Below are 57,464 nucleotides of genomic sequence, written 5' to 3'. Positions count from 1 at the left end.
CCAGGATTTGTGCAATCAGTGATGGCAGTGCCACTAGGTGGATCACATTGTTGCGATAGTAAGTCATTAAGATGGCTTGCTGGCGATCAAGCGAAATGACTTCACCCATGGTGTCTTTCTCGACCACCAGTTTATTTAACGACAACGCATGCTCGACCAATTCTACCGGCGAGGCTTGTGGGACACTGCTACTGGTGGAATATGGGGCCTGAGTCAGTAGGCCTTGATAGACCGCAAGCTGTGCTTCTAAGGCTTCTCGGCTCAGGGCTCGTTGGCGCGAGGCGAGCAGCGCGGTCGCACAGAGGTTCAGCGCATTGGTCGCGGCGGCATCGTTGATATGGGTCATGACCTTGGTCGCTAACTCACTCACCACTGGATTCATCCAAGCCGGCTTTTGAGGCTCCATTGGATCAATATAATCATGCCAATCTGGCACTTTCTCATTGAGGTGTTGATTGAGCGCAATCGGCTCACCGAAGTTGACATAGCCAAGGCCATAATTGCGCAACTTACGCACGATCCCGATTACCTGACCAAAGCTCTCTTTTTCTTTACGCTGGCCCTGTAGCTCTTTGGCATAAGTGTTCACTTCCATCACATGCTCGTAGCCGATATAGACAGGCACTAAGGTGATAGGACGCTGTTGCCCGCGCAGCATGGCTTGCAAGGTCATCGATAACATCCCCGTTTTGGCCGACAGTAAGCGACCAGTGCGCGAGCGCCCGCCTTCAGCGAAATATTCGACCGAATAACCGCGGGCAAACAACTCGGCCAAGTATTCACGAAAAACGGTGGAATATAAGCGATTGCCTTTAAAACTGCGGCGAATAAAAAAGGCGCCACCGCGACGGAAGAGCGGCCCGGCAGGGAAGAAGTTGAGGTTGACACCCGCGGCAATATGCGGCGGCACTAAGCCTTCTTTATACAGTACGTACGAGAGCAGCAAGTAATCCATGTGCGAGCGATGGCAAGGCACATAGACAATCTCGTGACCATCTTGTGCCAGCTGGCGAACCCGTTCGGCATTGTTAACATGAAGGCCTTGATACAGTTTATTCCAAAGCCAGGTTAGAATGCGGTCGCTGTATCGAATCAAACGATACGAAAAGTTTGCCGCAATCTCTTCCATCATGTCGACGGCTTCTTTACGAACTTTTTCAACTGACACATCACGGCTTTGTGCTTCATCGTGGACGACTTTGTCGATGGCCTTTGACGCCAGTAGGCGTTTGAAGAGCAAAGCACGATTAGGTAAGCGTGGGCCTGAAGCCGCGAGTTTTTGCCGCGAAAAGTGGATCATTGCCACTCGCGCCAGTTTATGGGCGATCGCCTGATCGGTGCCGTGTTTATCCGCCATATAGCGCAAGGATACCGCTTGGCTTAACCGCACCATGCCATCACGGCCACGCGTAAGGATGGTCCAGAATTTTTCTGGCCCATTCATTGCGTGCAGCGTTGCTTGGTGGCGTTGTGTTTCGTTACCCGGATCGCGTTGCCACAACACGGAAGCGGGAACCAGCTGGATATCCAATTCACTATCTTGACGATGTAAGCGCAGCAGATCTTGAAAATGTGCTAAGGAGCGTTTGGGCAAGTCTTGATCCGCGGAAAAGACCTTACGACCGTGACTAATAAAGACATAGCGCGGCAGTGTGGTATCGCCAATAATGAGGGGCTTTAATGGATCCGGTAATCCTTGACGTAAACAGGTTCGCCGTAGCGTTAATAAATCAGAATGAGACTGAAACGGCAACACGTACACAATAGGACGTGCGAGAGACAGGTTTAGCTGCTCGACCGGTTCAGAGGGGATACATTGGGTTTTTACCCAGGCAGAAAGCGGCAAATTCAATAGCTTGTAATAAATCTTTTGCCAGAGCGCCATGATTGTCAGTGCCTCAAATTCAAAATGCGCGCCAAGGATAGCAGAAAATGGCTGCGAACTTGCAACCAAAGGCAGAGAATTGACGCGAGATTGCGCGCGTTTGAATCGGCTATCGACAATGAGATCCGCTTCTCGTGTCTATAATTAGTCCTTTTCAAGCCGTATGTTACTGGATATACTCACAGTTAACTGTATAAAAAGACAGGTAAGAGCATGAAGCCGTTAACCGCGAGACAGCAACAAATCTTCGAGCTGATTAAAACCCATATTGAAGACACAGGGATGCCCCCAACACGTGCCGAAATCGCCCGTCAGCTGGGGTTTCGCTCCGCGAACGCTGCCGAAGAGCATTTGAAAGCGTTGGCGCGCAAAGGCGTACTCGAGATTATTCCCGGGGCATCACGCGGTATTCGCTTAATTAGCGAAGAAGAAGTGGTGACGCCTGATGACCAAGGCTTGCCTTTAATTGGCCGTGTCGCGGCGGGTGAGCCCATCTTGGCACAAGAGCATGTTGAGAGCCTCTATCAGGTCGATCCAGCCTTGTTTAAGCCAAGTGCCGACTTTTTACTGCGAGTTAGCGGTATGAGCATGAAAGATATTGGCATTCTTGACGGTGACTTACTGGCGGTGCACAAAACACAAGACGTACATAATGGCCAAGTGGTCGTCGCGCGAGTGGATGACGATGTCACCGTCAAACGGCTAGAGAAGAAAGGGTCGAATGTTGTTCTTCATGCTGAAAACGATGAATTTATGCCGATCTCGGTGGATTTAACTGCACAATCACTGACGATTGAAGGTGTTGCTGTTGGTGTGATTCGCAATACCGACTGGATGTGATTTCCCACGTTGGCGGACATTGATGTCCGCCAATGGAATGCGGTTAAAAAAACATCTTTGCATTTCTCTACATTTAAACGATAATTATTATCATCCTTGATTATCGTGTGTGGAGGTGTCCGTGCGTACGCAACAGCATTCTGTTCCCAGTAAGCTATTTAAGCCCATGTGGCTGCGCAGTCGTGAGAGCCTGACTGACAATGGCGTGATCTATGACCCCATGGCGGCCGCCGCATGCCAAGGGTGTGTCATGCAGCCCGAATGTGATTGGCACAACCTCGATCAAACCCAGCTTCTTTATGCCACGCTCACTAGCCAGTGTGATGCCATTGTTAAACAGTTTCTTGCTCAGCATCCCACGGCATGGATCATTAATGTTGGTGGTGGGTTAGATACCCGCTTTTATCGACTGGATAACGGCCGTTGTCGTTGGTTAGAAGTCGATGTTGACGAAACCTTGTTATGGCGAGAGCGTTTATTCCACACCAGTGAGCGTTTCCGAATGGTGCAAGGGTCGGTCAAACAGCTTGATTGGCTGGCGCAACTGGCGGTCCCTGCGGGTCATCCGACCATGTTAATTTGCGATCAAGCCTTACTTGAGTGCACCAACCAAGAAATTTCTGCATTTTGCCAGTATATTAGTCGCTATTTTCCGCAAGTTGAGGCCTGTTTAGTCTTAGCGGGAGATAAGTGCCATAGCCGGATCGGCCAGAAACTGGGGTGTGAATCTTATCAACATGGTTTTGCCGATCCGCGTATGGCGATCATTCAAGCCTTGCCCTGGGCCTGTCGGGTTGAAGAACACTCCCCACTTGATAAACCTTGCCCAAGGTGGCGTTTTTGGCAGCGCGCACTGGCGGCGATGCCGCGTTATCGTCTGCGTTTTACCCCGATGGTGTTGCATATTGAGATCTAGCGCGGCGCGGATGCCGCCTTTCGCTTTTCAGTCTGTGCTTAGCCTCACGATCTTTCTTTGTCTATTTTTTGTCCTTTGGGCAAACCTCTCCTAGATTGAATGTAAACAAAACGTTAATTTTTGTGATCGTATGTATCGCGTTGTTTCCTTAACCTTTGCTTAAGCTGCGTGGGTTTAAGCAAAGGTGCAACGCATTCATGCCTGCGAGCAGGAGGGGGCCGTGTCGAGCTACCATAAATCAATACTGGCATCGGGAATGGCTTTGCTGCCTGGGCAAGTGCAGGCTGCCGAACGTGAAGGGTGGAACCTGACTCAAGGGGTCACGGCCATCAGTCAGCAGGTGTATGACCTGCATATGACGATTTTCTATATTTGCGTGGCGATAGGGGTATTGGTGTTCGGCGTAATGTTTTGGGCCATTATCCGCCATCGTAAATCCAAAGGCGCCAAGCCTGCTTCGTTTCATGAAAGTACCAAGGTAGAAATTGCGTGGACGCTCGTACCGTTTCTCATTTTGGTGGGTATGGCGATCCCCGCCACCCAAGTCTTACTCGATATGGAAGATACCACCAAGCCTGATTTAACCGTTCAAGTGACCGGCTCACAATGGAAGTGGCATTACCGCTACTTTGATCACGATGTTGCCTTTTTCTCCTTGCTTGCCTCTAGCCCTGAACAGATCCGCAACGAAAGACAAAAACGCGATAACTATTTGTTAGAAGTCGACCAACCCTTGGTGTTACCGGTGGGACGCAAGGTGCGCTTTTTGATCACGTCGCAAGATGTGATTCATTCTTGGTGGGTACCGGCCTTCGCGGTGAAAAAGGATGCCAACCCTGGGTTTATCAATGAGGCTTGGACCAAAATCGACAAACCCGGCATTTATCGTGGGCAGTGTGCCGAGCTGTGCGGTAAAGACCACGGTTTTATGCCGATTGTGGTGATCGCCAAGCCGCAAGAAGAATTTGATGCTTGGGTGCAAAAAACCGCACTCACTCAGCAACAAGCTCGCGAAGAAGAGCAACGCTTATTGGGGATGGAAATGCCGATGGATGAACTGATGGCGCTGGGCAAACAAGTGTATGACAGCCGCTGCGGCATGTGCCATCAAAGTGAAGGGCAAGGCATGCCTGGCGTATTCCCAGCGTTAGCGGATGCTGAGATTGCGACGCAACCAAATCGATTGGTCGATCATATCGATATTGTCGTCAACGGCAAAGCCGGCACTGCCATGCAAGCGTTTGGACCGCAATTGTCACTCAAAGAGTTAGCAGCGGTGGTAACGTACGAGCGCAATGCGTGGGGCAATGACACCGGCGAGACGGTACAAGCCGCTCAGGTTAACGCGGTGATGTCGGGCGAAGAGCTTTAGGAGCGCACTATGACAGATACAACGCCAGAATCCGTTCATGACGACCACCACCACAAACCGCGCGGCATCATGCGCTGGGTGCTGACCACTAACCACAAAGACATCGGCTCCATGTATCTGATTTTCAGCTTCACCATGTTTTTGCTGGGTGGCGCGATGGCAATGGTGATCCGTGCGGAATTATTCCAGCCCGGCCTGCAACTGATAGAGCCCAACTTTTTTAATCAAATGACCACGGTTCATGGTTTGATTATGGTGTTTGGCGCGGTCATGCCTGCCTTTACTGGGCTCGCTAACTGGATGGTGCCGATGATGATAGGGGCGCCGGATATGGCGCTACCACGGATGAATAACTGGAGCTTTTGGATTCTGCCGTTTGCGTTTCTATTGTTGATCGGCTCGTTATTTATGGAAGGTGGCGGCCCCAACTTTGGCTGGACCTTCTACGCGCCACTGTCGACTACCTATAGCCCCGATAGCACCGGCTTATTTGTGTTTGCCCTGCATATTATGGGGATCAGCTCCATTATGGGGGCGATCAATGTGATTGTGACAATTATCAATATGCGCGCGCCTGGCATAACCTATATGAAAATGCCGCTGTTTGTCTGGACCTGGCTGATAACCGCCTTTTTGCTAATTGCGGTGATGCCGGTATTAGCGGGAGCAGCGACTATGGTGTTGACCGATAAATACTTTGGCACCAGCTTTTTTGATGCAGCGGGGGGCGGTGATCCGGTTTTGTTCCAGCACATTTTCTGGTTCTTTGGTCACCCAGAAGTCTACATCATGATTTTGCCCAGTTTTGGCATTATCTCGGCTATCGTGCCGGCGTTCTCACGCAAACGGCTATTTGGTTACAGCTCCATGGTGTATGCCACCGCCTCGATTGCAGGATTAAGCTTTCTGGTATGGGCACATCATATGTTCACTACCGGGATGCCGGTGTTTGCCGAGCTGTTTTTCATGTTCTGTACCATGCTGATCTCGGTGCCGACTGGGGTCAAAGTGTTTAACTGGGTGGCGACCATGTGGCGAGGCTCGCTAACGTTTGAAGTGCCAATGCTGTTTGCGATTGCATTTATCGTCTTATTTACCATTGGCGGGTTTTCTGGGCTAATGTTGGCGATCACGCCGGCTGATTTTCAGTACCACGACACCTACTTTGTGGTGGCGCACTTTCACTATGTTTTAGTCTCAGGGGCGGTGTTCTCGATCATGGCAGCCGCCTATTACTGGCTGCCTAAATGGACTGGGCATATGTTTAATGAAACCCTGGCACAGTGGCATTTTTGGTGCTCAGTGATTTCCGTCAATATTCTCTTTTTTCCGATGCATTTTCTCGGCCTCGCAGGCATGCCACGCCGGATCCCCGATTATGCCCTGCAGTTTGCCGACGTGAACGCCATTGTCAGCATTGGTGGCTTTGCCTTTGGTCTGTCGCAACTCATCTTTTTAGCCGTCGTCATTAAATGCGCGCGTGGTGGCGAGCCTGCTGCCGCTAAACCTTGGGAAGGGGCCGAAGGTCTGGAGTGGACTGTGCCATCGCCCGCGCCTTACCACACCTTTGAGACACCGCCGGATCTGGAGGAAGCGCGCCATGGTCACTAAATCAACCCGCTCCGCTCGTCGTCTACTGTTGCTCGCCGTGGGTATGTTTGGTTTTGCCTTTGCCTTAGTTCCGCTCTACGACGTGTTTTGCGACGTGACGGGCATTAATGGCAAAACGGATACCGAGGCGGCCGCATCCAGTGCTGGCATTAACCAAGATCGCTTGGTGACCATTGAATTTATTGCCTACATCAATCCGGGGATGCGTTGGACATTTGAGCCCCAAGTCAACCAGATGCAAGTGCACCCTGGTGCGACTCACACGATTAATTATCTCGCAACGAATAACGCACGCTATGACACCATTGGTCAAGCCGTACCCTCGGTCTCACCGGGGATAGCCGCGCAATACTTTAACAAGATTGAATGCTTTTGTTTTAACCGGCAGCCATTGCCACGTGGCGAGGACGCGGCGTTGCCCCTGGTGTTTTATGTGGATCCTGAGCTGCCGGATGACATTAACCATTTAACGCTGGCCTATACGCTGTTTGATGTCACCGCCAGCGCCGAGGAATAAGGAGGCGCTCATGGCGACGCCTGAACGTTATTATGTCCCAGCGGCGAGTATTTGGCCGATTGTCGGTGCCGTGGCGCTGTTTTTAATCGCTGCTGGCGCGGGGGCGACCGTGGGTGGTTTATTTGGTGGCAGTGGCCCTTGGCTGTTGCTGGCCGGCACCGTGCTTATTTTGATTATGCTCACCGGCTGGTTTCGCGACGTGATCCGCGAATCCATGCAAGGGCTGTACTCGGCGCAAATGGACCGCTCTTTTCGCCAAGGAATGAGCTGGTTTATTTTCTCTGAGGTGATGTTTTTTGGTGCCTTCTTCGGCGCGCTCTTTTATGCCCGTTTTATCGCTGTCCCTTGGCTCGGTGGTGCGAGCAATAACGCGATGACCGCGGCGGTGCTGTGGCCGGATTTTGTCGCTCAGTGGCCACTTACGTTGACCCCGGGCGGAATTGAAACCACTGCGATGCCGGCGATGGGACTGCCCTTGCTTAACACACTTATCCTACTGACCTCATCGGTCACGCTCCATATTGCCCATACCGCGATTGAAAAAAATCAGCGCGAGCGACTGAAAGGCTTTTTACTGGTCACGGTATTGCTTGGGGCGCTGTTTATGTTCTTTCAAGGTGAAGAGTATGTGCACGCCTATCAAGAAATGAATCTGCGTCTCGATTCCGGAGTGTATGGCAACACCTTTTATTTATTAACTGGCTTTCATGGCCTACACGTTACATTAGGCACCATCATGCTGTTGGTGGTGTGGCTGCGTGTGATGCGGGGGCATTTTAGCTCTGAGCATCACTTTGGCTTTCAAGCTAGCGCCTGGTATTGGCACTTTGTCGATGTGGTCTGGCTATGCTTGTTTGTCTTTGTGTATATCTTGTAGCTCAGTAAGGACGCGGGTTAGGGGCTATCCAGCCCATGGAGAGCGCAATCAGCAACAATACGAAGACAACCACGGAAAACAGCACACGCCGACCGAGATAACGCGATAAAGGCACGGAACTATCGCCTTTTAGGAGTACCGGCAAGGCACGAAAAAGATTAAATAGAATAAAAACCAGTAAACAAATCAGAATAGCTTTGACCAACATAAGCGCTCCTTAGCGCAATAGGTAATCATGAAACAAGGACGGCGAATGGGGTTTCTGATATTGACTGTGGTTGTGGTCCTGCTGCTCGTCAAGTTAAGCCATTGGCAATGGACGCGTGGCGAGCAAAAAGCCCAACATCTGGCACAGTTTGAGGCCAATCAAGCACCGGAATCGCTCTCAGGCTCGGTGCAAAAAGGGCAATACCTGGCGATTGATGGCCAGTTTCGTCCCGAGTTTGCCGTGTGGCTCGACAATCAGATCCATCAAGGTCGCGTGGGCTACCGCCTTTTTCTTCCCTTCATTCCAAGCCAGCAGCCATCGCAATGGTGGTTGGTGGAGTTGGGCTGGATGGCCGCGCCTGCGCTGCGCCGCTTGCCGGCGGTGCCAGAGTTGGCATCGCGTTACCAGCTGTCTGGCTTCGTTGATACACCTTCTAAGCGGGTGGTACTCAAGAAAGAAACGGCACCGCATGATTGGCCCGCTCGGAGGCAGCGCATTGACTTACAAGCCTTGAAGGCCCAATTACCAACGCTTAATCCGCAGTGGCTGATACGGACAGAAAAACTGGTGGATGTGACCACGCCGAGCACAGATGCCTTGGCGCAAGCTGGGGTGACGCCAGTGTGGCAGCCGGTGGTGATGCCGCCAGCAAAACATTATGGCTATGCTTTGCAATGGGCATTGATGGCGCTCGCGGTCAGTATTGGCGCAGGTATTTGGTGGTACAAAACAAAACAGAGGGAAGCGATGTGAAAGGACGCATGACGCTGGTGGCATTGATTGGCATTTTTGTCCTGCCTGTGGTGGTGGCGAAATTGGTGCTGGAGAAAAGCTGGTATGAAAAAGGGGTCACCAATTACGGGCAGTTTCTCTCTGAGCCAGCGACCCTAAATTGGTTACCCGAACAAGGCCAGTGGCGGTTGATTTATCGGGTGCCAGAGCAATGTGATTCTGTGTGTGAACAAGCGCTGTTTCAGTTAACACAAATTCCCATTGCGGTGGGCAAAGAGCGAGACCGGGTCAGTAGCGTGGCACTGACGAGCACCGCCCAGAAAGCGCCGGAAGTGCTGACATGGCAAATCCTGACCACAGATCAGGCGCAGGCATGGCAGCAGCAAGCGTTTGATAAAAATACCATTTATCTTAGCGACCCGATGAACAATGTGGTGCTGGCCTATCCAGTCAGTGACGATAAAACGAAGTGGGTGGCGCAAGGCAAAGGTTTGTTGCGCGATCTTAAACGGCTTCTTAAATTGTCTAAGGTAGGCTGATTATGGCAATGCGTCGCTACCAACTCGCCGTCTTATCGACACTGATATTGGCCGTGCTGGTGGTTGGGCTGGGCGCGTTTACCCGTTTAACTGAAGCCGGACTTGGCTGCCCTGATTGGCCCGGATGTTATGGCCACTTGGGCGTGCCCGACAGTGGAACTGCGCAATCGGTGGCGATGTTGCGGTTCCCCGACGCGCCCTTGGATGTGACAAAAGCGTGGAATGAAATGCTGCACCGCTATGTCGCAGGCACCTTAGCATTGGCTATTTTTGCGTTGACTTGGATAAGCTGGCGACGCTCCGATTATCGGGCATTACGGCCGCTGACCACGCTGCTGAGTGTGGTGGTAGTCATGCAAGCGGCGCTCGGGATGTGGACGGTCACCTTAAGCTTAATGCCGGTGGTGGTGATGGCACATTTGCTCGGTGGCTTCACTACGGTGTGTTTGCTGGCTTGGCTTGCGGTGTTGGCAGGGGCAATCAAGCTGCCCGTTATGCAAATATCGCCGCCCGCACGCCGCGTGGGCAGTGTGGCAGTGGTCGCCGTGATCATACAGATAGGATTGGGCGGTTGGACCTCAGCAAATTATGCCGCCACGGTCTGTACGCAGTTACCCATCTGCGAAAGCCCTTGGTGGCAGCTTTTCACCCCCTCGGCGTTTAATCCTATCAGCCCTCACAGCGAGACCTACCAGTTTGGCGTACTGAATCATGCCGAGCGGGTGACCATTCATGCCACGCACCGTCTCGGCGCCATGGTGGTCACCGCATTCGTGCTCGCTTGGGCATGGATGCTGTGGCGTGCTGGGGCGGGTGCGCTGGCAATGGCAGTGAGTGGTGTGTTGGCGATTCAAATTACGTTGGGCGTGACCAACGTGGTCGCGTTGCTGCCGCTAAGTGTGGCGGTGGCGCATAACCTCGGTGGATTGTCGCTACTGGCCATATTACTGCTCTCCCGGTTTTTATGTCTTTCACCGTCGGCCCGACAAGGATCTCACCATGGCACAGTATCAACGCACCGCTAATGTATCGACGCCTGCTGGCGCTAATTGGCGTGATTATTACGAGCTCACCAAACCGCGCGTGGTCGCCATGCTGCTTCTCACCGCGCTGGTGGGGATGTGTTTAGCCACGCCCGGCTGGCCGCCCTGGTCGGCGGTGCTGGTGGGATTATTTGGCATTGGCGCACAAGCCAGTGCTGCGGCGGTGTTTAATCACGTGATCGATTGGAAAATTGATACCAAAATGCAGCGCACTCGCCATCGTCCCGTTGCTGAAGGCCGTGTCAGTCAAGGCGCCGCTTTGGTGTTTGCGGTGGCACTGATGGTGAGCGGCTTTATTACCTGTTGGTGGCTGAATCCGCTCACCGCTTGGCTGACCTTTGCCAGCCTGGTGGGTTATGCGTTGGTATACACCCAGTGGCTTAAACCCGCGACACCGCAAAACATTGTCATTGGCGGTTTGGCCGGCGCAATGCCGCCACTACTTGGTTGGACGGCGGTGACAGGCGAGGTCCACGCGCATGCGCTGCTGCTGGTGATGATTATATTCACGTGGACGCCGCCCCACTTTTGGGCGCTGGCGATTCATCGGCGCCATGATTATGCCAAAGCCGATGTGCCGATGCTGCCCGTCACCCACGGGGTTCGCTTTACTCAGACCATGGTTTTGCTTTACACCGTATTGCTGGTGGTGGTGGGGATTTTCCCTTGGCTGACCGGGATGAGTGGTTGGCTATATCTGGTGGGCGCGACTGCCCTTAACCTCGCTTTTGTCGGCTATGCTTGGCGACTGAAAACCCAGTCGCAAAAAGGCATCGCGTGGCAGACTTTTAAGTTTTCGATATGGCATATCTTCGCGACCTTTGTGGTGCTGCTTGCCGACCACGCGTTGCGCTATTAAGTGGCGCTATTGGAGGGACTACTTAAGCCCTTTTGCCGACAGTACCGTGGCTTTGTCGGCGACAAACGAGACCTTAATGTGTTTGCCATCACCGCCCCACACGCAATGGGTTAATCCCATGGTGTCATCACATTGGCTTGGCTTGCCAACGTGAGCAACTACCACGTCATAACTCATGCCGACCTCCAACTGATCGTAGTTTTGCTTAGTCACTTTCGAGCAACCGGCGAGAAAGACGACCAAGACACAGGCAAAAAAGACGCGCATAACAATACCTCACTCACTGATGTGATCAAAAAACAGGCCTCATGGCCTGTTTTGCTATTAACGTGGTGGTGTCTATTAGTAGTAAGAGTGATCGCCCCGGGCGTGCTCGGTCACATCGCGCACACCGTGTAGCTCACCACTAAATTCAGCCAATAGCTGCTTTTCAATCCCTTCTTTCAAGGTTACATCCACCATGGAGCAACCGTTACACCCGCCACCAAATTGGAGGATAGCCACCGAATCATCAGTGATTTCAATCAGGTTCACATGGCCGCCATGGCTGGCAAGTTGTGGGTTTACCTGGCTTTGAATCACATAATCGACGCGCTCCATCAAAGGTGCATCATCGGCGACTTTACGCATTTTTGCGTTCGGTGCTTTCAGCGTGAGCTGCGAGCCCATTTTATCGGTGACAAAGTCGATCTCTGCTTCGTCGAGAAAAGGGAGACTCAGTTCGTCGATAAACGCAGAAAAACCGTTGAATTTTATCTCGGTATCACTGCTTTCTACCGCTTCCGGCGGACAGTATGAGACACCGCACTCTGCGTTTGGCGTGCCTGGATTGACAACAAACACGCGAATATGGGTGCCCTCGGGCTGCTGCTCAAGCAACTTCACAAAGTGGCTTTGTGCATTTTCTGAAATATTGACTTCTGACACGACAAATACCTGACTAATCCAGTGTGTTTTATACAGTGTACTCCGGTTTGCTTTGGCTATCACCCCTCGAACCATGTGGCTACTTTATGTGCAGGGGTAGCACGCTTACCGCTAGGGTAGATCGGTACGGGCCAAACAGTAAACATCGATCGTTTTTGCACCGGCTTTGCGCAGTAATCGACATAATTGCGATACCGTTTGTCCGGTGGTGACGACATCGTCGACGACAGCGACATGAGAAGCGGGGAGCGGGCCATGAAGAGCAAAAGCACCACGCAGATTATGTAACCTGTCTTGCCGACTGAGACCTTGTTGTGGCGCGGTATGTCGGGCGCGAGATAAGTACGTATCAACCACCCGAGTATCAAGGTTGTCGGCAAGTGCCCAAGCCAAGTGCAGGCTTTGATTAAACCCTCGTTGCCAACGACGTCGCCAATGCAGCGGCACCGGCAACAGCACCGGTGCGGGGGTGAGAATACGATCACTGAGCTGCTGGGCAAACGGCAATGCCAGCTCGAAGGCTCCTTGGTATTTGAACGCGTGAATTAATTGCGGGAGAGGATCATGGTAGCCACTGATAGCAACCAAGCGGTCCCAAGCTGGCGGCTGGCTGAGGCAGGCGCCACATCGCGCTTGTGGTTGTGAAACAGGCAGTCCACAACACTGACAAAGCAAACACTGATGATGGGCATCCCAACACGCATCACAGCACAGAGAGTGATGGGCAGGCAAGGCGAGGTGGCAAACGGGACACTGTAAGGGCAAGAGTTTGCCTCGCCAGTGGGTCAGTACACGTGTAAAGCGCCGTGGCACGATTGTTGATATCATAAGCGTCCTGAGTAAAAAGCAATCAAGGCAGTGTAAACATGGCGGAATGTGATTGGCAGTCGCACGGGCAAGGACCCGATCTGGTTCTCATTCATGGTTGGGGCATGAACAGCGCAGTGTGGTCATTAATCTTGCCGTACCTAACACCACACTTCCGGGTGCACTGTGTTGATTTACCCGGTTTTGGCTATAGCGCGGCACAACCGGGGCTTAATATCGAAGATCTGGCACAAGTGTTGCTTAAAGAATCACCAGTAGATGCCACTTGGATAGGCTGGTCGTTAGGTGGGTTAGTGGCAACACAAGCCGCGCTTTTATCGCCACAGCGTGTAACTAGATTGGTTACCATCGCCAGCTCACCCAAGTTTGTTGCCGAACCTGGGTGGCGAGGAATTAAACCTGGGGTGCTCAGTGACTTTGCTCGTCAGCTTGAGCGTGACTTTTCGCTGACAGTAGAGCGCTTTATGGCGCTGCAAGCGATGGGATCACCAACCGCGAGAAAAGACGTAAAAGCGCTTAAGCAAGCGGTATTTTCGCGGCCAACACCGGACCCTCGTGCGCTTGCGGATGGCTTAGCCATGTTAGCAGACACGGATTTGCGTCAGGGCTGTGGCGCTATCAAGGTGCCTTGGTTGAGAATGTATGGGCGGTTAGATGGTTTAGTGCCGGTATCGGTGGCTGATGCGGTATCAACATTGGCTCCGGACTCACACAGTGAGGTCCTGACACTCAGTGCTCACGCGCCGTTCGTGACCGAGCCTGAAGCGGTGATAGACAAGCTAAAAGCCTTTTTAGGCAACAAGTTGCCGGCAACATAGCCAGTGCGGATCATTTTTTTGGTAGAATTGACTCAATCCTGTCACGGTTCTGCCGATAAGTTAACTATGTCACTTGTTTTGGCATAAGGAGAGACCATAATGAACGTAGGTAACGTTGGGCAGTCTCCGGCGTATCATCAAGCGATGAAGTCCAAAACGCCGGCACAGCCGCAGCAAAATGCGGATAAACAAGCTGAGCAGGTGTCCAAAGCCAATACTTTTAAGGATCACGTCGCAAAAGCGAATGGGGTCAAAGAAGGTGATAAACCGGCTTCGCCTCAAGCCGCAAAAAATAATGTTGACGTGAAAGACGGCGCCAACGCTGGTGCGGTCGCTAAAGCCCAAGAGGGAAAAGATCCGGAAGAAACGTCCGCCGTAAAGTCGTTTACCTACGGCGCATTGGGGATGGAGCATCCGGAGAAAGTCCAAGAAAGCGATGATTCATCGTACACTGCGGGTAAATTTGTGTCGGCCTTAGGTACAATAGGTACAATACTCGCGGTTATCGTCTAAACTGATAGAAAGACGACAAGGCCGCACTGACAATTAGGCCTTCAGCTGGTGTGGGAGGTAGCATCAGATGAACATATCGCCAGCCAGCGTCAGTATTCCAACTGTCGCGCCATCGGTGAACCCGCCAACGGAGCAAGTTGCGCGGGATAATCGCTTGCGCGAAAAAATCGTCCCTGCTAAGTCATCTCCCGAGCCCGACAATGGTAAAGCCCCTTCTGATCAAGATAAGCAGCTAGGACGTTCATCCTGGGATCCTGCCCAACATCCCAACTACTCGCTGGACTATCAGCGTGACTCATTAACGCATGCCGACTACGATGGCGCCAATATCGCAGGCCGTATCGATGCCATAGCACGCACGGATCCCAGTGAGCAAGCTCGCCAAGATAATGGCTACACGATGGGCTTAAAAATGCCCGAAGAAGTGTTAGAAAAAATTGAGCAGCTAAAACGGTTTGAGCAAACGCGTGCGGTGGTGGCGATGCGCTACCAGCAAGCAAGCGTGGCGAACATGCCCTCCGAAGTATTGATTGTGATTTAATGCGATCCAGACCTTAAGCCATGTCCTGATTAAGACAAAATATAAAAAGCCCCGCCAGTATTGGCGGGGCCATTAGTATCTAAATATGCCATTTGTTAGGCACTATTAGGTTAGCTCTATATACCTTTGACTTTAAGAGCGTTTGACTCCAGAAGCCTTTGACTTTAAGAGCGCTTGGCGCGCGCAAAGGCATCGGCCATGCTCCCTCCTAGGGAAGATGGTGATTGCTGTTTGGGCGCTTTGCTTTCGCGCTGCTTAGTCGGCCTCGCTTTCGTTTCCGATGCCTCGGGCGTATCATCAAGACGCATTGATAAGCCGATCCGTTTGCGCGCCACGTCCACTTCCATGACTTTAACTTTTACTACATCACCGGCTTTGACCACCTCACGTGGGTCGCTGACAAAGCGCGTCGACAGCGCAGAGATATGGACTAAACCGTCTTGATGAACACCCACGTCGACGAAGGCGCCAAAGTGAGTGACATTGGTCACCACACCTTCGAGCTGCATCCCAGGCTTCAAATCACTAATTTGGTTAATGCCATCGGCAAAGGTCGCCGTTTTGAACTCTGGACGTGGATCGCGACCGGGTTTCGCAAGCTCACTCAGCACATCGGCGACAGTGATCGCCCCAAAGGTGTCATTGGCATAATCATTGGCGGTTAAGCTTTGTAATAAGCCCGTGTTACCCACTAAGGCATCGACCGCCTTGCTGGTCTTTTGGGCGATATGTTTGACCAATGGATAGGTCTCTGGGTGGACACCCGAGCGATCGAGCGGGTTGGTACCGTCCATGACGCGTAAAAAGCCAGCGCATTGCTCATAGGCTTTGGGGCCCAAACGAGGTACTTTCAGCAGTGTCTTGCGCTCATTAAAGCGGCCGTTTTGGTCGCGAAACGCAACAATGTTGTGTGCCATCGTTTGGCTTAAGCCCGCCACGCGCGTGAGCAACGGTGCAGAGGCAATATTCAAATCTACGCCCACGGCGTTGACACAATCTTCCACCACCGCATCAAGCTTTTTCGCCAGCTGGTGTTGAGAGACATCATGCTGGTATTGGCCCACCCCAATCGACTTAGGATCAATTTTTACCAGCTCCGCCAAAGGGTCTTGCAGGCGACGGGCGATTGAGACGGCGCCACGGAGCGACACATCTAAGTCTGGAAACTCGTTAGCCGCTAGCTCAGAGGCTGAGTAAACCGAGGCACCGGCTTCGCTGACCATCACCGTTTGAATGCTTAAATCAGCCTGCTTGAGCAAGGTGGTCACAAAGCTTTCTGTCTCGCGAGAGGCAGTGCCATTGCCCACGGCAATCAAACTCACGTTATGGCTTTTAATAAAGCGGTGCAGCACTTTGCTTGCGCCGTCTATATCATGTCGAGGTGCGGTAGGATAAATGGTGGCGGTATCGAGCAGTTTGCCGGTGCCGTCAACCACGGCGACCTTGCAGCCGGTACGCAGGCCAGGATCAATACCTAAGGTGCAGCGAGGGCCTGCTGGCGCGGCCATCAATACATCTTTGAGGTTGGCGGCAAACACATCAATGGCATCGTTTTCCGCCCGCTCTTTGAGGTTAGCCATAAACTCAGTTTCTAGGTGCATCAAGATTTTGACCCGCCAGGCAAAGGCTATCACTTGTTGGCGCCAGCGGTCAGCCGGGGCGCTGCCCAAAGAAAGCTGATAATGCTGAGCGATCATGGTCTCGCACACGCTTTGCTTGCTTGCTGGATCTTGATCCGGATCGGCAATCAATGCCAGCTGTAATACGCCTTCGTTGCGGCCGCGCAACATGGCCAGCGCGCGGTGAGAAGGCACTTTGGCAATCGACTCTTGGTGATCAAAGTAGTCTTTAAACTTGGCACCGGCGTCTTCCTGACCAGCAACCACGGTGGCGCGCAGCACCGCATATTGCTTCAGGTATTGGCGTAGCGTTTCAAGCAGGCTGGCATCTTCGGCAAGACGCTCCATCATGATCGCGCGGGCACCATCCAGCGCCGCTTTGGTATCGGCCACACCTTTATCAGGGGCCACAAATGGTGCGGCGGTGGTCTCAGGTGTTTGGGATGGATCGTGCCATAGCGTATCAGCAAGAGGTTCCAACCCTGCTTCGATGGCAATCTGCCCTTTAGTCCGGCGTTTCGGTTTGTAGGGAAGGTATAAATCTTCCAGTCGGTTTTTGCTCTCTGCGGCGATAATATCGCGGCGCAGCCCCTCGGTCAGCTTGCCTTGTTCGTCAATCGATTTGAGGATGGTGTCACGACGAGCGTCTAATTCGCGCAGATAGACCAAACGGGTCTCAAGGGTGCGTAACTGCGAATCGTCTAAACCTTGCGTGGCTTCTTTACGGTAGCGGGCGATAAAAGGGACAGTGTTTCCGTCGTCCAGCAGTGTCACCGCGGTGTTGACCTGGCCAGGCGCGACATTAAGCTCTTGGGCCAGGGTTTGGATAATCGATGTGTGCATGTGTTTCCTTTTCGTTCCCATCAAGGTCATCAAGATGAGTGATGCTCAGACTGAATCATTGTCTGGCTTGGGATAGGTGATAGTATTGATAAACCACTGTTTTTCGCCTTCCGGCGTTGACACCACGACGTCATCGTCGACCGCTTTTTTCAATAACGCGCGCGCCATGGGGGCATCAATCGAAATGTAGTCTTTGCGCTCATAAATTTCATCGGGACCGACAATGCGAAATTGCTTGGTGTCGCCGGCCTCGTTTTCAATCTCGACCCAGGCGCCAAAAAACACTCGGCCCTCTTGCTCGGGCGCATAATCGACAATGGTTAAGTCGTTCAGCCGCTTGCGCAGGTAGCGGACACGGCGGTCGATTTGCCGCAACAGCCGTTTATTATAGGTGTAGTCCGCGTTTTCTGAACGATCCCCTAAACTGGCGGCCCAGCTGACAATTTTGGTCACTTCTGGACGTCGCTCGTGCCACAGGTAATCGTGCTCGGTTTTGAGCGCATTAAACCCTTCACGGGTCACCAATTTGGTTTTCACGTTACCTCTCCTTTCACTAGCCAACTGGCGTCGTGCGATATAACCTTGTTCAGGAAAGTACAAGAAGCGAGTGAGCTTGTCGAGGCAACACTCGGTAACAATTTACCGTACAGTTCTGTGCGGACAAACACGCGGCCTGGCGCACAACTGTGGCAAAATTCAATCAGATGACGGTAATAGCTGCTTGATGATTAGGCAGCGAACAGCATTGAGGGCGAAGCATGCAAGAGAACTATAAAATTCTAGTCGTGGATGATGATATGCGTCTGCGTTCACTGCTAGAGCGCTACCTGACCGAGCAAGGGTTTCAGGTGCGAAGTGTCGCCAATGCCGAACAAATGGATCGGTTATTGGCGCGTGAAGCCTTTAATCTTATGGTGCTTGATTTAATGCTCCCTGGGGAAGATGGCCTGTCGATATGCCGCCGCTTGCGCCAAGCCAATAATCAATTGCCCATTTTAATGCTGACGGCGAAAGGGGATGAAATTGACCGAATTGTCGGTTTGGAGGTCGGAGCCGACGATTACTTACCTAAGCCGTTTAACCCGCGAGAATTACTGGCTCGGGTGCGTGCGGTTTTACGCCGTCAAACAATAGAAGCGCCTGGCGCGCCGAGTGCTGACTCCACCACGGTCACTTTTGGTGAGTTTCGTCTTAATTTGGGCACGCGTGAGATGTTTCGTAATGACGAACCAATGACACTCACCTCGGGGGAATTTGCAGTGCTCAAAGCCTTAGTGACCAATGCGCGTGAGCCGCTTTCTCGGGACAAACTCATGAACATGGCGCGTGGCCGTGAGTACTCAGCGATGGAGCGCTCGATTGATGTACAAATCTCCCGTTTACGCCGTATGGTCGAGGAGGATCCAAGCAAACCGCGTTATATCCAAACGGTGTGGGGACTCGGCTACGTGTTTGTGCCTGATGGTGAGGTGTAGCGATGCGGATGTCACCGCGGACGAGCTTCGCGCGAACCTTATTGATTTTGGCTGGCTTATTAATTGCCAGCCAAGTTTTTTCTTACCTGACCATTGTTAATTATGCGTTGCTGCCTAGCTTGCAGCAGTTCAATAAGATTTTAGCCTTTGAAGTCCGCTTGATGCTGGAAGAAGACTGGTATCTGAAAGATGGTGAAGTCCTTCATCTGGGTGAGCCGGTGCGCCGACAATTGCTGGAACAAATTGGGGTAACCCTGCATGCGCCAAGCAGTGAGCGCGCAAGCGCGTTCCAAGATGCGATGGAGATTGACTACTTAAGCGAACATATTAGCGAAGAGCTCGGAACAAAGACCCAAGTGCGCCTGGTCAGTGGCGAAGAAAGCTATGTGTTATGGCTGAAGTTTGAGGCCATTGATGATTTTTTAATGCGGATCCCCTTATCGGAGCTGCATCAAGATGACTTTGCGCCGCTGTTTCAATATAGCTTGGTGATTGCGTTGTTGGTGATTGCCGGCGGCTGGTTGTTTATTAAGATGCAAAACCGACCCCTGGTTGCGTTGGAGCGGGCCGCGCTCGATGTCGCCGATGGTCGCTTTCCTGATCCCGTCCCACCCCGGGGGGCGTCAGAAATTCAGGCGGTGACCGTAGCCTTTAATAAAATGTCAGCAGGGATACGTAAACTCGAAGAAGATCGCGCCTTGTTAATGGCGGGCGTCAGCCATGATTTACGCACGCCACTCACGCGCATTCGACTGGCGACTGAAATGATGTCATCCGACGATGCGTATTTGGCCGATAGCATCACCGAAGACACGGAAGAGTGTAATGAGATCATTAATCAATTCATGGATTATTTACGCGCGGTGCAACAGCAAGATCCGGATCCCGTTGATTTATCCACCATCTGTCGCGATGTAGCGAACCATCAGCAGTCAATGGGCGTTGATATTGTCTTGGACTTAGAATCGCTGCACGGTGATTTATATGCCAACTCGGTGGCGCTAAAACGGGCGGTTACCAACCTCGTGGTTAATGCGGTGCGTTATGGCAATGGCTGGGTAAGGCTGCGGTGTGGTAGCAATGCGGACCATACGTATCAATGGGTGGAGGTGGAAGATAATGGTCCGGGCATTGATGCGAGTCTCGAAAATACCTTGTTCCAGCCGTTTACTCGCGGCGATACGGCGCGGGGTAGCGAAGGAACAGGGCTAGGGCTTGCGATCGTGAAACGGATTGTTGAACAGCTTCATGGCGATATTCGTTTATCATCACGGACCGAAGGCGGGCTGCGGATCCAAATGACGTTCCCGGTCGGTAAATAGGCCGCGTTAAGCGGCCATTAGGCGTTGGAATAGTGGGTTTTATGTCCCAACCAGCGGCGAATGATGGCCTGTGCATGTTTGGGGTAGTGCTGGTGCAAATGACTGGCCAGCTTTTGTACCTCGGGGATCAGCGCTTGGTCGCGGACTAAATCGGCAATTTTAAACTCAGCCAAACCGGTCTGGCGGGTGCCCAATAACTCGCCTGGCCCACGGATATCGAGATCGCGTTGAGCAATGACAAAGCCGTCATTGCTGTCTCGCAGTACGCCCAAGCGCTGAGTGGCTGTTGTCGACAACGGGGCATGATAAAGCAGCACACAATGGCTGGCGACGGATCCACGACCGACACGGCCACGTAGCTGGTGGAGTTGTGCCAGCCCGAGTCGTTCAGGGTTTTCGATAATCATTAGGCTGGCGTTAGGGACATCGACGCCCACTTCAATGACAGTGGTTGCCACCAATAACTGCACCTCGCCTTGCTTAAAGGCATCCATCACTGCGTGTTTTTCCGCCGCTTTCATTCGGCCATGAACCAGGCCAATGGTCAGATTCGGTAACGCTTCTTTGAGTGCCGTAGTCGTATCTTCAGCGGCTTGCGCCTCTAAAGCGTCAGACTCTTCAATTAATGTGCATACCCAATAGGCTTGCCGACCATCACTGCAGGCGGCGTTGACCCGGGCAATAATGTCATCACGGCGCGTGTCCGGCACCGCAACGGTTTGAATCGGCGTGCGTCCTGGTGGCAATTCATCAATCACCGAGGTTTCTAAGTCGGCATAGGCGGTCATCGCCAAGGTGCGTGGAATAGGCGTAGCGGTCATGATCAACTGATGTGGATGCGCGCCCTGTTGTTCGCCTTTTTCACGCAAGGCAAGCCGTTGGTGGACACCAAACCGGTGTTGCTCGTCGATGATCACCAGCGCCAAGCTTTTAAATTGGACACTGGCTTGAAATAACGCATGAGTACCGACCACCATTTGCGCCTCGCCGTCGGCGATGTGTGCCAAGGTTTGTGTCCGTGCCTTGCCTTTTAATTTACCGGCAAGCCAGCCGACTTGGATACCTAGCGGCTCTAGCCATTGGGCAAAATTGGTGGCGTGTTGCTCGGCCAATAGCTCGGTCGGTGCCATTAACGCAACCTGATGGCCTTGTTCGATAGCTTGTAAGGCGGCGAGTACGGCGACCAAGGTTTTACCGGCGCCGACATCACCTTGGACTAAGCGCATCATCGGGAATGGTTTGGCTAAATCGGCACTGATCTCGCTAACCACTCGTGATTGTGCCCCTGTGGGAGAGAAGGGCAAATTGTCTAACAGGCGTTGTCCGAGCGAGTGACTCGGGGCGAGGGCGACCCCTTTCACTTGCTGTGCGTGATGACGAACTGACAGCATCGACAGGTGCTGGGCAAGGAGCTCTTCAATGATCAAGCGTCGCTGGGCGGGATGTTGGCCCGTTAATAAATCATCCAGTACCGTCTCTGGCGGAGGGCGGTGCAATAGGTGTAAGGCGTCACGCAAAGACAGCTGTCGATCGTACAAGCCTTCAGGGAGTAATTCTTCGACACCGCTTTTATCTAATAAAGCCAGCGCTTGGTCGGTGAGCTGACGTAGCGTTGCTTGGCGCAGCCCCTCGGTGGTCGGGTAGACCGGCGTCAGCGTTTCTTCCATCACCAACTCGGTGAGCTCGGAAAAGACTTGATACTCGGGATGAATGATTTCTAGCCCGTGCTTGCCCCGTTTAAGTTCGCCATAGGCTTTCACCTGTTTGCCGACCGCCAAGCTATTTTTCATCGCGGCATTAAAATTGAAAAAGCGTAGCGTTAACGCGCCGCTGCCATCTTGCACCCGAACCGTGAGCATCCGGCGGCGGCCAAACACGGTGTCATTATGGGTGATTTCACCTTCGATGGTGGCATGCTGGCCAGGCAATAGACTGGCAACTGGCCACACTCGGGTGCGATCTTCATAGCGATACGGCAGATGAAACAACACGTCCTGCACCGTATGCAGGCCGATTTTAGCCAGCTTTTCAGCCATTTTACTGCCGACACCCTTAAAGGTATCGACGGTTACTGCGCTAAGCATGGAAGATTGCATCCGTTTCTTTATCCGTCAGGTTGAGCTTGCTAAGCGATTAACGCGCGTGTTTTGCCGCCTGCATGCTCGCCCACCATGTTTCGTCAGCAATAATTTGCCCATTGTCATCGAGTGGCGGATAAGGCAGCCCCTTTTGCTTGGCCACGCGGGCGAGCACCGGATGACCGCGCTCAAACAGGATGTGATGCACTTCATCGTCGGGCAAGCGTGTCTTCGCCAACTGGTACATGCCTGCCGCTTGGCGTTGGCGTTGCGCTTCGTACAAAATCAAGGCGCTAGCCACTGACACGTTCAGCGACTGTACCATACCCACCATTGGAATGAGGATGTCTTGATCGGCTTTATCGAGCGCTTCGCGACTGATGCCATGTTTTTCTTGGCCGAGGATAATGGCGGTTGGTCGGGTGTAATCAACCTCACGAAAGTCGATGGCCGTTTCCGATAGGTTAGTGACCAATACTTGCATGCCTTGCGCTTGCATGGCCTCAAAAGCATCCGCGGTCGTGTTATGGGTGACCACGTCAATCCAATTGCGTGAACCGGCAGATGTACCGCCTAAGGTCCGCATTTTGGTGCCTTCTGGCCATACCGCATGCATACGATGAATGCCCACCGCATCGGCAGTACGAATGATGGCAGAAATGTTATTGGGCTTGTGGACTTGCTCCATACACACAGTGAGATCAGGCTGGCGCTTTGCCAGCACCTGATGAATGCGTTCAAAGCGTTCAGGTGTCATGATTCAATTCCGTAAATGACAGACGAAAGACAAACGCGCCCACCAAAAGGGTGGGCGACAGACAATAATAATGTATCGCGACGATCAGTTCTTTTGGCGGCTGACCTTCACCACATTGGGCATCACCCGCAGGCGGCGCATAATGTTGGCGAGGTGCACCCGATCTTTGGTCGTTAATCGAACAAAGATAGTGTACAAGCGACCATCACGCTCTTCAGTGGAGAGCCCTTGGATATTGGAGCCCGTTGAGGCAATGGTGTTGGTTAAATCGGCCAACGCACCTTGATGGTTTTGCATATCGACTCTGACGCGGGTACTGAACTCTTGCTCAAAATCATCCGCCCATTCCACCGGCATATACTTATCCGGCTCTTGGCGATGGCCGCGAATATTGGCACAGGTTTCACGGTGAATCACCAACCCCTTGCCGGGACTAACATGGGCAATGATAGGATCGCCTGGAATGGGGCGACAACAGTTGGCATAGGTCACTAGAATGCCATCGGCACCGCGAATCGGCATTTTACCTTCGGTAGGCGCGGCCGGGTCTTGATTCAGTAAGCGACGTGCTATCACCACGCTCATGAGTTCACCCAAACCAATCGAGGCGAGTAAGTCGTCGCTGGTTTTGAGCTTGAGATCGCTTAACACGGTATCGACTCGCGCAGCGTCGATGTCCGGCAAGTTTTGTTCTCCAAGCGCATGATTGAGTAAGCGGCGGCCTAAGGTCACCGACTCCTCCCGACGCATGGTTTTCAGTACCTGACGAATCTTGGTACGCGCCCGTGCCGTGACCACATAGTTAAGCCAAGCGGCATTGGGGCGCGCGCCTGGCGCAGTGATGATCTCGACGGTCTGGCCGTTTTTTAACGGCTGACTGAGCGGATAGGGCTGACGATTAACTCGCGCACCGACACAGGTATTGCCGACATCCGTATGCACGGCATAGGCAAAATCGACCGCGGTCGCATCGACCGGCAGCTCGACAATTCGCCCTTTCGGCGTAAAGACGTAAAGCTCATCGGGGAAAAGGTCTGACTTAACGCTTTCGATGAACTCAAACGAGCTGCCGGCACTTTGTTGCAGCTCGATAATGTTTTGCATCCATCGTTGCGCCCGTTTTTGTGCGGTGGTTCCCGATGGACGATCGGAGCCGTTTTTATAAGCCCAGTGTGCCGCGACCCCTTTATCCGCCATTTGATCCATATCTTCGGTACGAATCTGCACTTCAACCGGGACACCGTGGGGGCCGATCATCGACGTATGCAGTGATTGATAGCCGTTTGCTTTGGGAACGGCGATATAATCTTTGACGCGGCTAGGGCGAGGCTTATACAGGCTGTGCATTTGCCCCAGCACCCGATAACAGGTATCGAGATCGCGTACGATCACCCGAAACGCATACAAATCCATGATGGTATGGAAACGCTGCTCTTTGTTTCTCATCTTGTTGTAGATGGAATAGAGATTTTTTTCTCGGCCCAGTACACGGGCCTCAATGCCAGCATCTTCAAGTCGCCCTTCGATTTCCGCATGGATTTTTTGAATCATCTCTTTGCGGTTTCCCCGAGCTTGCGCAATCACTTTTTTGAGCACGCGATAGCGATTGGGGTAGAGGGCTTCAAAGCCCAGCTCTTCGAGCTCGACTTTTATATTATGGATACCTAAACGATGAGCGAGTGGGGCAAAAATCTCTAGGGTTTCGCGGGCAATACGACGCTTTTTATCCGGACGTAGGGCGCCCAGTGTGCGCATGTTATGGGTACGATCGCCGAGTTTGATCAAAATAACGCGAATGTCATGCGCCATGGCCATGACCATTTTGCGAAAGTTCTCGGCTTGGGCTTCTTTGCGATCACGGAATTTGAGCTTGTCGAGCTTAGACACGCCGTCAACCAGTTCAGCCACCACATCACCAAAGCGCTGCTGCAGATCGTCTTTGGTCACCTCGGTGTCTTCAATGACATCGTGTAATAACGCCGCCATGAGGGTTTCACAATCCAAACGCATTTCTGCCAGGATCCGTGCTACCGCAATGGGGTGAATGATGTAAGGTTCGCCCGTTGAACGAGTCTGCCCGTCATGGGCATCCCGTGCTACTAGGTAAGCTTGCCGGAGCGCTTCAAGCTGTGACTCCGGCAAATATTGACTAGCAACTTCTTTCAGGCTATCAAATAGATACAAACGGCCTGTCCCTGATAAATGACGCGTTTAACGTTGACCAGAAATGGTGCTAACCGCTGCCATTTCGGCGGCTTCTTGCTCTTGCTTCTCTTGACGCTCGCGGGCGTCGAGTACTTCTTTGTTAATCAGTCCTTCTTCTACTTCGCGTAGAGAGAGCACAGTGTACTTGTCGTTTTCTTCTGCGACTAAGGCGTCTTTACCACCGGTTTGCATTTGGCGGGCGCGGCGAGCCGCAACCAGAACGAGATCGAAACGGTTACCAATTTTTTCAACGGCGTCTTGAACAGTTACGCGTGCCATGAAGGACTCCAGCTATGTAATAAACAGGTCATTAAAAATGACCGAAAAGTATACAAAAGGCCGCGACCTATTGCTAGCTTTGTGCTGCAATGCGGCCACGTCTCAATATTTGGGTTAGTCGGCCAGCAGGTCGTCGATCATTGTATGATATTTGCTGGCTTGCTTGGTTTGCCCCATCCGCTCTGCGCGGACGATGGCCTTAATATCCATTAATGCGACGTCAAAGTCATCATTAATAATCAGGTAATCATAATCAGCATAGTGAGAGATTTCCGAACGTGCCTCTTGCATGCGTGTGGCAATGACCTCATCACTGTCTTGGCCACGCGTTGTCAAGCGTCGTTCCAGCTCTTCACGGCTTGGCGGCAAAATAAAAATACTCTTACTTGCGGGCATTTGCTGACGAATTTGCTCGGCACCTTGCCAATCGATATCAAGAAAAATATCGACGCCATTGTTAAGCATTTTTTCAATCCAGACCCTGGACGTGCCGTAATAATTGCCGAATACCTCTGCATGCTCTAAAAAAGCACCTTGGTCGATTAAGGCCTTAAATGCTTCTACCTCAACAAAGTGATAATGCACGCCATCTTCTTCTCCCGGGCGCATGGCGCGGGTGGTGTGCGATACCGACACTTTCATGTCATAGCGAGGATTATCATTCAGTAGCGCTGAAATCAGGCTAGATTTGCCCGCGCCACTCGGGGCGGAAACAATGTAAAGCGTACCTTGGCTCATGGATTGATCACTTTCACTGGCTGATGCCCATCCGCAGTATAGCGTATGCGTATGGGAGTCGATCGACGAATAGATGTTTGTCTCCCGTGGGAGGCGCGCAGGGTAGCACGAACTCATTTGGATTTGAACGGGATCGCGGTGAAAGCGATCATTAGGATGGCTTACTATGACGCATAGCGGTTGTGGGTTTACAAAGGTTCACTGTTCGATGTGGAGCTGGTAGGGTAGCGCGCAGTTATCCAAGAAGATGCATAGCACGCGCTGGGGGTTGATTTTTGATTAGCCGCCCGCAACTGTGTTGTGTGCAATTCACGCCCTTTAGGGCCTCAAACAGCGAGAAGATATCACTAAAAAACGAACGACATGAAGGAGGTGTCAATAATGGAAGGTACTCCCGATTTGTATCCCTCACGCGTCAATGGAAAAGAAACCTTCTCCCCACGTCTAGCCCCTGTTGTGTACGGCAGTGCGCAGCCAGAGGTACCGCATAGCTTAAGCCAGCACGAGCTGGATACGTTCGAGCGCCAGGGCTTTCTGGTTATGAAGGATTACATGCCGGAAATGGTGGCACCGCTTAAGCGTGAAATAACCCGTTTGCGCGATGATATGGCCGGCTATGAAGAGCTATATACCGAGCCGGATAGTGATGAGCTGCGTACTATTTTTAAACCTTTTGCCTACAGTGATTTGATTGATCGCTTCTCACGCGATCCGCGCATTCTCAATAAAGTGCGGCAAATTTTGGGTTCGGACGCATATTTGATGCAATCGCGCGTCAATATTAAGCCTGCGTTTAAAGGCAAGTCGTTTCCTTGGCATTCTGACTTCGAGACTTGGCACGTTGAGGATGGAATGCCACGGATGCGAGCCGTGACCGTATGGCTGATGTTAACCGACAACACCGAGCACAATGGGCCTTTGTATGTAATCCCCGGCTCGCACCATCACTATGCGTCTTGTGAAGGCAACACCGGCGAGAAGAACTATCAGCAATCGCTGAAAAAACAAATGCTGGGGGTGCCCAAGCCAGAGACCATGGAGGCATTGTTAGAAGACAATGGCATTGCCTCTGTAACGGGACAAGCCGGTACCTTGGTGTTCCATGATTGTAACTTGATGCATGGCTCACCCGATAATATCGCCAACGACCCACGTTCGATTTTAATGTTCGTTTATAACAGTTTGGAAAACAAAACGGTGAAGCCATTTAGTGGGTTGCCACCGCGCCCGCACTATTTATCTAACCCCGATCAACGCCCCCTGCAGGCAGTAGAGTCACTCTGGCCGCTGGCTTCTTAACCGTGTTGACGCCCACGTCTTTGTGGGCGTTTTTATTTTTTCGCTTTAAATCAGGGTTTTGCTATGCTGTCTTGGTAATTGAACACATGTTTAATTATCGCCTATTTTTTCAACGACAGTAAGGAGTACCCGTTGAATACCTCATCGAAAAAAAATATGAGCGTGACCGTTGCCGCGCTCAGTGTCGCCAGTGCCTTTTCTTTTTCCTCTTTTGCCCAAGCCAGTGACACTGCGTTGAGCGAACAACTTGGCATTGCTGATCATGCGGTCATTGCCCACCGTGGTGATTCCTACAACGCGCCAGAATCCACGTTGCCAGCCTATCAGCTTGCCTGTGAAGTGGGCGCGGATTACCTCGAGCTGGACCTGCAGCGCACAAAAGACGGCAAACTGATCGCCGTGCATGACGATAACCTCAAGCGCAACACCAATATTGAGACAGTCTATCCTGAGCGTGCCAGTGATCCGGTTAACACCTTTACGTGGGCAGAGCTGGAAAAACTGGATGCCGGTAGCTGGTATAACCAAGCCTATCCCGAACGCGCACGCGAAAGCTTTCGTGGCTTGAAGTTGGTGACACTTGACCAGGTCCGAGAAATCGCCGAAGGCTGCGCCCATCAGCCAGGACTTTACATCGAGACCAAGGTGCCTGAATTCTTCCCTGGCATTGAAGAGGATTTGAAACAAGATTTAACCCAACACGGTTGGCTAGATAAGGACGCCAAGGGCAAAGTGGTCCTGCAAACCTTCAATAAATCGAGCCTTGAAGCACTGCAAGATGTGATGCCGAATGTGCCAAAAATCTTGCTGCTATGGGCAGGTGATGGCTATATTCCGACCAAAGATAGCGCACCGAAAGCGGATGACGAATCTTACGCCCAGTACTACGCGCGTCAGGAAGTAGCCTCGAAAGCGGACTACGCAGAGTGGCTCGATTACGCCAAACAAAACGGTGCCATCGGTGTAGGGCCTTCAGGTACCCAAGCCAACTTTGATGATGCTTGGTCGAGCCAATTTAGTTACATGGATCTGGCGAAGACCTGGATGGTGGACATGAGCCATGAAAAAGGCTTGCTGATGCACATGTACACTCTGGATGATCGCGAGGACATGATTCGCTACCGTGATCGCGGTGTGGATGGCTTCTTTACCAATCGTCCTAATATGGCGGTGAAAACGTTAACGGATAGCGACGGTACAGACATTGAAGCAACCTTAACGCAACTGGGTTATTAACCCCGCGCCCGCGCGTTGACTGTATGTACCTTTGAGCCCGCCTGTTATTAGCGGGCTTTTTTAGTTATGTGCATCGACTGGAGTCGCACGCAGACACGCCGTTAATCCATCCCTGGAGGCTCCGCCGCGCCATCCATGGCGCGGAGGGTCTGCTAAGCAAATCCAGCCGATAATAGCAGTGAGTATCGACTCAGTTTAGCGGGGTTGGTTCGCCATGAGTTTAGCCAGCGTACGTCGGTACATGCCATAAGCCACCGCGCCTGCAAGGAGGTTACCGATTAAGGCACCGGCAAACAGGCCAAACAGCTCGCCAATTTGTGCCCCCAGCCAAAGGCAGGGCAGGAAAAACGCAAATAGGCGGAGCGCAGAAATGGTTAGGGCGGTGTATGAGCGGCCTAATGCATTGGTAATTGACACCATCAACATGCACACCCCCAGCGCGCCCAGGCTAAAGGGTACTAGCGTAAGGTGAGTGTGCAAGATATCGGTAACTTGTTGATCGCTGGTCATCAAATCGGCGAGGGGAGCGGCGGCAAGCCAAGTGACCACGGCGATCAGCAATTGAAAGCCGAGAATAAACTGACACGCTAACTTGACCAAATGGCGCACTTCGGTCAAATCGCCTTTACCCAGCAAACGACCCACCATAGGTGGCATCGACATGGTTAATGCCAGTACCGAGACAATCGCGAAAAACTCAAACCGCGAGCCCAGTGCCCAGGCGGCGACTGCCGCTGAGCCAAAACTCGCAAGTAACTTGGTCGCCAGCATAGATGACACCGGCGGCAGCAGCTGACTAATCATCGCTGGCCCCATAATGTGACCAATCGATCCTATACTTTTCTTAACGTTGACGTCATGCCAGTCAAAAGAAACCCAACCTTTGCCGAGTACGCGAGGGGCGACAATGGCAATGCCAGTGCCAAAAGCAATCAGAGTGGCCACCGCCGCGCCATTGATGCCCCAATCGAGCCAAAAAATAAAGATAGGATCGAGGATAAGGTTTAATAAGCTGGTAACCACCATCATGGAACCGGGCAACACTGTGTTGCCATTAGCGCGAGCCAAGCTATAGAAGAAGTAAAGCACCGCCCCTGTCCAGGCACTGACGAGCCAAATTTGCCAATAAGTATCAATCACCGGGAACACCTTGTCCGGCGCATCAAGCAACATCAAGATCGGATGGCGCAAGGCATAGAGCAAGCCGGCAAACAATGCCACGCCTGTGGTGCCAATAAATAAAATCAGACCGCCTAATTGCTTGGCATAGCGACACTGATCGGCGCCGAGCGCGCGCGAGATCACCGCTGTGGTCGCAATGCCGAGGCCAACTTGCAACCCGATAATGATCATCTGAATCGGCAAGGTGAAACCTTGTGCGGCGAGCGGGAGTACGCCCAATTGACCAATGAAGGCACTATCGACCAACTGAAAGCTCATCAGCGACAGCACACCAAACAGCATCGGTAGGGTGGTAGAGAAGAGGCGCTTGGCGCGAGAAACGGATTCCATCAGGCACTCTTTACATTAATAGGGTGAAAAAAGCCGAGCATTGGCATGCTCGGCATAGTCGCACCAATTGTAGAGGAATGCTAAAAATTACCAACCCCTAATAAATACGGTTATTCAGTGTCAGCGAGCCTGACCCTAGCGATGCGATGGACGTTCAGGGGGGCGACTGCACACAATCATTGGAGTTAGTGATTCATGCTGGTAGCTGTGGTTTTTAGTGAAACAAGTCACTATCTCTATTGCACTGATCCTGATGAATGAATATGAGATTGAGGGGGGAGCGGGAGGATGGCTGTCTGCTTATCAATGCAGGCGCTGTGGTGGGTTATCGGTGCGTGCGATCACGAGAAGACACAAGGTTTCGGTGAAATGTCAGTTTTATTGCATTTTAAACCAAACCTTTTTGACTATTGATTGAAATATTTATTGCTTTTAGTGATAAGAAAGCTAGCACAACGCAGTATAAAAACAGCATGGCTTTCGCTGTTTTGTAGCAAAAAAATCACTTCTGACAGGCTGTTATCGTTGATCGTGACCAATATTCGAGATAAATATAGACCACATTATGTAAGTGTGTAATACGTATTGTTGCTCTCAGTGCTTAGGATGGCCAAGAGAGCACAACGGCAGGATCAATGACCTGAAAAAATATCAGATAGTTAACAGGGAGTAGTGGACTATGCTGTCGTACTTTATACGTCGGTTTCTTTTAGTGATACCGACGTTTCTTGGGATCACCATTTTGATTTTCGGTATCACGCGCCTTGTGCCTGGCGGGCCGGTTGAGCGAATGATGACCCAAATGCAAGCACAAGGTGATGGCGGCTCGAGCTTGCAACGTGCTGGAGATAGCTCGGCCTTGTCTGAAGCGCAAATGGACGATTTGCGCGCCTTTTATGGTCTCGATAAACCCGTCGTTGAAGCCTATATGGATTGGTTAGGAAAGTTGGCCAATTTTGATTTAGGTGAGTCGACGCGCTATTACGAGCCAGTCGCGGATATGATTGCCGAGCGCCTGCCGGTGTCGCTGTTTTATGGCGGGATGACCTTCTTTATCAGTTATTTTATCTCCCTTCCGCTTGGCTATTACAAAGCCCTCAAGCACGGCTCGGTGTTTGATTCATCCTCCTCAGTACTTATCTTTATTGGTTTTGCCCTGCCGGGTTACGTGGTGGGGGTCTTACTGATCACCCTATTTAGTTATCACCTCGAATGGTTCCCGATGGGCGGCTTTGTTGGCGATGCCTACTATGACGCGACCAGTTTTTGGGAACGCGCCAAAGATGTGATGTGGCATGCGGTACTGCCGCTGATTTGTTATCTGATTGGTGATTTTGCCACTTTGACCATGACGATGAAAAACAACCTGATGGAAAACCTCTCCGCGGACTATATTCGCACCGCCATTGCCAAAGGGTTACCGTTTCGTTCGGCGGTACGCAAGCATGCGCTGCGCAACAGCTTGATTCCGATAGCCAGCCATTTTGGTAACTCTTTATTGTTCTTTATGACCGGTGCATTTTTGATTGAGGTGATTTTTAACATCAACGGCATTGGTTTGCTCGGCTATGAATCGATTATGGAGCGTGACTATCCGGTGGTGATGGGGATTGTTGCCATCAATGCGCTATTACTGCTGGCGGGCAATATCATCTCTGATATCTGTGTTGCCTTGATTGACCCTCGCGTGAAGTTTGGATCTTGATATGTTGACGATGAGCCCTTTAACTCAAAAGAAAATCCGCAGCTTTAAGCAAATTAAACGCGGCTACTGGTCGTTTATGATCTTGACCACCATGTTGGTGCTGTCGCTATTTGCCGAGCTGTTGATCAACAGTAAAGCGTTAATGGTCAAATACGACGGCAACTATTACTTCCCTGTGATGAGCGATGTGTACTTGGCGAGCGATTTTGGTCAAGTGGGCACCAGCGAAGTCAATTATCGTCAGCTCGATAAAGCTTTCGAGGCACAAAGTGGCGACAATTATGTAGTCATGCCACTGGTGCCGTGGAACCCGCTTGAGCAAGACTTTAGTGGCGACTTTCCGCCCACGGCGCCAAGTGCCGCAGACAAGCATTACCTCGGTACCGATGATATCGGCCGCGACATTCTCGCCCGCCTGGTATACGGCTTTCGTATTGCCATGGGCTTTGCGTTACTGACCATGGCTGCGTCTTATGCGATTGGCACCGCCGTGGGCTGTGCGATGGGGTTTTGGGGCGGTAAGTTTGACCTCTTCTTCCAACGCTTTATTGAGGTCTGGTCGATGGTGCCGTTTTTGTACGTGATCATGATTTTGGTCTCGATTCTCCAACCCACTTTTGCCTTGTTCGTCGCGATTAATGTGCTATTCGGCTGGATGGCGATCACCTGGTATATGCGCACCATGACCTATAAAGAATCGTCGCGTGATTATGTGATGGCGGCGCGTGCATTGGGTGCCTCTACTAGCCGGATCCTGTTTCGCCATATTTTGCCCAACACCATGGTGATGATTGTGACCTTGGCGCCCTTTACCATCGCCCTCAATATTACCGCGTTAACGGCGCTGGATTATCTCGGTTTGGGACTGATGCCACCGACGCCAAGTTGGGGCGAGCTGTTACAGCAAGGTAAATCAAATCTGGACGCGCCATGGATTGTTGCGTCTGTGGTGACCTCACTGGTGGTGGTATTGGTGATGGTGACCTTCATTGGTGAAGCGGTTCGCGCTGCGTTCGACCCGAAAAAATTCACCCGTTACGACTAACGTTAAACACAATGTGCAATGTTTGAATCACGATAAGGAAATCACGATGAAAAAACTGATCCTTGCTACCTCCGTTTCCCTGTTTAGCCTCAGCGGCTGGGCGGCGGAATTGCCTGAAAATCTTAATTGGCAAACCAACTGGGATGCCCCCAAAATCGGGTCTCCCGACGCCAAGCGCGGCGGTACACTGCGTACCCATTTGCAGAGTTTTCCGCAGACATTACGCACTGTGGGGCCGGATTCAAACTCAGGCCTGCGCAGTTACTTTCTTGATGAAATGCCCTCACTGGTAAAGCGCCACCCAGATACACTGGAATGGATCCCGGATTTGGCCAACGAGTGGGCATTTAGTGACGACAACAAAACCATCTATTTTAAGCTTAACCCAGAAGCGACTTGGTCAGATGGCGAACCACTGACCGCCGATGATTTTGTGTTTATGATGCAGTTTTATCGCTCTAAAGACATTGTTGCCCCTTGGTATAACGACTATTACACCAACACCATTGGTAGCGTGGAGAAAATCGACGCGCATACTGTGGCCATATCGAGTGCAGTAGAGAAAAACCAAGAAGAATTAATGTATACCTTAGGAAGCTTAATTCCGCGCCCTGCGCATTTTTACGCTAATCCGCGCAAAGATGAAAACCAAGACGGCATTGCTGACGACTATGTGCGCCGCTATAACTTTAAAGCCGAGCCCACCATGGGGCCCTATGAGCTGGGCCGTGTGCAAAAAGGACGCCGACTTACCTTTAATCATGTCGACGATTGGTGGGGTTATACCAACCCCTATTACCAAAATCGCTACAATGTTGAGCGTATTCGAATGCGCGTGATCCGCGATAACGACATTGCCATGAAGCATTTTGAAAAGGGCAATTTGGATGTGTTCGATTTGGTGCTTCCAGATATCTGGCATGAAAAAACCCAATCTGAACCTTATAAAAAAGGCTATATCACCAAGTTCTGGGGGTATAACGAAGTGCCGGTTGGCGCGGGCGGTTTGTGGATGAACTCGGCCATGCCAATGCTGGATGATATCAATGTACGCAAAGGGATTCTCTATGCCACCGATTTTGACGGCATGATTGAAAAAATCACCCGTGGCGATTACTCGCGTAAACCGCATGCAATGGGCTTTGGTCATGGTGAATACGACAATGATGGTGCAACACCGCCAGCGTTTGATCCTAAAAAAGCGATCAGCCATTTCGAACAAGCCGGCTTTGACCAGGTTGGCGCCGATGGTATTCGCGTCAATGACAAAGGCGAGCGTTTAAGCTTCGCGATTACTTATGGGTATCAGCAGCACACACCACGCATTGCTTACTTAAAAGAGCAGGCTAAGCAAGCAGGGCTGGAATTTACTATTAACTTGGTCGATGGCTCATCGGCGTTTAAATACGTACTCGAGAAAAAGCATCAGTTGGCCTTTCTTAATATGGGTACCTCGGAAATTCCGGCCTATTGGGAGTACTTCCACTCGGATAACGCCAATAAAACGCAAACAAACAATCACTCTAACTACAGCTCACCGGCATTGGATAAGCTGATCATGGCCTATAAAAGCGAGTTTGATACGGCTAAAAAGTATCAGCTGTCGCATCAAATCCGCACCAAAATCTCAGAGGCCAGTGTGATTGTACCGGGGTACATGGTGCCGTATGTGCGTCAAGGTTTTTGGCGTTATGTACAAATCCCAGATAACGCGATGACCAAGCGCACCGAAAACATGGTCACCAGTGGCCGCGTGATGGGCTTTGGCACCTTCTGGATTGATGAAGAGATGAAAGACGCCACCGAAGAGGCCATGGACGACGATAAAGCCTTTGAGCCGGTGACCATCATTGATGACAGATACAAGCTGTAGAGGCGCTTATGACCCAGGATGTCATTCTTTCGGTTAAGGATTTGACCGTTAATTTTACCACTGACAATGGCCCCCGTGAGGTACTTCACGGGGTGAGCTTTGAGGTGAAAGCCGGGCGCACGCTCGGCTTGGTGGGCGAGTCGGGCAGTGGCAAAAGTGTTACTGCGATGTCAATTATGGGCTTGCTGCCTAAACCCTATGGGCAAGTGACCGGCGGCGAGATTCTGTATCGCGGGACGGACTTGGTCACTCTGCCCGCCAAAGAGCGCTATGCGATGCGCGGTAATCGGATCTCGATTATCTTTCAAGACCCAATGACGGCGCTGAACCCTGTGCATACCATTGGTCGGCAAATCAATGAAGTCTTGATGTTGCACCGCCCGGAGCTGGATAAAAAAGCCCGGTATGCCTGCGCATTGGATATGATGAACAAGGTAAAAATCCCACTGCCTGAAAAGCGTCTCAATGAGTATCCGCACAACCTGTCTGGTGGGATGCGCCAACGGGTCATGATTGCCATGGCACTGGCCTGTAAGCCCGATATCTTGATATGTGATGAGCCAACCACCGCCCTAGATGTGACGGTGCAGGCCTCGATTTTGGACTTGATTAACGAGCTGCAAGAAGAAACCGGCATGGCGGTGATTTTTATCACCCACGATCTGGGCGTGGTCGCCGAGGTGTGTGACGACGTGGCAGTGATGTACGATGGCCAAATTCGCGAACGGGCCGATATTTTTACTTTATTTGACAACCCCGCCCATCCGTATACCAAGCGTTTGCTGGGGTTAATGCCGGGGCGTACTCACCAACCCAAGCAGATGATTGATATTCGCCCGTTGGAAGACTTTGATGCAGCGCCATCATCGACATAGTTGCAGGAGAACGCGATGAGCAAGGAAGTCCTCAGAGTAGAAAATCTGAAGCAGTATTTTGTCTCCGGCAAAGGCCTGCTTCGTCAAGGCTACACCATTAAAGCCGTCGATGGCGTATCGCTGTCGGTGTCACAAGGTGAAACACTTGGGCTGGTGGGGGAGTCGGGGTGTGGCAAAAGTACCCTTGGCCGTACCATACTCAAGTTGTTTGAGCCTACCGAAGGGAAAATTTTCTTTGAAGGTAAAGACATCACCCCGTTGTCGCCACGACAGATGCGGCCACTGCGTAAAGACATGCAGATTGTCTTTCAAGACCCGCTCGAGTCGCTCAACCAGCGTCATACCATCGGCGGGATCTTAGAAGAGCCCTTTATTATTCACAATGTTGGTACCGCGAAAGAGCGTCGCCAATGGGTGCTTGAGCTGTTGGATAAAGTCGGCTTGCCCCACGATGCGGTAAACCGCTACCCGCATGAGTTTTCGGGCGGTCAGCGGCAGCGGATTGGTATTGCCCGGGCGATCGCCCTCAAACCGAAACTGCTGATTTGTGACGAGTCCGTCTCCGCCTTGGATGTGTCGGTGCAGGCACAAATTCTTAATCTGTTGTTGAAACTCCAGCAAGAGATGAACTTGGCGATGATTTTTATCTCGCACGACTTATCGGTGGTCCGTCATATCTCCGATAAGGTGGCGGTGATGTACTTTGGTCATGTGGTAGAAGAGGGGCCGACCGAAACCGTCTACCACCAGCCGCAGCACGAGTACACCCAAACGCTGCTCTCTGCCATTCCGATCACCCACCCTAAATACCGCAAACACAAGCGCCGTGCCGAGCAACCGGTGGCCGAAAAAAAGCCTGAAGCGGTGAGTTAAGTACACGCCCAGGCCCCTCTGGTAAAAATGAGGTAACCCCCAGTAGTTGGATATCCAACATCGGGGGTGCTTCATCAGCAAAAGCTTGAGCTGACTGGGCAAATTTCCTTTCGCCAATTGCTGTTGCTTTGGCAGACTCTAGGCTCATTGGATAGGCTTTATCAGCTCACCCAGCCGTATAAAGAGCGCGTCACTGCGTCCTTTGAACAGCGGTTTAAGCGGTTTGTGGCAGCTAATAGCCGTCGTAAAGCACTGTTAAATCGCTTGAGTGATTTGCTTAAATGATTGGGTCCAACCCAGGCAGAACCAGTGTTGTTAGCAAAAAATATCGTTGAGTTTTGATTGGTTGAAAGCCTTTATGCCCGCCTTTAGGTCTACACATTGTTACCTGTGAAGTCACTTTGTGTAGACCTCAGACGAGAGTGTGACTTAACTCTTTGTTGCTATTGTTTGAAAAGTATAGAAAAGTGATCCTTTCATAACGCTTACAATCCGTGGTTTGTAAGGTGATGCAGGCTTATAGCGTGGAAGGAAAAAATGCAGCAGATCGGAATTTACGAGCAGCTGGTCACGCAGCTTATTGAGAGCCGTATTGATCGAGAGCGATTCTATGTTGGCGAGCGGACGCTTACCAGCAACGAGGCGTCAGTTTGGTTGTCTCGCTTTTTATCGCATGTTTTGCACCATGTGCTCGACGCCGTGCCTGCCAGTGACGATCGCCTAGCGCAGCAAATCACACTATCTAACCAATTCTTGCTGTGGCTGAAAACCCAGATCCACGATAAAGACATTATCGACGATAACCTGCTCGCGAGTCAGGGGAAAATCCTGACGGCCCTTTATGAGTTTGAAAACCCGATAGCATCTGATTTAGCGCGTTATGTGCAAGATGTTTTCCCACTCACCGGCTTAACGCAAAGTGAGCTTTTTTGTGGCAGTAATGCGGGCCTTTCATTGGAGTCAGAGCTGAAAAGAGAGATTTTATCCGCAGACAAAATCTATTGGTTGGTATCATTCATCAAGTGGGCGGGGATAAGAATTTTTCGTAAAGAGCTGGAAGAATTTACCCGCAGTGGTCGCGAGTTAAAGGTCATCACTACGTCATACATGGGCGCGACAGACGCGAAAGCGGTGGAGTATTTAGCCAGTCTACCCAATACCGAGGTGAAGTTAAGCTACAACACTGAGCGCGAGCGTCTTCACGCAAAAAGCTATTTGTTTTTACGCGAGACCGGCTATCACACCGGTTATATCGGATCGTCAAACCTCTCTCATTCTGCACTGACGAATGGGTTGGAGTGGAACCTTAAAATCACCTCGCAAGAAATCCCCCATATTATCAATAAATCACTCAGCACTTTTGAAACATATTGGGCCTCGAATGAATTTGAACGATTTGACGGAGATGTAAAAAGTACCGAAAAACTGAATCAAGCCCTTCGGCAGCAGCGTGGTGGCGAAGAAGATGGTACTACGTTTTTCTTCGATCTCTCTCCTTTCCCACACCAACATGAAATTCTGGAGCAGCTGACGGTTGAGCGTCATACGCATCAGCGTTTTCGTAATCTCGTGGTGGCGGCAACAGGGACAGGTAAGACACTGATTTCTGCGTTTGATTTCGCCCGTTTTTTGAAAATCCATCCTGATGCCAACTTTTTATTTGTGGCCCATCGTGAAGAAATCCTTAAGCAAGCGCGTGCGGCCTATCGAGGGGTATTACGTAACAGCACCTTTGGCGAGCTGTGGGTCGGTGGTCACACGCCAGATCATTACCGCCAGTTGTTTGTCTCGATTCAAACATTGAACAACCAGCTCGATACGCTCAACTTGACGGCCGATTACTATGACTACATTGTGATTGATGAGGTGCATCATATTGCCGCGAGCAGTTATCGAGCGGTTTTGCACCACTTTTCACCGTCAATACTACTGGGCCTGACGGCGACACCTGAGCGTCACGATGGCGGCGATATTCTCGCGGATTTTGGTGGCGTTATTGCGGCTGAGATTCGGTTACCAGAGGCGATTAATCGTCGTCATCTTTGCCCATTCCAATATTTTGGTATTGATGATGATACCGATCTGAGGACCATTCCTTGGCAGCGTGGCCGCTATGATATTGCACAGCTGACTAACCTCTATACCTCCAACCAAGCCCGGGTGGATAAGATATTACTCAGCATGAACGAGATCATCACGGATCTTAGCCGTATGAAAGCACTCGCTTTTTGTGTGAGTAAAGAACACGCTCAATACATGGCTCAACAGTTTTCACTGCAAGGGCTTAAGGCGGATGTGTTGACCAGCGACAATCGGCATGAACGCCAGCGAAAGCAGCAATCGCTGCGCGCCGATGAGATCAATGTGCTTTGTGTGGTTGATATTTTCAACGAGGGGGTCGATATTCCTGAAGTCGATACCTTATTGTTTCTGCGTCCCACCGAGAGTTTAACCATTTTCCTTCAGCAGCTAGGCCGCGGTTTACGGTTAGCCGAGGGCAAAGAGTGCTGCACTGTCCTCGACTTTGTCGGTCATTCGCGTCCCGAGTATGACTTTGCAAATAAGTTTCGGGCGCTGGTGGGCAAGAGCGCTCGAGCGATTAACCATGAGATTGAACAAGGCTTCCCCCATGCGCCTTTGGGCTGTCGTATTGAGCTTACTAAGCGCACGCTAGAAATGGTCTTGGATAACATTCGCAAAGCGTCGCTAACGCTAAGACGCTTAGTGGCAATGGTTCGTCAATATCCTCAGCACACCCATCTGCCGCTGACGCTAGCGAACTTCCTAAACTTGTATCCGCATATTGATTTAAACGAACTATACAAGCGAAGCTGTTGGTCAGAACTGGTGTTCAAAGCAGATCTACAGATCAATGATGCTTCTGTTGATGAAAGTGAACTTAAAACAATCAAGAAAGCGATTTTTCAGCGGATTTTAACCACGGATGATCATGCGTATCTACAGTTTTTAAAGCAGCTTTGCCAAACAGACTTTGCGCCTGATACGGGTAGCGAACGGCATCGACTCATGTGCCATTATGATGTTTGGCAACAAACAGGGCCAGCTCTTGGCTTTTCATCCATTATGCAAAGCTTTGCCGCGTTAAGGCGGCTGGGCATCAAAGCAGAATTAATGGACGTGGTGGACTGGAAACTGTCACAAACCAAGCACGAGCAGTTAAGGATGGACGATTTGCCTGATGTGCCATTGCGACTTCATGCTCGATATGCGCGTGAGCAAATTCTAGTTGGGTTTGGCGCTACCACGTTGGAGCGGCAGCCGCCTGCACGAGAGGGGCTCTATGCGCTTAAAGATCAAAACATCGAACTGTTATTTGTCACCTTGGATAAAAATGAAAAGCAATTTTCCCCGACGACCATGTATCACGATTATGCGATTAACGCGTCACGCTTTCACTGGCAGTCGCAAAACAGCTCGCGCCCTGATAAAGGCCGCGGCAAAGATTACATTCAACATCAAAAGATAGGGAAGCGCCTGTTTTTGTTTGTACGTGAGCAAACTAAAGATGAGTACGGGCGTACCATGGGGTTTGTGAACTTTGGCGAAGTGAATTATATCTCACACACCGGCTCTCAGCCGATGGATATTACGTGGGAGCTAGCCACTCCGATGCCAAACTTTATGTGGCAGCAAGCGGCGAAGTTGGCAGTAGGCTAGTCGAGATGGCAGTGGCATTGGGTGACCAACGTGCTACATCGCCCAATGAAAAATTCGATGAAACTTACAACCCTAACTCGTCTAGAGAGTGTGACTACGTTTGCTGAGGTCGAAAAAGTCTACCAATAAGCAGTGGTTTGAATAAGCGTGTTCTATCAATGATGCAGAAGGTGAAATGAATGACAGAGCATATCCCTCAAGCTCCACAAGGAGAGTTTGTTTTCTTCACTAGTGCAGACGGTCAAACTCGTGTTGAGTGCCGTTTTGAATCCGATACATTGTGGTTATCTCAAGCCATGATTGGTGAGTTGTACGGGAAAGCCAAAGCAACTATCAGTGAACATATAAAAAATATCTTTACTGAAGGTGAATTGGACGAAAATGCAGTTGTTCGGTTATACCGAACAACTGCTTCGGACGGGAAATCATACAATGTACAATATTTCAGCCTGCCCTTAGTTATCGCGGTGGGCTATCGAGTTCGCTCACAACGTGGTACTCAATTTCGCCAATGGGCTACGCAAACGCTCCAAGAATACCTCATTAAAGGCTTCGTAATGGATGACGAGCGCTTAAAAAATCCGCCTGTTGGGTCGTCTGCTGTTCCAGACTATTTTGATGAGATGCTGGAACGCATTCGCGACATTAGAGCCAGCGAACGACGAGTTTATCTGAGGGTGAAAGAGATCTTCACAATGGCGGCGGACTATGAGCCATCCAATCAGGAGACTAATCGTTTTTTTCAAATCATTCAGAATAAACTGCATTATGCTTGTACGCATATGACCGCTGCTGAGCTTATCGCTAGCCGTGTGGATGCCAGCAAACCAGACATGGGGTTAACCAGTTATAAAGGTGACGAAGTACGCAGGACAGACGTGACCGTTGCCAAAAACTATCTGCGTGAGAACGAAATCAAGGAACTGAATCGTATTGTTAATATGTGGCTTGACTTTGCTGAAGACCAAGCTCTTCGCCGAAAACAGGTTTTCTTGCAAGATTGGGCGGATAAACTGGATCAGTTCTTAAGTTTTAACGACCGAGAGGTTCTAAGCGGCGCTGGAAAAATATCCAAAAAAGCAGCCGATGATAAGGCGAAATTGGAGTTTGAACATTTCGCAGAACAACGCCGTCGTTTAAAAGAGGCTGAGGGCGAAAAGGTCAACATTGCTGCGCTCAAGGCTGCGCTCAAAAAAGGCAAATAGCTGTATTAGAGATGTCACTCGTAGCGACGAGCATGGCAGCTCTCAAGAAACAACAAAGCCCATTCTTAAAATGGGCTTTGCCTGAACCACACTCAAACGATGATTTAGTGATTACTCTATATTCTGAATTTGTTCGCGCATTTGCTCGATGAGCACTTTGAGCTCGACGCCGGAGGCGGTGATCTCGGTGCTGATCGATTTGGAGGCCAGGGTGTTGGCTTCGCGGTTGAACTCTTGCATCATAAAGTCCAAGCGTCGGCCGCAGGCGCCGCCTTTTTTGAGGATTTTGCGCGCTTCTGAAACGTGTGAGTCGAGGCGGTCTAACTCTTCGGCCACATCGACTTTTTGTGCCAGCATCACCATTTCTTGCTCAACGCGGGCCGGGTCGAGCTCCACTTTGGCTTCTTCCAAACGCGTGGTCAAACGCTCACGCTGCCACTCAATCACGGTGGGCATTTTTTCGCGCACTTTGATCACTTCAGCGCTAATCGCATCCAATCGCTGCTCAATCAGCACTTTCATGTTGTCGCCTTCGCTGGCCCGGGCCGCCACAAAAGCATCGAGCGCTTCATTAAGCCCGTCCAGTAGGGCACGGTGAAGGGTATCGGTGTCTTGCTCCGGCGCTTCCATCACCCCTGGCCAGTTTAAGACTTGAAACGGGTTAATATTGCCTTCGCCCGCAGTGTCTTTAACCCATTTCGCCGCATCAATCACTTGTTTGGCAAGATCTTCATTGATGGTGAGTTTGTCTTGGCTGGCTTGGGATGAATCAAAACGCAGGTTACATTCCACTTTGCCGCGGGCGAGGCGCTTACGGAAACGCTCGCGCACCACAGGCTCGAGGCTACGTAACTGCTCAGGCATGCGGATATAGGTTTCAAGGTAGCGCTGGTTGACGGAGCGGATTTCCCAAACCGCGTTGCCCCAATCGCCCTTGAGTTCTTGTCGCGCGTAGGCGGTCATACTGTGGATCATGTGTACCTGCTTTTGTGTGATAAGAGTGAATAATGAAGAGTATACGCATCTGCTCTTCTTGCGTCAGCTGTCTTGAACGGCAAGGCGGACAGGGATCGCAAGCGAGCGGATAAACACGTATAATCGCCATCACATTTTTCAGTCAATGAAGGTAACTTGCATGCGCCCAAGTGGAAGAGCACTCGACCAAATTCGTCCCGTTAGCTTTACCCGCGGTTTTACGGCCCACGCAGAAGGCTCTGTGTTGGTATGCTTTGGTGATACCAAGGTGATTTGTAATGCCACGATCGAAGAGGGCGTGCCACGCTTTTTGAAAGGCAAGGGCCAAGGTTGGGTGACCGCCGAGTATGGCATGTTGCCACGTGCGACCCACACCCGTAACCGTCGTGAAGCGTCAAACGGTAAGCAGGGTGGCCGCACGGTAGAAATCCAACGTTTGATTGGCCGCAGTTTGCGCGCCGCGGTCGATTTAAAAGCATTGGGTGAGCGCACCATTACGGTTGACTGTGATGTAATTCAAGCCGACGGCGGCACACGCACGGCGTCCATTTCGGGGGCGAGTGTGGCACTGGCGGACGCGCTTAATGCGTTAGTACGTAACGGCAAGCTTGCTGCGAATCCAATGCGTGGCCACGTGGCTGCGGTGTCGGTGGGCATTTATCAACAAACGCCGATTTGCGATCTCGAGTATGTGGAAGACTCAGCGGCAGATACCGACATGAATGTGGTGATGCTCGAAGATGGCCGCATGATTGAGGTGCAAGGCACGGCAGAAGCTGAGCCGTTTACTCCCGATGAGCTCAATGCCATGTTGGCACTGGCCAGTAAGGGCATTGATGACATTGTCGTCGCGCAAAAATCGGCCCTGGCCGAATAATCCTATTGCAATGGCTCCCATCTCGGGGGCTATTTTTTTATCTATTAACCTGAGATGGGCGCGCGTCGCGAACGCCCGATAATAATCACAGACAGCAAGAGAGGACTGCATGAAAGCCTATCAGCGCCAGTTTATTGAGTTTGCCCTTGAGCGGCAGGTTTTGAAGTTTGGCGAGTTTACCCTGAAGTCGGGGCGTAAGAGCCCGTACTTTTTTAATGCGGGGTTGTTTAATACCGGGCGCGATTTGGCAAAACTGGGTGAATTTTATGCCGCGGCGTTGATGGATGCAGGCATAGATTATGATGTGCTGTTTGGCCCGGCGTATAAAGGGATCCCCATTGCGACCACCACAGCGGTGGCGCTCGCGGCGCATCATGATGTGGATACGCCATATTGTTTTAACCGCAAAGAGGCTAAAGACCACGGCGAAGGTGGCAACTTGGTAGGCAGTGCACTCGCAGGTCGAGTAATGTTAGTGGACGATGTGATTACCGCCGGCACCGCGATTCGCGAGTCCATGAAACTGATTCAGGCGCAAGGCGCACAACTGGCGGGTGTCTTGGTGGCAATTGATCGCCAAGAGCGCGGCCAAGGTGAGTTATCGGCGATCCAAGAAGTGGAGCGTGACTTTGGTTGCCAAGTCGTCTCTATCATTAGTTTGTCTGATTTAGTCGCTTACTTAGAACAAAGCCAAGCGGATCCGGCGCAGTTAGCCGCGGTGAAAGGGTACCAAGCGAACTACGGCATTTAAGCAACGTGCATGCAGCTGGCTAGCGTTATAGATGTAGCCAGTTGCATTGCGCTCGTTGAACGACGCCGATTGCATTGCGCCCATTGCATTGCGCCCATTTGCGTTGCAGCCAACACCGCTCATTGCAATTGATTGGTCAGCAGTTGCCAGTATTGTTCAAAATTCGCGGTTGGCAGCTGCTTAAACGATGAGCGCACGTAACGACAAAAGCCGCCTTCCACTTGGCTAATAAGCTGACTGGCAAGCACGGCTTCATCTAAAGGAAAGCCCTTTCCTTCGCGCAAGCGACGCTCACGTAATACTTGCTTGAGCTGTGCTTCAACGCGCTCGAAAAGCTGGTTGATGCGCGCTTGTAGCCTGTCTTGCTCAAACATTAGCGCATGGCCTGTCATGATGCGTGTCAGCCCTGGGTTACGTTCACCAAACACCAGCAATAATTGCAGAATCAACTTGAGACGAACCAAGGTGTCCTTTTCTTCTTCAATGATGAGGTTGATGCGGGATAAGAGCGAGTCTTCGATAAATTCAATCAAGCCCTCAAACATACGTGCTTTACTGGGAAAATGACGATAAAGCGCGGCCTCTGACACCCCGACTTGCTCGGCGAGCTTGGCGGTGGTGATGCGCTGGCTGCCTTGGGTTGACTCCAGCATCTGCGCAAGCGCTTGGAGGATCTCTTCGCGGCGATTACTTTTTTTCGGGGCTGCCATGGATGCGATTCCTTTGTCTTTTTATCTATCACACTGGCGACGTTTAAAGGAGGCATCATGGAGAGGTGCCGCCGAGTGTGACGCTTTCCTCTTATCTTAGCGACGAGGTCTCTGTATTAAAAGCAAAAAGCGTGGCCATGGCGCACGCTTTTGAACTTGTTTTTCACCCCGGAGCTAAGGCCTCCGGGGTGCTGGGCTTCTCCCTTATTCTTTTATCGACCGTTGCAAATAGCGCGTGTGAATGTGTGCTATTACGCTACGCGCTAACGTCGGTTTATCCGCAAGGGGGAGCGCTTTGTCACCGTCAGACCAGAATAGGTGCAGGGCATTATGATCACTGTTAAAGCCTTGATCGGCGTGAGACACATCATTTGCGCAAATCATATCGAGCTTTTTGCGGGTGAGTTTATCACGTGCGTAGGCTGCAACATCCTGGGTTTCGGCGGCAAAACCGACCGTAAATGGACGATGCTGGATTAAGTTGGCGACCGAGGCAATAATATCGGGGTTTTTCACCATGGTAACGGTCATCGTGTCTTTATCTGCCTGCTTTTTCATCTTCTGCTCGGCCATCGTTTGTGGACGGTAGTCAGCGACCGCGGCACAGCCGATAAAGATATCGTGCTCGGTGATAGAGGCATGCACAGCATCATGCATTTGTTGGGCTGTGGTGACATCCACGCGCGTGACACCGGTGGGCGTGCTTAATGCAACCGGACCGGAAATCAAGGTTACCTCGGCTCCTAAACTGGCGGCGGCCTCGGCCAAGGCATAGCCCATTTTTCCAGAGCTGTGATTCGACAAATAGCGAACCGGATCCAGGGCTTCTCGGGTTGGCCCGGCGGTAATCATTACCCGTTTATTGGTGAGCGGTTTTGGGCCGGCCCAGTGTTCACACTCTGCCACTAAGGCCAGTGGCTCAAGCATACGGCCTGGCCCCACATCGCCACAGGCTTGGGCACCGCTGTCCGGCCCCCAAATAAGGCAACCGCGCGTGCGTAGGACCTGTATATTCGCTTGGGTAGCGTGAGCGCGATACATTTGCTGGTTCATCGCCGGGGCAATCGCAATCGGTGCATCGGTGGCCAAGCACACCGTGGTGAGCAAATCATTCCCCATCCCAGCGTGAATACGGGCAATTAAATCGGCGGTAGCGGGGGCAATCAATACTAAATCTGCCCATTTCGCTAACTCGATATGCCCCATTGAGGCCTCAGCAGCTGGATCGAGCAAGCTATCAGATACCGGATGGCCTGAGACCGCTTGCAGGGTTAACGGTGTGATAAATTCTTTAGCGGCGCGTGTCATTACCACTTTGACAGTGGCACCACGCTCGATCAGGCGACGGGTCAAATCGGCACACTTATAGGCGGCAATTCCACCGCCCATGCCAAGCAGAATACGTTTACCTGCCAGCGTTTGGGCTGGCTGTGTTGAAGAATTGGCCATAATGCTCTGTGTGTTTGTGCTTGAATGGCGAAACCATACCATAATCCGCCGTGCAAAAAGTGTGTTAGCGCAAAGGAAAGCGCGTGGGATGTGAGCCAAGTAGAATGCGATCTAAGCACTGAGCGGTTGAAACCCTTGAGTGCTTATCAAGGGAAAATCGCGAGCGAGCCGCAGTTCCGCTCGAAAAGGATTGTGCGAGATCCCTCGCGTGTCTTAACTGGCGACAAAATCAAAGAGGGATAATAATGAGCTTAAAAACTTTGCCCTTGGATTGTCGTCCAAGGGAGCGTCTATTAGCACGTGGGGCGGACAGTTTATCGGATGCTGAGTTACTGGCGATATTTTTACGCACCGGTGTCACAGGGATGAGTGCGGTTGCGCTGGCTGATCATCTATTAACGGACTTTGGTTCGTTGCGTGCGCTGATGGGAGCCGATCAAACGGCGTTTTGTCAGCGTAAGGGGTTAGGCAGTGCGAAATACGCGCAACTGCAAGCGGTACTGGAGCTCAGCCGTCGTTATTTAAAAGAGACGTTAAGTAAAACGGATGCCCTGACCAGCCCCGATCATACTCGGCGTTACCTCTCGACGTTACTGCGCGATCGGCCACGTGAAGCCTTCTATGTGTTATTTCTCGATAACCAACACCGAGTGATTGCCGATGAGCAATTATTTGAAGGGACCCACAATGCCGCCAGTGTTTATCCGCGAGAAATTGTTCGCCGTGCATTAGAGCTTCATGCCGCTGCGTTAATTTTGGCACATAATCATCCTTCTGGGGTCGCTGAACCGAGCCAAGCGGACCGACATATCACTGATAAAATCGCCAATGCCTTGTCATTAGTGGATGTACGCGTGTTAGATCATCTGGTGGTCGGGGACGGAGATGTGGTATCGTTCGCTGAACGAGGTTGGTTGTTATCCTCCTAAGGATCGCCTTTGGCGAAAAAAACGATCAAAAAGCGCATAAAAGGATCTGCTCGGGACTTGAGCAATGTGAATTCAGTTAGTATAATGCGCCACCTTTGATAGCCTTGACCTTCGACCTGACCTTAACGTTGCAGGACTGGCGGACAAGGTTGATATCGAGCCGAAACGATTTTGGAGAGACTTTCATGTCACGAGTATGCCAAGTAACTGGCAAGCGTCCTGTAGTTGGTAACAACCGCTCTCACGCTAAGAACGCCACCAAGCGTCGTTTTCTGCCGAACCTGCAAACTCATCGTTTCTGGGTAGAAGGCGAAAAACGCTTCGTTAAACTGCGCCTATCCACTAAAGGTATGCGCATCATCGACAAAAAAGGCATCGAGTCTGTATTGACAGATATGCGTGCCCGCGGTGAGAAAGTATAAGAGGAATTAGAGAATGGCTAAAAGCGGCGTTCGTGAGAAGATTCGTCTAGTATCCTCAGCGGGTACTGGTCACTTCTACACCACAGACAAGAACAAACGTAACATGCCTAGCAAATTCGAGATCAAGAAATTTGATCCTGTAGTTCGCAAGCACGTTATGTATAAAGAAGCCAAAATCAAGTAATTTGATCGATGCTTTGATAAAAGACCCAGCTTCGGCTGGGTTTTTTTATAACTAAAATCCGTCAGTGTTTGGGTATATACTGCGATAAATACGTACAGCGGCCTTGGGTGAGAAAACATGAAGCTAAAACGGCAGACGTGGAACAACATCCTGATTTTTTCAGTCGTGATTTTTTTTGGCTTAATGCTATTGCCCGATTATTTACGTCATCAGCGCCAATCAAATGCCATGCCTGAAGGCGTCATTGCGCTGGTGGACTCACGCAGTGAGGTGTTATCACTGCGCTTTGCGCATTTAACGCTCACCCGTACCTTGGATGGCTGGCAAACGGATAAGCCGTTAGTGATCAGCCCAACCGAGCTGGCTCAGCGGTGGCTAGGGTTGGCAGGCACCCAAGTTGATGAAGCAACCTTACAGTCACTGCGCCCACAACTTACCGCTCCCCGTACGCTCGAGTTGACCCGGAGTCCAGACAAAGAGCCGATCCGTATTACTTATTATCAGCAGCCCCAATTTTGGTTGATGCAAAATGAGCAGGGGCAATGGCTGGCGGTGTCTGTTGATCGTCGGTATCTTTTCCCGCTAACTAAATCGTGATAATCCAGAGCCATCTCTATGCCAGAATTACCGGAAGTAGAAGTGAGCCGTTTAGGCATCATACCGTATGTCGAAGGGCAAACGGTGACCGATATTACCATTCGTCAGCCAAAGTTACGTTGGCCGATTCCCGATGCGCTACAACAACTTAAAGGGCAGGTGATCCGCCGGGTTACACGTCGGGCCAAGTATCTGTTGTTAGAAACCGATGTCGGGGCGGCGATTATCCATTTGGGGATGTCAGGCAGTTTGCGGGTGCTACCGACGTCACTGGCGCCCGAGAAGCACGATCATGTCGATGTGACACTCAGTAATGGACGCTTACTGCGTTATCATGATCCACGCCGCTTTGGCGCCTGGCTGTGGCAAGACGGTGAGACGCCCCATACCGTTTTGGGTAAATTAGGCCCCGAGCCATTAACCGATGCCTTCGACCCTGACTACCTGTTAGCCAAAGCAACAGGGAAAAAAATGGCGATGAAGAGCTTTATTATGGATAACGCGGTGGTGGTTGGGGTGGGGAATATTTACGCCAACGAATCGTTATTTTGTGCGGGGATTCACCCTAAGCGACCCGCGGGCAGTCTCTCGGCGACTGAGGCGGCGTGCTTGGTGAACGAAATTAAAACCGTTCTCGCAGCCGCCATCACTCAAGGAGGAACCACGCTTAAAGATTTTACGCAAGCGGATGGTAAAGCCGGTTATTTCGCCCAAGCGCTGCGTGTTTATGGTAAATCCGGTCAGCCTTGTCCGGCTTGTGACGCTGTGCTTGAGCGTATCGTCATTGGACAGCGGGCAACGGTATTTTGCCCGCAATGCCAGCCTTTAGGATGAAGGCGTTGCCTGCAGCTTGTCTTTCAGAGCGTTGAGTACCTCGTGGTGAACAAATTCTCGCGTGTCTCCCCCGTGCAAAGCCACTTCTTTGACGAGTGTGGAAGAGATAAAAGAGTGTTCCTCCGACGGGGTTAAAAAGACACTCTCTAGCTCGGGCATTAAACGCCGGTTCATGTTGGCCAACTGAAACTCATACTCAAAGTCTGATACGGCACGCAAACCACGGACCAAAATGTTGGCTTGGTACTGTTTGGCAAAGTTGACCAGTAATCCTGAGAACCCAACCACGGAGACATTGGATAAGTGCGCGGTGACCGTTTGCGTCAGGGCGACGCGTTCATTCAGATCAAAAAGCGGTTGTTTGCTTGGACTGGCGGCAATGCCCACAATCACATCGTCAAACATTCGTGCCGCGCGCTCAATCAGATCCAAGTGACCGTTGGTGATCGGATCAAATGTGCCCGGGTAAATCACGCGGGTATGTTGTTTTTGTGTCACTGGCTTATCCTTAAAAACGTGTATTGGGAAGAGGTTATCAAATCCTTGTTCTGCGCGCATTGTTCTGACTCTCTTGCGTGCCCTTGCCTGTGATTCTAACCGCGAGCAAGGTACACTGATGTGCGCCAGCGTCAGTGCGTAAACAGGAAAAATCGTGAGTATAGAAGTCGAGCAACGCGAAAACGAGTGCATCTGGTACGATCCTACCTTGGTGGTCGGGGAGCCGCGCCAGTATTTTGATATTCATTTTTGGCACCAACAGGCTGCCGTCACCGGCTCAGCCAAAGGGCGAGGGATAACCTTTTTTGTCCGTGGCCCGAAAATGGAGATGGCACTGCGGCATTATTATCGCGGCGGCCTGTTCGGCAAATTGGTGAAAGACCAATACTGGTTTACGGGCTGGGAGGAAACGCGCTGCGGTGCGGAGTTGCGCTTATTGGCTTATTTGCGCGAGAAAAAGCTCCCTGTACCGCGCCCCGTCGCTGCTCGTGCGGTAAAGACAGGCCGTACCTATCGTGCCGATATCTTGGTAGAAAAAGTCCCAGGAGCCCGTGACTTGGTGGCGATATTAAGCGAAAACAGCTTGCTAGCTCACGATTATCACGCCATTGGCCGCTTGGTGCGTCGTTTACATGATGCCGGCGTGTGCCATTCTGATCTGAATATCCATAATATTCTTCGTGATAGAAAAGGCAAACTGTGGCTGATTGATTTTGATAAGTGCCAACAGCGTGAAGGTGAGCAATGGAAAGAAGACAACTTAGCACGCTTGCACCGCTCTTTTAAAAAAGAAAAAGAGAAGCGCCAAATCCGCTGGCAGCCCGAGGATTGGGCTGCGGTCTTAAAAGGTTACAATCATATTCGAAAGTAGTCGCCACTCAGTGCGAGTGTCGAAGCCAAGGGATGAGTGCTTGTAAGGTTCGCTCAACGGCGCCACGGTTTTCTTCGACCACCGCCAAACCGGCTTTTCCTGCTTGCGCTGCCAGTGGCGGTGCATTAAAAAAAGCGCCAATCTTTGCCGCGAGATCTTGGCTATCGTTACATACTTGCAGTGCGCCTGCGTCTATTAAAGCATCACCAATGACTTGGAAGTTATAGTAACTGGGTCCGGTTAATAAGGGTTTGCTGAGCGCTGCGGGCTCTAACAGATTATGACCGCCAACTTTTGCGCCTAAAAAACTCCCTGCCATGACAACCACATCTGCACTGGCGAGATACATCATCATCTCACCCATGGTATCGCCAAGGTACACTTGCGTACTCGTGGCAAGCGCCTCGCCCTGAGTATGTCTTTGTATACTGAGGCCCTGAGCCGCGACTTGTTGCGAGACATCATCAAAGCGCTCAGGGTGGCGAGGGACCATAATCAATAAAGCATCCGGATAATCACGTAGCAAAATACTGTGGGCGGCTAACATGATGGCATCTTCGCCTGCATGGGTGCTGGCCGCTATCCAGCAAGGGCGTTCACCGCGAGCGTCACGAAGCGCAGCGCCTAAATCAGGATTTACCGCCTTGATATCAAACTTCACCGACCCAACTGCGCTTAGTTTTTCTGCGGGAACCCCCAGTGCGGCAAAACGTGCTTTATCAGTGGTATGCTGACACAGTATGAGATCGATATGCTGACTCATGGCACGAAAGAGCGGCGCAATTTTTTGATAATGGTGGCATGCTTTTTCAGAAAGCCTCGCATTAATGATCGTAATGGGAACACCGGCACGACCGACATGATGCAAAGTATTGGGCCAAAGCTCGGTCTCCATGATCACGCATAGCCTTGGAGAGACTGCACGTAAAAAACCACGAATCGCAAACGGAAAATCGACAGGCATATAGCGATGGTTCACACCTTTGATGCGCATTGCCTGCTCGGCCCCAGTGGCTGTAGTGGTGGTGATGAGGATAGGAACATCGGGATAAGCTTGTTGCAGTGCACTGATCACCGGTTTGGCGGCGAGGACTTCCCCTACGGAAACCGCATGCAACCAAATCGGCGCCCCCTCAACGTTGGGTGTGCGACCAAAGTGCTCTTGCCAGCGCTCCCCCACCGCCGGCTTACCGGGCCGTTTACGATAAAGCCCGACAAGCAAAAAAGGGGCAGCAAGCGTGAGTAATAATGTGTATAACCAGCGCACAGGGAAATTCCTATTGTTCTAAAGTAACTATGATAGCTACTATATTGGAATTTGTAGATGAAAAATATCTCATTGTTTTAATGAATCCTTTCTACTTTATGTTTACATCCAAAGTGTAAAGCTCTAATTACATAAAGATGAGAAAGGTTGAGATTTAAATCCAACAAACTACGATGAAAGATTACCGTATATTAGGTCCTGGTATAACTAACAGAAAGTACAAAGTGATTAGGTGCGAGGTCACAGTGTGATATCATTAATCTAGATTAACTTTACGAGACGTGATTGAATGAAAAGTGCTAAACAGATTCACAAGGTAAGTGTGGTATTACCTATTTATAATGCACAAGAGACTCTTGAAAAATGCTTAAATAGTTTAGTTATACAAACATATGTGAATATAGAAATTATCGCAATTAACGATGGTTCTCAAGATGAATCGTTAAGTATTCTTGAACGTTTCAAAGAAACTGATAGAAGGATTAGAATAGTATCCAGAAGCAACAAAGGTCTTGTCTATACGCTTAACGAAGCTATTTCATTGGCCCGGGGATATTTTATCGTTAGGATGGATGCTGATGATATAGCATTCCCAGAACGTATATCTAAACAAGTCGACTTCATGGTTTCTAATCCAGACATCCTAGCCAGTGGAACAGCAGCTCAATGTTTTGGTGATGAAGAGAGATTAATTAGTAAAAGTGTTTCGCATGTGGATCTGTTGTTTTCTTCTTTAGATAAGACTCCAATTATTCACCCGTCAGCAATTATTCGTAGGTCTGTTTTTTCTGATTATGGAGTTATTTATGATGATAAGTACCCACATGCAGAAGACGTTAAGTTATGGTCAGACATTTCTAAGGTTGGTTTAATAGGAAATATAGAGGAAGTTTTATTGATGTATAGAGTTTCTGATCATCAGGTAAGTCGCGTTTATCAAGAAAAACAAAAAGAAAGCGCTATAAAAGCTAGGTTGTTGCACTTTGAATTTATTTGTGATGAATATGAAGTGAAAAAGCTCGGGAGTAAGTTTTTATCTTTAGATAAAAAAATGAAATACCGGTTAATAAGGTTTTCAATTAAAAATAAGGCTTTTAGTGATAGTGTTTCGATGCGCTTAATTACTTGTTCTGGCTTAGGTTTTTTTCTAAGTATAAAGCTTTTTTTTCGGTTTCTAAAGAGTAAGACAAATTCATAGTTTCTTTCTCTTGGAGTATGGCGCTAGCTCTTTTTGAAAATGTTATTTTATTATACGAAAGATATGGTTGATTTATGAAGATTGCACTGGTACACCTTCGGCATGCCTACAGTGGTGGCGTTGAGCTTTACTTAAATAAAATGGCAGCTTATCTAGCTAAAAATGGGGAGGATGTTAGTATAATATGTCGAAGTCATGCAGATAAACCTCCTCATCCCAGTGTTAAGTTTGTTAAATTAAGAGGCTTTAGTTTAGGAAAGAGTCATCGTTTGTGGCAGTTTGCAAGAGCCGTTGAGAAACATGTAAAAGACGAAGATTACGATATTGTATATGGATTAGCACATGCTTGGACTCACGATGTACTTAGAATCGGTGCGGGAACTAGTTATTATATGTCACAGTCTCTTAATCAGCGCATGCGATTAAAAGATTGGGTGACTTACTTTATTGAGCGAAAAGCAATGAAGCCTGGCAATTACTATCGTGTTATCTGCAATTCATACAAAAGTTCTCGAGAGGTTCAATACTGCCATAATGTGCCAGATGATAAAATTTCAGTTATACATAATTTTGTCGATACTTACCATTTCGATGCAAGAAGAGTAAAAAATCAATCTGACTATCTTAAAAATAATCTTGGTGTTAATTTCGAAAATCCGGTTTTTCTTTTTCTAGGGACAGGGTATGAGCGCAAAGGGCTAAGAAAAGCTCTTGTTGCCCTCTCCATGATGACTATTGACGCACACTTACTCATTGTTGGCCGAGATTCAAATGAAATAAGATATATTGAACTTGCAAAAAAATTAGGTGTGGATAGTAAGTGTACGTTTATAGGTGAGGACATGAGGCCTGAGCTGTATTTTTCTATTGCAGATTGTTACGTACTACCAACACTGTATGAACCCTTTGGTTTTACAGTTATCGAGTCCCTATCATGTGGGACGCCTGCTATAACAACTGATAACTGTGGAGCGAAAGAAGTTATTACACCTGAAGTTTCAAGTGTAATAAGCCATGACGTAAAAGAGGAGGACTTGTCGCGTGAAATGGAGTTTTGGGCTTATAAAAAAAGAAATACCTCTGTTAGTAAAAAGTGTAGAGAAGTGGCTTGTAAATTGGACGTAAGCGTTGTTCTTGAGAATAATTACCAGGAGCTTAAGGCGGTATATAGATTAAAGAATCGATTCTGAACACTCCCCATGTAATAGGCGCACATTTAAAGTGCGCCTATTATTAAAAGGTGATGTTGAACTTTGCTATGACATTCTGAATTTGTTTATCATTTTTATTATTATGAACATTTTCTATATTTAAACCTATATCCTGATTGTTCTGCAAGGGGATAAATCTTTTTCTGAAACTTCTTTTGTCGTCAACTCTTTTCCTTCTTATCCCGAACTTGATAGAGATTAGATTAATCCAAACATCATCTGCGAATGGACAAAGTGCCATGAATTCATCTTCAAGGCAGAAATGATGTCGAGGAATATTTTTTGGGAAAAGTGTGCCTGCGCCTGTCGTTAAAAAAGTTAGCTCATTAAAGTCTGAGGATGAAGACTCAAAAGTCCATTTTTTATAAGGGAGTATCTTTTTTTTATTGGTTTTTATTGTGTGAGCTCGCATGCCAATGATACAGTCTTTATACTTTTTTTCCTCGTTATTTAAAATTTCGATTAAGTCAACAGGGTATAAGAAATCATCATCTACAGTGATTATTTTGCTCGATTGGAACTCTTTAAGTGCAGGAATGATTTTTTTATATGATCTAATGTTACGATAGAATCTGACCTCTAGCCCTCTTTTTATTTGATTTTTAAGTAGCTGTGGGATGCTTTGTAGAGAAAACTCATCCTCGTCCAGCCAAAGGACAAGTCTATTTGCTTTTAATGTTTGCTTGCCAAGTGATTCAATGACTAAATGTATATCGTGAATTCTTTTTGAGTAAGTGGTGAGGCTCACGACGATATCATCGCAGTCCTCTTCTTTTCTTACTGTTAAAGGTTTTTTTGAAAATAATGCTAACTTTTCTAGCTCTTGTTTCTTTACAGACTCTTCTATCGTTAAGTCTAAAAAACGCAATGCTTTTCTTTCTTTCTTTCTTTTTTTTAGATAATTACTGATGAATTTCATTTTATTACCTTATTGTCTTTTTTTGCCTTTTTTACTGCCGACTTCCGGAGGTAGATAGTAGCAAGAGAGGACTAGGTTGAATATATATAGCCCATAGTATTTTGAGTTATATGACTCAAAGTTGTTTATAAGTAACCATAGTATTAAAAACGAAAATACGAAAATATAAGATGGCTCTTTTTCTCGACTAAAAGCATTTTTAAATATCGTAAAGTAAAAGCAGATCAAAAAAATCATACCTACAATTCCAAACGATACTAAAGTCTCTATATAATAGTTGTGCAAGTGGCCGAATCCTGATGTCCTAGGATTTGACTGGAAGGCTTTGGACTCTAGTATTAGCTCTTTAACGCCAGCTTTCGTAGTTCCTAATATAGGGTTTTCTTTGATCCAAGAATAAGCCTCCTGCCAAGAGTTAAACCTAATGCCAAAACTAGTCATTGGTATAGATTGCCAGTCTCCTGCAATTATACGTTTTGCAACAACTAAGTCTCCAGAGTTCTTTGTATCAAGCATCCTGTCGTTAAAAGTTTCCGTTTTTGTTATCAAGAACCCTAGCGACAATAGGATTAAATACAGCCCTAATACATTCTTTCTTCCGATTTTTTTTATGGATAATACTGGAAGAGATAATAAAACAATAGTGAGTGAAAGCCAAATCTGCCGGCTCTGGCTTGCCATTAAAATAAACATCCAGAATGCGAATGATATCCCTAATATCACTCTAATAATAGACTCATATTTTTGTCCCTTGATTAAAAAAAACAAAAGAGAGGATACCATAGCAGCCACTGCAGCCATCATGCTTGTATATTGAGCGTTATGCAAACCAAAGTCTACTCTTACGCCGTTGAGTGCTGCTGAAAGACTATTATAATTATAGTCGTGAACGAGGACCGTAATGAGAAAGCTAATGAGAAATGTAGAGAATAAAACTATGCGTTTATTGTTGTTTTTTCTGATAAAAAAAGACATTGGAAAAAAGAGAAACAAGCTTGCCAGTAACTTCATATCGGGATAAGGGGTGGCGGCATTTGGGATCGCGTATAGTGAGTTTATCCAGCTTAAAGTCTGAATGGTGAAGCACCCAATAAAAAGATACAATATATCTTTATTTCCTTCTTTCGATAAAAGATAAATGTATGGAATACTTCCGAATATAATTATGTTCTTGAATATCGAATAAATTTCTAAGTTGGGAAGCGCCAAAGCAATGTATAAGAGACAGCATACGAACACCACAAAACTATAAGTTTTTGATTTGACAAGGATTGCACATTTTTTTTCTAGTGACTGTATCAACTTAATTATTCCTTACTTCTTTTTTCTTTAGGTTTGTCTCTTTGCAAAGGGAAAAGTATTTCTCCAGAGTCTTTATACAAATGATTTTCTCAAAGTTCTCATCTTTGAACATGGCTACATGTTTTTTAGCATTGGTGATTATTTTTTCTGCTTCATCTGGGTGTGCTAAGTAATAGTCTAATTGATCCTGAAAGTCTGACCAATCATCAAGGACCTCAATATAGTGGACTCCAGGGATGAGACGGCCTTCCATAAACCAAGTTTCGTATCGCATCCTTGGTGTGATAGCAATAGAATTGGATGACATAACCCATTTAAGATTTGAAGCGACATCGTTACCCTCTAAGCAAACGATGAATTTATATTTTAATTGCTCCTTCATCGACGTGAAACCTCTATGGAACTCAGGTCTTTCTTTGGAGTAATTTAATTGTCCTGCATCTAGTAATGGGTGTCCGTACATTTTTWCCATGAATTCAATTCTATGTTGTTGTGTGACATTTCCACGAAAAATAGCTTTGTTTTTTTTGTCTTTATATTTTAACTTGTCGCTAACAAACTTGAAGTGTCTTTTCTTGTTTAATTTAAAAAGGACTGAGTTGCTATTTCCCTCATGAACAGGTCTAGCTTTGTATATCGAAGGGCATCCAATGACCTCCGTCTCATCACCGAAATGGTAACTAAATTTATTATTTTCTGGAAAGTAATTTAAAAAGCGCTTAAGATCGTAAAAGTAAGCACTTTGACCGCGTTTTTTGAAGTCTTTTATTTTGACAGATGCAGTTTCTTCCAAAAAAAATTGAGAGTCTTTCTTACAGTAATAATTC

At 49.8% G+C, this 57,464-nt stretch carries 55 protein-coding genes and 1 pseudogene (1 of these 56 running past the window's edge); 35 read left to right on the top strand and 21 right to left on the bottom strand.

Annotated features, from left to right (window positions below; all coding sequences use genetic code 11):
* A protein-coding gene (plsB, locus tag BZG75_RS05190; RefSeq protein ID WP_077576376.1) for a glycerol-3-phosphate 1-O-acyltransferase PlsB crosses the window boundary here: on the bottom strand, positions 1–1,885 show its 5' portion. It extends 566 nt beyond the left edge of the window; the window shows 1,885 of its 2,451 coding nt (coding positions 1–1,885); it begins with the start codon at positions 1,883–1,885; its stop codon lies off the left edge, out of view.
* A 213-nt stretch (positions 1,886–2,098) separates the two neighbouring features.
* Here plsB and lexA point away from each other — a divergent pair, with 213 nt between their 5' ends.
* The 6 genes from lexA to BZG75_RS05160 all read left to right on the top strand — a co-directional run bounded on the left by lexA (position 2,099) and on the right by BZG75_RS05160 (position 8,018).
* Positions 2,099–2,725, top strand: coding sequence for a transcriptional repressor LexA (gene lexA / locus BZG75_RS05185; RefSeq protein WP_025744361.1), 627 nt, complete (start codon positions 2,099–2,101; stop codon positions 2,723–2,725).
* Positions 2,726–2,846: 121 nt separating this feature from the next.
* Positions 2,847–3,641 carry a class I SAM-dependent methyltransferase gene (locus BZG75_RS05180; RefSeq protein WP_338012828.1) on the top strand — a complete coding sequence of 265 codons (795 nt, stop codon included), beginning with the start codon at positions 2,847–2,849 and terminating at the stop codon, positions 3,639–3,641.
* 256 nt (positions 3,642–3,897) lie between these two features.
* Positions 3,898–5,013, top strand: coding sequence for a cytochrome c oxidase subunit II (gene coxB / locus BZG75_RS05175; RefSeq protein WP_077576375.1), 1,116 nt, complete (start codon positions 3,898–3,900; stop codon positions 5,011–5,013).
* A 9-nt stretch (positions 5,014–5,022) separates the two neighbouring features.
* On the top strand, positions 5,023–6,624 hold the full coding sequence (ctaD, locus tag BZG75_RS05170) for a cytochrome c oxidase subunit I (protein ID WP_077576374.1): 1,602 nt from the start codon (positions 5,023–5,025) through the stop codon (positions 6,622–6,624).
* A complete protein-coding gene (locus BZG75_RS05165; protein ID WP_077576373.1) occupies positions 6,614–7,141 on the top strand; it encodes a cytochrome c oxidase assembly protein in 528 nt (175 codons plus the stop codon). Before ctaD ends, BZG75_RS05165 begins: the two co-directional genes overlap by 11 nt.
* 10 nt (positions 7,142–7,151) lie before the next feature.
* Positions 7,152–8,018 carry a cytochrome c oxidase subunit 3 gene (locus BZG75_RS05160; RefSeq protein ID WP_443216183.1) on the top strand — a complete coding sequence of 289 codons (867 nt, stop codon included), beginning with the start codon at positions 7,152–7,154 and terminating at the stop codon, positions 8,016–8,018.
* 1 nt (position 8,019) lies between these two features.
* Here BZG75_RS05160 and BZG75_RS05155 read toward each other — a convergent pair whose 3' ends face one another.
* Positions 8,020–8,226, bottom strand: coding sequence for a DUF2909 family protein (locus tag BZG75_RS05155; RefSeq protein ID WP_069361974.1), 207 nt, complete (start codon positions 8,224–8,226; stop codon positions 8,020–8,022).
* A 45-nt stretch (positions 8,227–8,271) separates the two neighbouring features.
* Between BZG75_RS05155 and BZG75_RS05150 the strand changes: the two genes are divergently transcribed.
* From BZG75_RS05150 to cyoE, 4 genes are read left to right on the top strand one after another with little or no spacing between them, the layout of a single operon-like run.
* Complete coding sequence (locus tag BZG75_RS05150) at positions 8,272–8,979, top strand: SURF1 family protein (RefSeq protein ID WP_158009964.1); 708 nt, start codon at positions 8,272–8,274, stop codon at positions 8,977–8,979.
* Positions 8,976–9,497 carry a hypothetical protein gene (locus BZG75_RS05145; RefSeq protein ID WP_077576370.1) on the top strand — a complete coding sequence of 174 codons (522 nt, stop codon included), beginning with the start codon at positions 8,976–8,978 and terminating at the stop codon, positions 9,495–9,497. Before BZG75_RS05150 ends, BZG75_RS05145 begins: the two co-directional genes overlap by 4 nt.
* Before the next feature lie 2 nt (positions 9,498–9,499).
* Complete coding sequence (locus BZG75_RS05140) at positions 9,500–10,522, top strand: COX15/CtaA family protein (protein ID WP_077576369.1); 1,023 nt, start codon at positions 9,500–9,502, stop codon at positions 10,520–10,522.
* On the top strand, positions 10,497–11,399 hold the full coding sequence (cyoE, locus tag BZG75_RS05135) for a heme o synthase (protein ID WP_077576368.1): 903 nt from the start codon (positions 10,497–10,499) through the stop codon (positions 11,397–11,399). Before BZG75_RS05140 ends, cyoE begins: the two co-directional genes overlap by 26 nt.
* A gap of 18 nt (positions 11,400–11,417) precedes the next feature.
* Here the strand turns inward: cyoE and BZG75_RS05130 are convergent, their stop codons facing one another.
* The 3 genes from BZG75_RS05130 to BZG75_RS05120 all read right to left on the bottom strand — a co-directional run bounded on the left by BZG75_RS05130 (position 11,418) and on the right by BZG75_RS05120 (position 13,154).
* Positions 11,418–11,666 (bottom strand): DUF3862 domain-containing protein, encoded by a 249-nt coding sequence (locus tag BZG75_RS05130; protein ID WP_077461480.1) that lies wholly within the window; start codon positions 11,664–11,666, stop codon positions 11,418–11,420.
* A 75-nt stretch (positions 11,667–11,741) separates the two neighbouring features.
* On the bottom strand, positions 11,742–12,401 hold the full coding sequence (gene nfuA / locus BZG75_RS05125; RefSeq protein ID WP_174566351.1) for a Fe-S biogenesis protein NfuA: 660 nt from the start codon (positions 12,399–12,401) through the stop codon (positions 11,742–11,744).
* Between the two features lie 36 nt (positions 12,402–12,437).
* Entirely contained in the window at positions 12,438–13,154 is a 717-nt protein-coding gene (locus BZG75_RS05120) for a phosphoribosyltransferase family protein (RefSeq protein ID WP_077576367.1), read from the bottom strand.
* A 38-nt stretch (positions 13,155–13,192) separates the two neighbouring features.
* On the opposite strand from BZG75_RS05120, the gene bioH reads away from it, so the two are divergent.
* The 3 genes from bioH to BZG75_RS05105 all read left to right on the top strand — a co-directional run bounded on the left by bioH (position 13,193) and on the right by BZG75_RS05105 (position 15,026).
* Positions 13,193–13,972: a pimeloyl-ACP methyl ester esterase BioH gene (gene bioH, locus BZG75_RS05115; RefSeq protein ID WP_077576366.1), complete on the top strand. Its 780-nt coding sequence runs from the start codon at positions 13,193–13,195 to the stop codon at positions 13,970–13,972.
* 99 nt (positions 13,973–14,071) lie between these two features.
* Positions 14,072–14,485, top strand: coding sequence for a hypothetical protein (locus BZG75_RS05110; protein WP_077576365.1), 414 nt, complete (start codon positions 14,072–14,074; stop codon positions 14,483–14,485).
* Between the two features lie 67 nt (positions 14,486–14,552).
* Positions 14,553–15,026 carry a hypothetical protein gene (locus BZG75_RS05105; protein WP_025744367.1) on the top strand — a complete coding sequence of 158 codons (474 nt, stop codon included), beginning with the start codon at positions 14,553–14,555 and terminating at the stop codon, positions 15,024–15,026.
* A 164-nt stretch (positions 15,027–15,190) separates the two neighbouring features.
* Here the strand turns inward: BZG75_RS05105 and BZG75_RS05100 are convergent, their stop codons facing one another.
* Complete coding sequence (locus BZG75_RS05100; RefSeq protein ID WP_077576364.1) at positions 15,191–17,488, bottom strand: Tex family protein; 2,298 nt, start codon at positions 17,486–17,488, stop codon at positions 15,191–15,193.
* Between the two features lie 45 nt (positions 17,489–17,533).
* Positions 17,534–18,025 carry a transcription elongation factor GreB gene (greB, locus tag BZG75_RS05095; RefSeq protein ID WP_077576363.1) on the bottom strand — a complete coding sequence of 164 codons (492 nt, stop codon included), beginning with the start codon at positions 18,023–18,025 and terminating at the stop codon, positions 17,534–17,536.
* Between the two features lie 221 nt (positions 18,026–18,246).
* Here greB and ompR point away from each other — a divergent pair, with 221 nt between their 5' ends.
* Both ompR and envZ read left to right on the top strand, forming a co-directional pair.
* Positions 18,247–18,963: an osmolarity response regulator transcription factor OmpR gene (gene ompR, locus BZG75_RS05090; protein WP_077461486.1), complete on the top strand. Its 717-nt coding sequence runs from the start codon at positions 18,247–18,249 to the stop codon at positions 18,961–18,963.
* Between the two features lie 2 nt (positions 18,964–18,965).
* Positions 18,966–20,285, top strand: a complete 1,320-nt coding sequence (gene envZ, locus BZG75_RS05085) for a two-component system sensor histidine kinase EnvZ (protein WP_077461487.1) — start codon at positions 18,966–18,968, stop codon at positions 20,283–20,285.
* Positions 20,286–20,302: 17 nt separating this feature from the next.
* Here the strand turns inward: envZ and recG are convergent, their stop codons facing one another.
* The 5 genes from recG to gmk all read right to left on the bottom strand — a co-directional run bounded on the left by recG (position 20,303) and on the right by gmk (position 26,342).
* The gene (recG, locus tag BZG75_RS05080; protein ID WP_077576362.1) at positions 20,303–22,381 is read right to left on the bottom strand and encodes an ATP-dependent DNA helicase RecG; all 2,079 of its coding nucleotides are present in this window, start codon (positions 22,379–22,381) and stop codon (positions 20,303–20,305) included.
* A 37-nt stretch (positions 22,382–22,418) separates the two neighbouring features.
* Entirely contained in the window at positions 22,419–23,120 is a 702-nt protein-coding gene (trmH, locus tag BZG75_RS05075) for a tRNA (guanosine(18)-2'-O)-methyltransferase TrmH (RefSeq protein WP_025744372.1), read from the bottom strand.
* An 84-nt stretch (positions 23,121–23,204) separates the two neighbouring features.
* The gene (gene spoT / locus BZG75_RS05070) at positions 23,205–25,304 is read right to left on the bottom strand and encodes a bifunctional GTP diphosphokinase/guanosine-3',5'-bis pyrophosphate 3'-pyrophosphohydrolase (RefSeq protein WP_077576361.1); all 2,100 of its coding nucleotides are present in this window, start codon (positions 25,302–25,304) and stop codon (positions 23,205–23,207) included.
* 27 nt (positions 25,305–25,331) lie between these two features.
* A complete protein-coding gene (gene rpoZ / locus BZG75_RS05065; RefSeq protein ID WP_077461490.1) occupies positions 25,332–25,604 on the bottom strand; it encodes a DNA-directed RNA polymerase subunit omega in 273 nt (90 codons plus the stop codon).
* A gap of 114 nt (positions 25,605–25,718) precedes the next feature.
* Positions 25,719–26,342 carry a guanylate kinase gene (gene gmk, locus BZG75_RS05060; RefSeq protein WP_025744374.1) on the bottom strand — a complete coding sequence of 208 codons (624 nt, stop codon included), beginning with the start codon at positions 26,340–26,342 and terminating at the stop codon, positions 25,719–25,721.
* A gap of 381 nt (positions 26,343–26,723) precedes the next feature.
* Between gmk and BZG75_RS05055 the strand changes: the two genes are divergently transcribed.
* The gene (locus BZG75_RS05055) at positions 26,724–27,641 is read left to right on the top strand and encodes a phytanoyl-CoA dioxygenase family protein (RefSeq protein WP_077576360.1); all 918 of its coding nucleotides are present in this window, start codon (positions 26,724–26,726) and stop codon (positions 27,639–27,641) included.
* Positions 27,642–27,797: 156 nt separating this feature from the next.
* On the top strand, positions 27,798–28,877 hold the full coding sequence (locus BZG75_RS05050; RefSeq protein ID WP_077576359.1) for a glycerophosphodiester phosphodiesterase: 1,080 nt from the start codon (positions 27,798–27,800) through the stop codon (positions 28,875–28,877).
* 195 nt (positions 28,878–29,072) lie between these two features.
* On the opposite strand, the gene BZG75_RS05045 is transcribed toward BZG75_RS05050, so the two are convergent.
* The gene (locus BZG75_RS05045; protein WP_077576358.1) at positions 29,073–30,389 is read right to left on the bottom strand and encodes an MATE family efflux transporter; all 1,317 of its coding nucleotides are present in this window, start codon (positions 30,387–30,389) and stop codon (positions 29,073–29,075) included.
* Between the two features lie 679 nt (positions 30,390–31,068).
* Here BZG75_RS05045 and BZG75_RS05040 point away from each other — a divergent pair.
* From BZG75_RS05040 to BZG75_RS05005, 8 genes and pseudogenes are all read left to right on the top strand, one after another.
* Positions 31,069–32,094, top strand: a complete 1,026-nt coding sequence (locus BZG75_RS05040) for an ABC transporter permease (RefSeq protein WP_025744376.1) — start codon at positions 31,069–31,071, stop codon at positions 32,092–32,094.
* A 1-nt stretch (position 32,095) separates the two neighbouring features.
* Positions 32,096–33,139 carry an ABC transporter permease gene (locus tag BZG75_RS05035; protein WP_077576357.1) on the top strand — a complete coding sequence of 348 codons (1,044 nt, stop codon included), beginning with the start codon at positions 32,096–32,098 and terminating at the stop codon, positions 33,137–33,139.
* A 46-nt stretch (positions 33,140–33,185) separates the two neighbouring features.
* Positions 33,186–35,012 (top strand): extracellular solute-binding protein, encoded by a 1,827-nt coding sequence (locus BZG75_RS05030; RefSeq protein WP_077576356.1) that lies wholly within the window; start codon positions 33,186–33,188, stop codon positions 35,010–35,012.
* A gap of 8 nt (positions 35,013–35,020) precedes the next feature.
* Entirely contained in the window at positions 35,021–35,887 is an 867-nt protein-coding gene (locus BZG75_RS05025) for an ABC transporter ATP-binding protein (protein WP_077576355.1), read from the top strand.
* Positions 35,888–35,902: 15 nt separating this feature from the next.
* A complete protein-coding gene (locus BZG75_RS05020; protein WP_077576354.1) occupies positions 35,903–36,760 on the top strand; it encodes an ABC transporter ATP-binding protein in 858 nt (285 codons plus the stop codon).
* A 78-nt stretch (positions 36,761–36,838) separates the two neighbouring features.
* Positions 36,839–37,045: pseudogene (locus tag BZG75_RS15530) on the top strand (hypothetical protein); the annotation flags it as partial.
* A 252-nt stretch (positions 37,046–37,297) separates the two neighbouring features.
* Positions 37,298–40,438, top strand: a complete 3,141-nt coding sequence (locus tag BZG75_RS05010) for a DUF3427 domain-containing protein (RefSeq protein ID WP_077576353.1) — start codon at positions 37,298–37,300, stop codon at positions 40,436–40,438.
* A 179-nt stretch (positions 40,439–40,617) separates the two neighbouring features.
* On the top strand, positions 40,618–41,643 hold the full coding sequence (locus tag BZG75_RS05005) for a virulence RhuM family protein (protein ID WP_077576352.1): 1,026 nt from the start codon (positions 40,618–40,620) through the stop codon (positions 41,641–41,643).
* Positions 41,644–41,754: 111 nt separating this feature from the next.
* On the opposite strand, the gene BZG75_RS05000 is transcribed toward BZG75_RS05005, so the two are convergent.
* The gene (locus BZG75_RS05000) at positions 41,755–42,618 is read right to left on the bottom strand and encodes a YicC/YloC family endoribonuclease (RefSeq protein ID WP_077576351.1); all 864 of its coding nucleotides are present in this window, start codon (positions 42,616–42,618) and stop codon (positions 41,755–41,757) included.
* Positions 42,619–42,778: 160 nt separating this feature from the next.
* Between BZG75_RS05000 and rph the strand changes: the two genes are divergently transcribed.
* On the top strand, positions 42,779–43,495 hold the full coding sequence (rph, locus tag BZG75_RS04995; protein WP_025744385.1) for a ribonuclease PH: 717 nt from the start codon (positions 42,779–42,781) through the stop codon (positions 43,493–43,495).
* A 109-nt stretch (positions 43,496–43,604) separates the two neighbouring features.
* The gene (pyrE, locus tag BZG75_RS04990) at positions 43,605–44,246 is read left to right on the top strand and encodes an orotate phosphoribosyltransferase (protein ID WP_077576350.1); all 642 of its coding nucleotides are present in this window, start codon (positions 43,605–43,607) and stop codon (positions 44,244–44,246) included.
* Between the two features lie 119 nt (positions 44,247–44,365).
* Here the strand turns inward: pyrE and slmA are convergent, their stop codons facing one another.
* Positions 44,366–44,956 carry a nucleoid occlusion factor SlmA gene (gene slmA, locus BZG75_RS04985; protein WP_025744387.1) on the bottom strand — a complete coding sequence of 197 codons (591 nt, stop codon included), beginning with the start codon at positions 44,954–44,956 and terminating at the stop codon, positions 44,366–44,368.
* A gap of 204 nt (positions 44,957–45,160) precedes the next feature.
* Complete coding sequence (gene coaBC, locus BZG75_RS04980; protein WP_077576349.1) at positions 45,161–46,405, bottom strand: bifunctional phosphopantothenoylcysteine decarboxylase/phosphopantothenate--cysteine ligase CoaBC; 1,245 nt, start codon at positions 46,403–46,405, stop codon at positions 45,161–45,163.
* A 245-nt stretch (positions 46,406–46,650) separates the two neighbouring features.
* Between coaBC and radC the strand changes: the two genes are divergently transcribed.
* From radC to mutM, 5 genes are all read left to right on the top strand, one after another.
* Positions 46,651–47,334: a RadC family protein gene (radC, locus tag BZG75_RS04975; protein ID WP_077461507.1), complete on the top strand. Its 684-nt coding sequence runs from the start codon at positions 46,651–46,653 to the stop codon at positions 47,332–47,334.
* A gap of 185 nt (positions 47,335–47,519) precedes the next feature.
* Positions 47,520–47,756, top strand: a complete 237-nt coding sequence (gene rpmB, locus BZG75_RS04970; protein ID WP_025673845.1) for a 50S ribosomal protein L28 — start codon at positions 47,520–47,522, stop codon at positions 47,754–47,756.
* 13 nt (positions 47,757–47,769) lie between these two features.
* A complete protein-coding gene (rpmG, locus tag BZG75_RS04965; RefSeq protein WP_025673846.1) occupies positions 47,770–47,940 on the top strand; it encodes a 50S ribosomal protein L33 in 171 nt (56 codons plus the stop codon).
* A 117-nt stretch (positions 47,941–48,057) separates the two neighbouring features.
* Positions 48,058–48,537 (top strand): hypothetical protein, encoded by a 480-nt coding sequence (locus tag BZG75_RS04960; RefSeq protein ID WP_077461508.1) that lies wholly within the window; start codon positions 48,058–48,060, stop codon positions 48,535–48,537.
* Positions 48,538–48,555: 18 nt separating this feature from the next.
* Positions 48,556–49,371 carry a bifunctional DNA-formamidopyrimidine glycosylase/DNA-(apurinic or apyrimidinic site) lyase gene (gene mutM, locus BZG75_RS04955; protein WP_077576348.1) on the top strand — a complete coding sequence of 272 codons (816 nt, stop codon included), beginning with the start codon at positions 48,556–48,558 and terminating at the stop codon, positions 49,369–49,371.
* Here the strand turns inward: mutM and coaD are convergent.
* The gene (gene coaD, locus BZG75_RS04950) at positions 49,363–49,869 is read right to left on the bottom strand and encodes a pantetheine-phosphate adenylyltransferase (protein WP_025744211.1); all 507 of its coding nucleotides are present in this window, start codon (positions 49,867–49,869) and stop codon (positions 49,363–49,365) included. The two genes, mutM and coaD, sit on opposite strands and share 9 nt — an antisense overlap.
* A gap of 160 nt (positions 49,870–50,029) precedes the next feature.
* Between coaD and BZG75_RS04945 the strand changes: the two genes are divergently transcribed.
* The gene (locus tag BZG75_RS04945; protein ID WP_077461578.1) at positions 50,030–50,740 is read left to right on the top strand and encodes a 3-deoxy-D-manno-octulosonic acid kinase; all 711 of its coding nucleotides are present in this window, start codon (positions 50,030–50,032) and stop codon (positions 50,738–50,740) included.
* 7 nt (positions 50,741–50,747) lie between these two features.
* On the opposite strand, the gene waaA is transcribed toward BZG75_RS04945, so the two are convergent.
* Positions 50,748–52,007 carry a lipid IV(A) 3-deoxy-D-manno-octulosonic acid transferase gene (gene waaA / locus BZG75_RS04940; protein WP_077576347.1) on the bottom strand — a complete coding sequence of 420 codons (1,260 nt, stop codon included), beginning with the start codon at positions 52,005–52,007 and terminating at the stop codon, positions 50,748–50,750.
* A gap of 289 nt (positions 52,008–52,296) precedes the next feature.
* Here waaA and BZG75_RS04935 point away from each other — a divergent pair, with 289 nt between their 5' ends.
* Together BZG75_RS04935 and BZG75_RS04930 are read left to right on the top strand one after the other, a co-directional pair.
* Positions 52,297–53,205, top strand: coding sequence for a glycosyltransferase family 2 protein (locus BZG75_RS04935; RefSeq protein WP_077576346.1), 909 nt, complete (start codon positions 52,297–52,299; stop codon positions 53,203–53,205).
* Between the two features lie 74 nt (positions 53,206–53,279).
* On the top strand, positions 53,280–54,395 hold the full coding sequence (locus tag BZG75_RS04930) for a glycosyltransferase family 4 protein (protein ID WP_077576345.1): 1,116 nt from the start codon (positions 53,280–53,282) through the stop codon (positions 54,393–54,395).
* 43 nt (positions 54,396–54,438) lie between these two features.
* Here the strand turns inward: BZG75_RS04930 and BZG75_RS04925 are convergent, their stop codons facing one another.
* The 3 genes from BZG75_RS04925 to BZG75_RS04915 form a co-directional block, all read right to left on the bottom strand.
* Positions 54,439–55,335, bottom strand: coding sequence for a hypothetical protein (locus BZG75_RS04925; protein WP_077576344.1), 897 nt, complete (start codon positions 55,333–55,335; stop codon positions 54,439–54,441).
* Positions 55,336–55,344: 9 nt separating this feature from the next.
* Positions 55,345–56,637, bottom strand: coding sequence for an O-antigen ligase family protein (locus BZG75_RS04920; protein WP_077576343.1), 1,293 nt, complete (start codon positions 56,635–56,637; stop codon positions 55,345–55,347).
* 1 nt (position 56,638) lies between these two features.
* The coding region (locus tag BZG75_RS04915; RefSeq protein WP_108742886.1) for a glycosyl transferase family 90 at positions 56,639–57,464 on the bottom strand (826 nt) is incomplete at its 5' end.

This window comes from Salinivibrio sp. AR640, from assembly GCF_001995405.1.
In the GTDB taxonomy this organism is placed as follows: Bacteria; Pseudomonadota; Gammaproteobacteria; order Enterobacterales; family Vibrionaceae; genus Salinivibrio; species Salinivibrio costicola.
This window is presented reverse-complemented; position numbering and strand designations above follow the sequence as displayed.

Excerpts from the sequence above, each read along its gene's own strand:
- lexA (WP_025744361.1), top strand. The coding sequence starts at position 2,099 with ATGAAGCCGTTAACCGCGAGACAGCAACAAATCTTCGAGCTGATTAAA.
- coxB (WP_077576375.1), top strand. The coding sequence starts at position 3,898 with ATGGCTTTGCTGCCTGGGCAAGTGCAGGCTGCCGAACGTGAAGGGTGG.
- ctaD (WP_077576374.1), top strand. The coding sequence starts at position 5,023 with ATGACAGATACAACGCCAGAATCCGTTCATGACGACCACCACCACAAA.
- BZG75_RS05165 (WP_077576373.1), top strand. The coding sequence starts at position 6,614 with ATGGTCACTAAATCAACCCGCTCCGCTCGTCGTCTACTGTTGCTCGCC.
- BZG75_RS05160 (WP_443216183.1), top strand. The coding sequence starts at position 7,152 with ATGGCGACGCCTGAACGTTATTATGTCCCAGCGGCGAGTATTTGGCCG.
- BZG75_RS05155 (WP_069361974.1), bottom strand. The coding sequence starts at position 8,226 with ATGTTGGTCAAAGCTATTCTGATTTGTTTACTGGTTTTTATTCTATTT.
- BZG75_RS05150 (WP_158009964.1), top strand. The coding sequence starts at position 8,272 with ATGGGGTTTCTGATATTGACTGTGGTTGTGGTCCTGCTGCTCGTCAAG.
- BZG75_RS05140 (WP_077576369.1), top strand. The coding sequence starts at position 9,500 with ATGGCAATGCGTCGCTACCAACTCGCCGTCTTATCGACACTGATATTG.
- cyoE (WP_077576368.1), top strand. The coding sequence starts at position 10,497 with ATGGCACAGTATCAACGCACCGCTAATGTATCGACGCCTGCTGGCGCT.
- BZG75_RS05130 (WP_077461480.1), bottom strand. The coding sequence starts at position 11,666 with ATGCGCGTCTTTTTTGCCTGTGTCTTGGTCGTCTTTCTCGCCGGTTGC.
- nfuA (WP_174566351.1), bottom strand. The coding sequence starts at position 12,401 with ATGGTTCGAGGGGTGATAGCCAAAGCAAACCGGAGTACACTGTATAAA.
- BZG75_RS05120 (WP_077576367.1), bottom strand. The coding sequence starts at position 13,154 with ATGATATCAACAATCGTGCCACGGCGCTTTACACGTGTACTGACCCAC.
- bioH (WP_077576366.1), top strand. The coding sequence starts at position 13,193 with ATGGCGGAATGTGATTGGCAGTCGCACGGGCAAGGACCCGATCTGGTT.
- BZG75_RS05110 (WP_077576365.1), top strand. The coding sequence starts at position 14,072 with ATGAACGTAGGTAACGTTGGGCAGTCTCCGGCGTATCATCAAGCGATG.
- BZG75_RS05105 (WP_025744367.1), top strand. The coding sequence starts at position 14,553 with ATGAACATATCGCCAGCCAGCGTCAGTATTCCAACTGTCGCGCCATCG.
- BZG75_RS05100 (WP_077576364.1), bottom strand. The coding sequence starts at position 17,488 with ATGCACACATCGATTATCCAAACCCTGGCCCAAGAGCTTAATGTCGCG.
- ompR (WP_077461486.1), top strand. The coding sequence starts at position 18,247 with ATGCAAGAGAACTATAAAATTCTAGTCGTGGATGATGATATGCGTCTG.
- envZ (WP_077461487.1), top strand. The coding sequence starts at position 18,966 with ATGCGGATGTCACCGCGGACGAGCTTCGCGCGAACCTTATTGATTTTG.
- recG (WP_077576362.1), bottom strand. The coding sequence starts at position 22,381 with ATGCAATCTTCCATGCTTAGCGCAGTAACCGTCGATACCTTTAAGGGT.
- trmH (WP_025744372.1), bottom strand. The coding sequence starts at position 23,120 with ATGACACCTGAACGCTTTGAACGCATTCATCAGGTGCTGGCAAAGCGC.
- rpoZ (WP_077461490.1), bottom strand. The coding sequence starts at position 25,604 with ATGGCACGCGTAACTGTTCAAGACGCCGTTGAAAAAATTGGTAACCGT.
- gmk (WP_025744374.1), bottom strand. The coding sequence starts at position 26,342 with ATGAGCCAAGGTACGCTTTACATTGTTTCCGCCCCGAGTGGCGCGGGC.
- BZG75_RS05055 (WP_077576360.1), top strand. The coding sequence starts at position 26,724 with ATGGAAGGTACTCCCGATTTGTATCCCTCACGCGTCAATGGAAAAGAA.
- BZG75_RS05050 (WP_077576359.1), top strand. The coding sequence starts at position 27,798 with ATGAGCGTGACCGTTGCCGCGCTCAGTGTCGCCAGTGCCTTTTCTTTT.
- BZG75_RS05045 (WP_077576358.1), bottom strand. The coding sequence starts at position 30,389 with ATGGAATCCGTTTCTCGCGCCAAGCGCCTCTTCTCTACCACCCTACCG.
- BZG75_RS05040 (WP_025744376.1), top strand. The coding sequence starts at position 31,069 with ATGCTGTCGTACTTTATACGTCGGTTTCTTTTAGTGATACCGACGTTT.
- BZG75_RS05035 (WP_077576357.1), top strand. The coding sequence starts at position 32,096 with ATGTTGACGATGAGCCCTTTAACTCAAAAGAAAATCCGCAGCTTTAAG.
- BZG75_RS05030 (WP_077576356.1), top strand. The coding sequence starts at position 33,186 with ATGAAAAAACTGATCCTTGCTACCTCCGTTTCCCTGTTTAGCCTCAGC.
- BZG75_RS05025 (WP_077576355.1), top strand. The coding sequence starts at position 35,021 with ATGACCCAGGATGTCATTCTTTCGGTTAAGGATTTGACCGTTAATTTT.
- BZG75_RS05020 (WP_077576354.1), top strand. The coding sequence starts at position 35,903 with ATGAGCAAGGAAGTCCTCAGAGTAGAAAATCTGAAGCAGTATTTTGTC.
- BZG75_RS05010 (WP_077576353.1), top strand. The coding sequence starts at position 37,298 with ATGCAGCAGATCGGAATTTACGAGCAGCTGGTCACGCAGCTTATTGAG.
- BZG75_RS05005 (WP_077576352.1), top strand. The coding sequence starts at position 40,618 with ATGACAGAGCATATCCCTCAAGCTCCACAAGGAGAGTTTGTTTTCTTC.
- BZG75_RS05000 (WP_077576351.1), bottom strand. The coding sequence starts at position 42,618 with ATGATCCACAGTATGACCGCCTACGCGCGACAAGAACTCAAGGGCGAT.
- rph (WP_025744385.1), top strand. The coding sequence starts at position 42,779 with ATGCGCCCAAGTGGAAGAGCACTCGACCAAATTCGTCCCGTTAGCTTT.
- pyrE (WP_077576350.1), top strand. The coding sequence starts at position 43,605 with ATGAAAGCCTATCAGCGCCAGTTTATTGAGTTTGCCCTTGAGCGGCAG.
- slmA (WP_025744387.1), bottom strand. The coding sequence starts at position 44,956 with ATGGCAGCCCCGAAAAAAAGTAATCGCCGCGAAGAGATCCTCCAAGCG.
- coaBC (WP_077576349.1), bottom strand. The coding sequence starts at position 46,405 with ATGGCCAATTCTTCAACACAGCCAGCCCAAACGCTGGCAGGTAAACGT.
- radC (WP_077461507.1), top strand. The coding sequence starts at position 46,651 with ATGAGCTTAAAAACTTTGCCCTTGGATTGTCGTCCAAGGGAGCGTCTA.
- rpmB (WP_025673845.1), top strand. The coding sequence starts at position 47,520 with ATGTCACGAGTATGCCAAGTAACTGGCAAGCGTCCTGTAGTTGGTAAC.
- rpmG (WP_025673846.1), top strand. The coding sequence starts at position 47,770 with ATGGCTAAAAGCGGCGTTCGTGAGAAGATTCGTCTAGTATCCTCAGCG.
- BZG75_RS04960 (WP_077461508.1), top strand. The coding sequence starts at position 48,058 with ATGAAGCTAAAACGGCAGACGTGGAACAACATCCTGATTTTTTCAGTC.
- mutM (WP_077576348.1), top strand. The coding sequence starts at position 48,556 with ATGCCAGAATTACCGGAAGTAGAAGTGAGCCGTTTAGGCATCATACCG.
- BZG75_RS04935 (WP_077576346.1), top strand. The coding sequence starts at position 52,297 with ATGAAAAGTGCTAAACAGATTCACAAGGTAAGTGTGGTATTACCTATT.
- BZG75_RS04930 (WP_077576345.1), top strand. The coding sequence starts at position 53,280 with ATGAAGATTGCACTGGTACACCTTCGGCATGCCTACAGTGGTGGCGTT.
- BZG75_RS04925 (WP_077576344.1), bottom strand. The coding sequence starts at position 55,335 with ATGAAATTCATCAGTAATTATCTAAAAAAAAGAAAGAAAGAAAGAAAA.